This window comes from Candidatus Tisiphia endosymbiont of Hybos culiciformis (genome assembly GCF_964030975.1).
Lineage (GTDB): Bacteria > Pseudomonadota > Alphaproteobacteria > Rickettsiales > Rickettsiaceae > Tisiphia.
The window spans coordinates 1,037,212-1,094,882 of the sequence record NZ_CAXIQH010000001.1 but is presented as its reverse complement, the minus strand read 5'-3'; the positions used below and the strand labels follow the sequence as shown (position 1 = coordinate 1,094,882).

Annotated in this window: 54 protein-coding genes, 1 tRNA gene and 1 pseudogene (2 of these 56 only partly in view); 20 read left to right on the top strand and 36 right to left on the bottom strand. The window is 34.8% G+C overall.

What is annotated here, in order from left to right:
* Nucleotides 1-624, bottom strand: a protein-coding gene (locus ACQH2P_RS05925) for an IS630 family transposase (RefSeq protein WP_425363003.1) whose coding sequence is annotated in 2 segments (ribosomal slippage) — nucleotides 1-301 and nucleotides 304-624 — 882 coding nt in all (it extends 260 nt beyond the left edge of the window). Because the reading frame shifts where the segments join, the coding sequence is not laid out codon by codon here.
* A 324-nt stretch (nucleotides 625-948) separates the two neighbouring features.
* Between ACQH2P_RS05925 and ACQH2P_RS05920 the strand changes: the two genes are divergently transcribed.
* Nucleotides 949-1,608 (top strand): HD domain-containing protein, encoded by a 660-nt coding sequence (locus ACQH2P_RS05920; RefSeq protein ID WP_425363428.1) that lies wholly within the window; start codon nucleotides 949-951, stop codon nucleotides 1,606-1,608.
* Here ACQH2P_RS05920 and ACQH2P_RS05915 read toward each other — a convergent pair.
* Both ACQH2P_RS05915 and ACQH2P_RS05910 read right to left on the bottom strand, forming a co-directional pair.
* On the bottom strand, nucleotides 1,589-2,923 hold the full coding sequence (locus ACQH2P_RS05915) for an MFS transporter (protein WP_425363427.1): 1,335 nt from the start codon (nucleotides 2,921-2,923) through the stop codon (nucleotides 1,589-1,591). The two genes, ACQH2P_RS05920 and ACQH2P_RS05915, sit on opposite strands and share 20 nt — an antisense overlap.
* 103 nt (nucleotides 2,924-3,026) lie before the next feature.
* Complete coding sequence (locus ACQH2P_RS05910; protein ID WP_425363426.1) at nucleotides 3,027-3,533, bottom strand: hypothetical protein; 507 nt, start codon at nucleotides 3,531-3,533, stop codon at nucleotides 3,027-3,029.
* An 80-nt stretch (nucleotides 3,534-3,613) separates the two neighbouring features.
* On the opposite strand from ACQH2P_RS05910, the gene ACQH2P_RS05905 reads away from it, so the two are divergent.
* Nucleotides 3,614-3,736 carry a hypothetical protein gene (locus tag ACQH2P_RS05905; RefSeq protein WP_425363425.1) on the top strand — a complete coding sequence of 41 codons (123 nt, stop codon included), beginning with the start codon at nucleotides 3,614-3,616 and terminating at the stop codon, nucleotides 3,734-3,736.
* A gap of 21 nt (nucleotides 3,737-3,757) precedes the next feature.
* Here the strand turns inward: ACQH2P_RS05905 and ACQH2P_RS05900 are convergent, their stop codons facing one another.
* From ACQH2P_RS05900 to ACQH2P_RS05890, 3 genes are read right to left on the bottom strand one after another with little or no spacing between them, the layout of a single operon-like run.
* Nucleotides 3,758-4,210, bottom strand: a complete 453-nt coding sequence (locus ACQH2P_RS05900) for a lysozyme (RefSeq protein WP_425363424.1) — start codon at nucleotides 4,208-4,210, stop codon at nucleotides 3,758-3,760.
* Entirely contained in the window at nucleotides 4,200-4,736 is a 537-nt protein-coding gene (locus ACQH2P_RS05895) for a hypothetical protein (RefSeq protein WP_425363423.1), read from the bottom strand. Before ACQH2P_RS05895 ends, ACQH2P_RS05900 begins: the two co-directional genes overlap by 11 nt.
* A gap of 18 nt (nucleotides 4,737-4,754) precedes the next feature.
* On the bottom strand, nucleotides 4,755-5,732 hold the full coding sequence (locus ACQH2P_RS05890) for a hypothetical protein (protein ID WP_425363422.1): 978 nt from the start codon (nucleotides 5,730-5,732) through the stop codon (nucleotides 4,755-4,757).
* A 263-nt stretch (nucleotides 5,733-5,995) separates the two neighbouring features.
* Between ACQH2P_RS05890 and ACQH2P_RS05885 the strand changes: the two genes are divergently transcribed.
* The gene (locus ACQH2P_RS05885) at nucleotides 5,996-6,151 is read left to right on the top strand and encodes a hypothetical protein (protein ID WP_425363421.1); all 156 of its coding nucleotides are present in this window, start codon (nucleotides 5,996-5,998) and stop codon (nucleotides 6,149-6,151) included.
* A gap of 249 nt (nucleotides 6,152-6,400) precedes the next feature.
* Complete coding sequence (locus tag ACQH2P_RS05880; protein ID WP_425363420.1) at nucleotides 6,401-9,502, top strand: hypothetical protein; 3,102 nt, start codon at nucleotides 6,401-6,403, stop codon at nucleotides 9,500-9,502.
* Between the two features lie 4 nt (nucleotides 9,503-9,506).
* Here ACQH2P_RS05880 and ACQH2P_RS05875 read toward each other — a convergent pair.
* Together ACQH2P_RS05875 and ACQH2P_RS05870 are read right to left on the bottom strand one after the other, a co-directional pair.
* Nucleotides 9,507-9,641, bottom strand: a pseudogene (locus ACQH2P_RS05875) (IS256 family transposase); the annotation flags it as partial.
* A 35-nt stretch (nucleotides 9,642-9,676) separates the two neighbouring features.
* Entirely contained in the window at nucleotides 9,677-10,900 is a 1,224-nt protein-coding gene (locus ACQH2P_RS05870) for an IS256 family transposase (protein WP_425363419.1), read from the bottom strand.
* Here ACQH2P_RS05870 and ACQH2P_RS05865 point away from each other — a divergent pair.
* The gene (locus ACQH2P_RS05865; RefSeq protein ID WP_425363418.1) at nucleotides 10,885-11,196 is read left to right on the top strand and encodes a hypothetical protein; all 312 of its coding nucleotides are present in this window, start codon (nucleotides 10,885-10,887) and stop codon (nucleotides 11,194-11,196) included. The two genes, ACQH2P_RS05870 and ACQH2P_RS05865, sit on opposite strands and share 16 nt — an antisense overlap.
* A gap of 68 nt (nucleotides 11,197-11,264) precedes the next feature.
* Here ACQH2P_RS05865 and ACQH2P_RS05860 read toward each other — a convergent pair whose 3' ends face one another.
* The 18 genes from ACQH2P_RS05860 to ACQH2P_RS05775 all read right to left on the bottom strand — a co-directional run bounded on the left by ACQH2P_RS05860 (nucleotide 11,265) and on the right by ACQH2P_RS05775 (nucleotide 33,843).
* A complete protein-coding gene (locus tag ACQH2P_RS05860) occupies nucleotides 11,265-11,459 on the bottom strand; it encodes a hypothetical protein (RefSeq protein WP_425363417.1) in 195 nt (64 codons plus the stop codon).
* 287 nt (nucleotides 11,460-11,746) lie between these two features.
* Nucleotides 11,747-15,763 carry a hypothetical protein gene (locus ACQH2P_RS05855; protein WP_425363416.1) on the bottom strand — a complete coding sequence of 1,339 codons (4,017 nt, stop codon included), beginning with the start codon at nucleotides 15,761-15,763 and terminating at the stop codon, nucleotides 11,747-11,749.
* Nucleotides 15,764-15,767: 4 nt separating this feature from the next.
* On the bottom strand, nucleotides 15,768-17,906 hold the full coding sequence (locus ACQH2P_RS05850; RefSeq protein WP_425363415.1) for a hypothetical protein: 2,139 nt from the start codon (nucleotides 17,904-17,906) through the stop codon (nucleotides 15,768-15,770).
* Nucleotides 17,903-18,493 (bottom strand): hypothetical protein, encoded by a 591-nt coding sequence (locus ACQH2P_RS05845; protein WP_425362781.1) that lies wholly within the window; start codon nucleotides 18,491-18,493, stop codon nucleotides 17,903-17,905. The genes ACQH2P_RS05850 and ACQH2P_RS05845 overlap by 4 nt, the downstream gene beginning before the upstream one ends.
* A gap of 262 nt (nucleotides 18,494-18,755) precedes the next feature.
* Entirely contained in the window at nucleotides 18,756-19,004 is a 249-nt protein-coding gene (locus tag ACQH2P_RS05840) for a Txe/YoeB family addiction module toxin (RefSeq protein WP_425363414.1), read from the bottom strand.
* Nucleotides 18,997-19,644 carry a Panacea domain-containing protein gene (locus ACQH2P_RS05835; RefSeq protein ID WP_425363413.1) on the bottom strand — a complete coding sequence of 216 codons (648 nt, stop codon included), beginning with the start codon at nucleotides 19,642-19,644 and terminating at the stop codon, nucleotides 18,997-18,999. The genes ACQH2P_RS05840 and ACQH2P_RS05835 overlap by 8 nt, the downstream gene beginning before the upstream one ends.
* A gap of 45 nt (nucleotides 19,645-19,689) precedes the next feature.
* Entirely contained in the window at nucleotides 19,690-22,401 is a 2,712-nt protein-coding gene (locus ACQH2P_RS05830) for a phage tail protein (RefSeq protein WP_425363412.1), read from the bottom strand.
* A protein-coding gene (locus ACQH2P_RS05825) for an IS630 family transposase (protein ID WP_425363003.1) occupies nucleotides 22,395-23,278 on the bottom strand; the annotation gives its coding sequence in 2 pieces (ribosomal slippage) (nucleotides 22,395-22,955 and nucleotides 22,958-23,278; 882 coding nt in all). The genes ACQH2P_RS05830 and ACQH2P_RS05825 overlap by 7 nt, the downstream gene beginning before the upstream one ends.
* 64 nt (nucleotides 23,279-23,342) lie before the next feature.
* Complete coding sequence (locus ACQH2P_RS05820; RefSeq protein WP_425363411.1) at nucleotides 23,343-24,263, bottom strand: hypothetical protein; 921 nt, start codon at nucleotides 24,261-24,263, stop codon at nucleotides 23,343-23,345.
* A gap of 7 nt (nucleotides 24,264-24,270) precedes the next feature.
* Complete coding sequence (locus ACQH2P_RS05815; protein ID WP_425363410.1) at nucleotides 24,271-24,831, bottom strand: hypothetical protein; 561 nt, start codon at nucleotides 24,829-24,831, stop codon at nucleotides 24,271-24,273.
* Nucleotides 24,832-24,861: 30 nt separating this feature from the next.
* On the bottom strand, nucleotides 24,862-26,259 hold the full coding sequence (locus ACQH2P_RS05810; protein ID WP_425363409.1) for a phage capsid protein: 1,398 nt from the start codon (nucleotides 26,257-26,259) through the stop codon (nucleotides 24,862-24,864).
* 205 nt (nucleotides 26,260-26,464) lie between these two features.
* Entirely contained in the window at nucleotides 26,465-27,256 is a 792-nt protein-coding gene (locus ACQH2P_RS05805) for a hypothetical protein (protein ID WP_425363408.1), read from the bottom strand.
* A 3-nt stretch (nucleotides 27,257-27,259) separates the two neighbouring features.
* A complete protein-coding gene (locus ACQH2P_RS05800; RefSeq protein ID WP_425363407.1) occupies nucleotides 27,260-28,231 on the bottom strand; it encodes an Rpn family recombination-promoting nuclease/putative transposase in 972 nt (323 codons plus the stop codon).
* A gap of 36 nt (nucleotides 28,232-28,267) precedes the next feature.
* Nucleotides 28,268-28,555: a Bbp19 family protein gene (locus ACQH2P_RS05795; protein WP_425363406.1), complete on the bottom strand. Its 288-nt coding sequence runs from the start codon at nucleotides 28,553-28,555 to the stop codon at nucleotides 28,268-28,270.
* A gap of 8 nt (nucleotides 28,556-28,563) precedes the next feature.
* Nucleotides 28,564-30,141 carry a portal protein gene (locus ACQH2P_RS05790; RefSeq protein ID WP_425363405.1) on the bottom strand — a complete coding sequence of 526 codons (1,578 nt, stop codon included), beginning with the start codon at nucleotides 30,139-30,141 and terminating at the stop codon, nucleotides 28,564-28,566.
* Complete coding sequence (locus ACQH2P_RS05785) at nucleotides 30,134-31,699, bottom strand: coiled-coil domain-containing protein (RefSeq protein WP_425363404.1); 1,566 nt, start codon at nucleotides 31,697-31,699, stop codon at nucleotides 30,134-30,136. Before ACQH2P_RS05785 ends, ACQH2P_RS05790 begins: the two co-directional genes overlap by 8 nt.
* A gap of 58 nt (nucleotides 31,700-31,757) precedes the next feature.
* Nucleotides 31,758-33,341, bottom strand: a complete 1,584-nt coding sequence (locus ACQH2P_RS05780; protein ID WP_425363403.1) for a palindromic element RPE1 domain-containing protein — start codon at nucleotides 33,339-33,341, stop codon at nucleotides 31,758-31,760.
* Nucleotides 33,307-33,843, bottom strand: a complete 537-nt coding sequence (locus tag ACQH2P_RS05775; protein ID WP_425363402.1) for a hypothetical protein — start codon at nucleotides 33,841-33,843, stop codon at nucleotides 33,307-33,309. Before ACQH2P_RS05775 ends, ACQH2P_RS05780 begins: the two co-directional genes overlap by 35 nt.
* A gap of 185 nt (nucleotides 33,844-34,028) precedes the next feature.
* On the opposite strand from ACQH2P_RS05775, the gene ACQH2P_RS05770 reads away from it, so the two are divergent.
* From ACQH2P_RS05770 to ACQH2P_RS05760, 3 genes are all read left to right on the top strand, one after another.
* A protein-coding gene (locus ACQH2P_RS05770; protein WP_425362619.1) for an IS630 family transposase occupies nucleotides 34,029-34,912 on the top strand; the annotation gives its coding sequence in 2 pieces (ribosomal slippage) (nucleotides 34,029-34,349 and nucleotides 34,352-34,912; 882 coding nt in all).
* Nucleotides 34,906-35,181: a hypothetical protein gene (locus ACQH2P_RS05765; RefSeq protein WP_425363401.1), complete on the top strand. Its 276-nt coding sequence runs from the start codon at nucleotides 34,906-34,908 to the stop codon at nucleotides 35,179-35,181. Before ACQH2P_RS05770 ends, ACQH2P_RS05765 begins: the two co-directional genes overlap by 7 nt.
* 79 nt (nucleotides 35,182-35,260) lie before the next feature.
* Nucleotides 35,261-36,154: a transposase gene (locus ACQH2P_RS05760; protein WP_425363013.1), complete on the top strand. Its 894-nt coding sequence runs from the start codon at nucleotides 35,261-35,263 to the stop codon at nucleotides 36,152-36,154.
* Nucleotides 36,155-36,278: 124 nt separating this feature from the next.
* Here ACQH2P_RS05760 and ACQH2P_RS05755 read toward each other — a convergent pair whose 3' ends face one another.
* Nucleotides 36,279-38,093 (bottom strand): DnaA N-terminal domain-containing protein, encoded by a 1,815-nt coding sequence (locus tag ACQH2P_RS05755; protein WP_425363400.1) that lies wholly within the window; start codon nucleotides 38,091-38,093, stop codon nucleotides 36,279-36,281.
* Between the two features lie 440 nt (nucleotides 38,094-38,533).
* Complete coding sequence (locus ACQH2P_RS05750) at nucleotides 38,534-38,695, bottom strand: hypothetical protein (protein WP_425363399.1); 162 nt, start codon at nucleotides 38,693-38,695, stop codon at nucleotides 38,534-38,536.
* An 8-nt stretch (nucleotides 38,696-38,703) separates the two neighbouring features.
* On the opposite strand from ACQH2P_RS05750, the gene ACQH2P_RS05745 reads away from it, so the two are divergent.
* Complete coding sequence (locus ACQH2P_RS05745) at nucleotides 38,704-38,832, top strand: hypothetical protein (RefSeq protein ID WP_425363398.1); 129 nt, start codon at nucleotides 38,704-38,706, stop codon at nucleotides 38,830-38,832.
* 189 nt (nucleotides 38,833-39,021) lie between these two features.
* Nucleotides 39,022-40,068 (top strand): IS110 family RNA-guided transposase, encoded by a 1,047-nt coding sequence (locus ACQH2P_RS05740; protein ID WP_425362708.1) that lies wholly within the window; start codon nucleotides 39,022-39,024, stop codon nucleotides 40,066-40,068.
* 366 nt (nucleotides 40,069-40,434) lie between these two features.
* Here the strand turns inward: ACQH2P_RS05740 and argS are convergent, their stop codons facing one another.
* Nucleotides 40,435-42,168, bottom strand: a complete 1,734-nt coding sequence (argS, locus tag ACQH2P_RS05735; RefSeq protein WP_425363397.1) for an arginine--tRNA ligase — start codon at nucleotides 42,166-42,168, stop codon at nucleotides 40,435-40,437.
* Nucleotides 42,169-42,171: 3 nt separating this feature from the next.
* Nucleotides 42,172-43,323 carry a deoxyguanosinetriphosphate triphosphohydrolase gene (locus ACQH2P_RS05730; protein WP_425363396.1) on the bottom strand — a complete coding sequence of 384 codons (1,152 nt, stop codon included), beginning with the start codon at nucleotides 43,321-43,323 and terminating at the stop codon, nucleotides 42,172-42,174.
* Nucleotides 43,324-43,720: 397 nt separating this feature from the next.
* On the opposite strand from ACQH2P_RS05730, the gene erpA reads away from it, so the two are divergent.
* The 5 genes from erpA (at nucleotide 43,721) to ACQH2P_RS05705 (ending at nucleotide 48,472) form a co-directional block, all read left to right on the top strand.
* Nucleotides 43,721-44,053 carry an iron-sulfur cluster insertion protein ErpA gene (gene erpA / locus ACQH2P_RS05725; RefSeq protein WP_425363395.1) on the top strand — a complete coding sequence of 111 codons (333 nt, stop codon included), beginning with the start codon at nucleotides 43,721-43,723 and terminating at the stop codon, nucleotides 44,051-44,053.
* Nucleotides 44,054-44,291: 238 nt separating this feature from the next.
* Nucleotides 44,292-44,367: transfer RNA gene (locus ACQH2P_RS05720), tRNA-Val, on the top strand.
* 489 nt (nucleotides 44,368-44,856) lie between these two features.
* Nucleotides 44,857-46,116 carry a tyrosine-type recombinase/integrase gene (locus ACQH2P_RS05715; RefSeq protein WP_425363394.1) on the top strand — a complete coding sequence of 420 codons (1,260 nt, stop codon included), beginning with the start codon at nucleotides 44,857-44,859 and terminating at the stop codon, nucleotides 46,114-46,116.
* A 120-nt stretch (nucleotides 46,117-46,236) separates the two neighbouring features.
* Complete coding sequence (locus ACQH2P_RS05710) at nucleotides 46,237-47,052, top strand: tyrosine-type recombinase/integrase (protein ID WP_425363393.1); 816 nt, start codon at nucleotides 46,237-46,239, stop codon at nucleotides 47,050-47,052.
* A gap of 97 nt (nucleotides 47,053-47,149) precedes the next feature.
* Entirely contained in the window at nucleotides 47,150-48,472 is a 1,323-nt protein-coding gene (locus ACQH2P_RS05705) for an IS5 family transposase (protein WP_425362593.1), read from the top strand.
* A gap of 202 nt (nucleotides 48,473-48,674) precedes the next feature.
* Here the strand turns inward: ACQH2P_RS05705 and ACQH2P_RS05700 are convergent, their stop codons facing one another.
* The 4 genes from ACQH2P_RS05700 to ACQH2P_RS05685 all read right to left on the bottom strand — a co-directional run bounded on the left by ACQH2P_RS05700 (nucleotide 48,675) and on the right by ACQH2P_RS05685 (nucleotide 51,927).
* Complete coding sequence (locus ACQH2P_RS05700) at nucleotides 48,675-49,223, bottom strand: GNAT family N-acetyltransferase (RefSeq protein ID WP_425363392.1); 549 nt, start codon at nucleotides 49,221-49,223, stop codon at nucleotides 48,675-48,677.
* 2 nt (nucleotides 49,224-49,225) lie between these two features.
* On the bottom strand, nucleotides 49,226-49,921 hold the full coding sequence (gene queC / locus ACQH2P_RS05695) for a 7-cyano-7-deazaguanine synthase QueC (RefSeq protein ID WP_425363391.1): 696 nt from the start codon (nucleotides 49,919-49,921) through the stop codon (nucleotides 49,226-49,228).
* A 153-nt stretch (nucleotides 49,922-50,074) separates the two neighbouring features.
* Complete coding sequence (locus ACQH2P_RS05690) at nucleotides 50,075-50,641, bottom strand: helix-turn-helix domain-containing protein (RefSeq protein WP_425364115.1); 567 nt, start codon at nucleotides 50,639-50,641, stop codon at nucleotides 50,075-50,077.
* 1,136 nt (nucleotides 50,642-51,777) lie between these two features.
* Nucleotides 51,778-51,927 carry a hypothetical protein gene (locus ACQH2P_RS05685; protein WP_425363390.1) on the bottom strand — a complete coding sequence of 50 codons (150 nt, stop codon included), beginning with the start codon at nucleotides 51,925-51,927 and terminating at the stop codon, nucleotides 51,778-51,780.
* Nucleotides 51,928-52,402: 475 nt separating this feature from the next.
* On the opposite strand from ACQH2P_RS05685, the gene mutM reads away from it, so the two are divergent.
* The 5 genes from mutM (at nucleotide 52,403) to ACQH2P_RS05660 (ending at nucleotide 56,090) form a co-directional block, all read left to right on the top strand.
* Nucleotides 52,403-53,221, top strand: a complete 819-nt coding sequence (gene mutM, locus ACQH2P_RS05680; RefSeq protein WP_425363389.1) for a bifunctional DNA-formamidopyrimidine glycosylase/DNA-(apurinic or apyrimidinic site) lyase — start codon at nucleotides 52,403-52,405, stop codon at nucleotides 53,219-53,221.
* A 90-nt stretch (nucleotides 53,222-53,311) separates the two neighbouring features.
* Nucleotides 53,312-53,704 carry a DNA-directed RNA polymerase subunit omega gene (gene rpoZ / locus ACQH2P_RS05675; RefSeq protein ID WP_425363388.1) on the top strand — a complete coding sequence of 131 codons (393 nt, stop codon included), beginning with the start codon at nucleotides 53,312-53,314 and terminating at the stop codon, nucleotides 53,702-53,704.
* Nucleotides 53,701-54,078 (top strand): holo-ACP synthase, encoded by a 378-nt coding sequence (acpS, locus tag ACQH2P_RS05670; protein ID WP_425363387.1) that lies wholly within the window; start codon nucleotides 53,701-53,703, stop codon nucleotides 54,076-54,078. The genes rpoZ and acpS overlap by 4 nt, the downstream gene beginning before the upstream one ends.
* Before the next feature lie 156 nt (nucleotides 54,079-54,234).
* Nucleotides 54,235-54,984, top strand: a complete 750-nt coding sequence (locus tag ACQH2P_RS05665; RefSeq protein ID WP_425363386.1) for a YaaA family protein — start codon at nucleotides 54,235-54,237, stop codon at nucleotides 54,982-54,984.
* A gap of 131 nt (nucleotides 54,985-55,115) precedes the next feature.
* Entirely contained in the window at nucleotides 55,116-56,090 is a 975-nt protein-coding gene (locus tag ACQH2P_RS05660) for a hypothetical protein (RefSeq protein WP_425363385.1), read from the top strand.
* Nucleotides 56,091-56,135: 45 nt separating this feature from the next.
* Here ACQH2P_RS05660 and ACQH2P_RS05655 read toward each other — a convergent pair whose 3' ends face one another.
* Nucleotides 56,136-57,200 carry a hypothetical protein gene (locus tag ACQH2P_RS05655; protein WP_425363384.1) on the bottom strand — a complete coding sequence of 355 codons (1,065 nt, stop codon included), beginning with the start codon at nucleotides 57,198-57,200 and terminating at the stop codon, nucleotides 56,136-56,138.
* Between the two features lie 397 nt (nucleotides 57,201-57,597).
* Nucleotides 57,598-57,671: the 3' end of a succinate--CoA ligase subunit alpha gene (gene sucD, locus ACQH2P_RS05650; RefSeq protein ID WP_425363383.1), read on the bottom strand. 805 nt of this gene lie beyond the right edge of the window; only the last 74 of its 879 coding nucleotides appear in the window; its start codon lies beyond the right edge, outside the window; its stop codon occupies nucleotides 57,598-57,600.

Here is a 57,671-nt window from a genome sequence, read left to right as displayed (position 1 = left end):
AATTTTCTATATAAGCTTCAAATACCTTACTATCACAGCTCCCAGTAAAGACTAGTGATGCGATTAAACTATTCTGATTTAACGCACCAATAAAACTTGTTCTTTCACTACGTTTTCCCGATTTACTCCCATTACAACGACTTCCTTTCATTGACCATCCATATTCATATGATTCATTATCATTTATGCCCGCTTCATCAAGATAAACACGTTTCTCTTTCGGCACTTTTTCTAATTCACTGAGAAAATCTTGTCGCTTTCCTTCATCTCTTTCTTTATACGCATATGTCTTTTTTTTCGAGTAATGTTGAGTTTCTTTAAAGCTCGGCTGATAGTCATTATACTTGCAACATTATCTAATTCTTTTGCTATTTCTGTAAGCGTTAACGAGTTACCTTTTTCTACTAAATGACGCAACTCCGATAAATCAGGGATTTTATGACCATATCCTTTCTGGTATCCCTCCTTTGACTTTATATCTCCAGTTTGTTTCTTTAATCTAATCCAATCATAGATTATTGACCGACTAATTTTAAAGGTTTCGCATGTAAGTGCTACTTTCTTATATTTCTCATAATGTTCTATAACTCTAGAACGTAAATCGTAACTGTAGGGGGATGCCATATTGCTATTATAAAATTTTTTTATTATTTATCATTATAACTTATTTGAATCCATATGTTAAGTGCTATAATAGAGTTCACAGATTTTGACAATGAAAATATTAGTTATCAAGTAGAAGAGCTGTTAACTGAAACTCTAGAAAGTCACAACAAAAAACTGGAGATGTAAATGCAACTCTGTAGCCTAGGTGCATGACAACTAATTTTTAGCTGGTTGATCGACCAGCTAAATTAAAATATTATAATTATTGCCAAGATATCCAAAATTATTGGCAGTATTTTTGTTTAACCCAATGTACAAATTAAAATAATGGAGAGATATTTTATGGAAGATATTGAAAATTGGCAGGCAAAGTTTGAGTGTTGTGAATATTCTGCTAAGTTACTTAATAAATTGATTCTACTAAATAAGAAAGCTGTTCATCCAGTAGATATCAACGAAATTACCAAGGCTATCTATTACGCTAAGAAATATCATGGTAGTCAAATGCGGCAGTCGGGTGAACCTTATTACTCCCATCCGATAGAAGTAGCTTACATGGTTTCTCAATACACAGCCCAAGAAGTTCAGCAATTGTTTAAAACTGACATGATTGTTACCAGTTTACTGCATGACACGATCGAAGATACAACCCTTACTGAAGAGATGATTGCTCGAATTTTTGGGAGTAACGTTGCTAGCCAAGTGGAAAGTCTAACAAGGGTCAAACCTTATGGCAAGATTAGCTCCAAAGAGACTTTGGATTTATTATCTCAACAAAAGAGATTTGACGTGGTATTGATTAAATTATTTGACCGCATTCATAATCTACAAACACTAGGAGCTAAATCACCGGAAAAAGCACTGAAGATAGTTAAGGAAACTATAGGCTATTTTATAACCCTTTGTGTTCGCTTGGAAATACCAATAGCCGAACAACAATTAATAAGTCTATGTTACAAAAATTTATCTATTGACTATAAGCCTATACTATACATTTTCTAATTTTTGAGTAGGTGATTTCATCCGGTTTTGCCAAATTTTCAAAATGAGATAACCCGTAGGCAAAACCGATAATTGTCGGAATCATAATAATCCATATTCCCCAATTGCCAAAATGCTCAACAAGGTAGACAAAACCAGAAAAACTAATAATATACATCACAGCATGAGATACAGCAAATATTACGCTAGCATAGGTGAAACGTTTAAATATAGGAAAGCTTTTTAAAAAAATAGGAGTAGCAGGACTTAAACATTTCTTCCATAAGATTATAATGAATTGAATCAAAAATAACTGATAAGGAGAATTAATATTATTCAATAAATACGGACAAAATATCATAAAAATAGAAAATATTATAAGTATAATTTTTATAGTTAATAATGGTGGCACTTTTAAACTTAAATAACATAATATTAATGTGGTTAACAGTTCCATTATACAGACAAGAAAATTATGCTGAATAACTTCAGTCAGTGTATAATCAAAGCTAGTTTTTAAAATATTAGCACAATATATATAAATAAAATAAAAACATACCGGTGCAACACATTGTAATAAAAAGAAAGCTATTACGGTTTTTTTATTAACTTTCTCTTGCCAAAAGCGATTATTTTCTAAAATATTTATATCTGTATTAGTTTTTGTAAAAACTGTTTTTATTCGACGTTTGGCATCAGCAAAGTCTGGTGTTTCTCTAAGTTTTTGTCTTGCAACAGAACCAACAAAGGCAACTATTGCACCTAGCCAGAATGCCCCCCGCCAACTAACGCCATAAGAAGTAACAAGTAATGCAACCCCTAAAGCAGCTAACGTTCCAAGGGTAGCACAAGCCCCTATAAATCCAACACTTGCATATTGTATTGGTGGGTGAAGCATTTCAGTTAAATAAAGTTCTGCCCCTACTATCTCGCCCATAGAAGATATACCTTGTACAGCCCGGCAGATGGTCACTATCCAGGCTACTGCACCTCCTATTTGGTCATAAGTAGGCAGATTAGCCATAACAACACATGATGCAGCCATAGTAACAGTTGTAAAAATAACTGTTGACTTACGCCCGATATTATCACCCAACCAACCAAATATTAATGCTCCAACAGGTCGAAAAATAAACGTAGAACAAAGGGCAATCGTCCTCATAAAAGAACTTGAGTGAGAATCATTAAGTTTAAAAAATAACTCATTAAGAAATACTGCCATCTGAACATAAAGCATCAAATCAAAATATTCAAGGAAGGTTCCTATTGATAGTAACCCCACAGCTTCTTTTTGTTGTTTTTTAAAACTTGCTTGTTGTTGTGGATATCCTATCATTTTTTTATCATTAATAGACTAGCTATTAATGATAGCAAGAAAAAATAATATTAAAAGTGAAACTAAAAATCTTTATTTGTAATATTATCACTACAACTAACGTTCAATAAAGCTTAAACAGTCTGGGAGAAATTTCTTTGACATATTCGCTATATATTTCAGGGTAATCAACTTTGAACTTTGGTAGGTCAAATGTTCTGCGGGTACAGTTTTTCCACGAGACAAGAACATTATCGCCCATTTTTAGGTAAATATGGAATTGCATATAGTTCATCACTTCTAGCTTTAGGCTATCTTCCTTGCAGATTAGCTTTTGATGTATCTCCTCCAACTCATGCAGTTCTTTTACTTTTTCAGCTATTGACTCATTTGCCTCAATGATATTCTGTCTGGCAACGCTATCATCATTGCTAGAAATAGCGTAGTGTTTCCTTGCCTGTTCAACAGTTTGTGGCATCACCTCAGGGGTAGCAGAAATTTGTTTTACAGTATCATTTACCACAACTTCTTGAGGTCTATTTTTCTTTTTGCATAAATTAACAATATTTTGGCTAACAATGTTTTGATACTGCTCTTGATTCTTTTCTATTTTTATCCTTGCGGCTTTCATTTTTTTATCCTTGTTATACGTGATGTTGTTTGTTTATATAACTAATCTAATTAGCATTTAGCTATAGTAAATTGACGTCATTGCGAGGAGCTACTTTAGTAGCGACGAAGCAATCCATAAAAGTGATTAAAAATGGATTGCTTCGTAGGCTTACGCCTCCTCGCAATGACGGAGTAATGCTAATCGGATTAGCTATAACATGACGACAAAATTACCTGTCATATCTAGTTTTGTAAAAATACTGCTCTCTCTATTAATCGTCTTCTAATCAAACCCTTAAGCTTGACACCACGGGCATAAACCCATTTAGGGAATTCATCGGCAGCTAGTAAATATTCACCTCGCAGCAGCTTTTGTCTTAAACTGGAAGCTTGAAAGGCACCAGCTCCACAGTTAAAGACAAATGATATCAAAGCCCCTTCTTGGCAGTAGTTTAATGGTACGCCGCAATGTCGATAAATGGCATATTTAGCTTGTTCTACATCCTGCTCTAGTAAGTAGTCAGCATGTTCTCGTGATATACCATCAGACATTTGTTGTTGCTCGTACTCTTTTATCACATGCCCCCAGCCAATAGTTTTTAAACCAGCCGGGCAATAATATGGTTGCAATCTTAGTCCTTCAAAGCTCTTAATGATATATTCTGCTTTACTATTACTAGTAATATTAGTAGCCATTAATCTTACCATTGCCACTACCATTGACATAGGTGTGACCGTTACCACTGCCATTACCATAGAGATAACCTTTATTGTTACCATTAACTCGGTATCTGCCAAAAGCCCGATGACCGAACCAAAAACCAATAACGGCACAGAATATCCCCTGATCTTCACTGCTCCATATGGTGTCAATTGATGCACCAAATCTTATAAAGATAGCTATTTTTAATGCTACATAGAGCAGAAAAAATATATAAGTAATCATTGGTCTAACACTGGTAGCCAAAAAATCTACCCAATTATTACTGCTGTTACTGGTTGTTTGTATACCAGCATATTGATATAGATATTTATTCTCATCGTTATCAGCCTTAATTTGGATTTCCTCAAGCCTAGCACTATGACCAGTCTTTAAAGCTTTTAACTGCAAATCAATTAATTTAAGCTCATGTTCCTTGTCTTTTTTGTCCCTGAGGAAATGCAAAACCTCCGGTATAAAACTACTGCAAAATCCTATAAAGGCACTTAATATTGCTATCATATAAATAATCTAATTTTATTACCAAATAGGAGTAAATTCTAATGCTACAACACTATGAGTCTCACTATCACGGTACTGTATACTGGCATTTGCTATTAACTTACCGGTATAATTAGTCAATTTATATACCTTATTATATAGATAATTACTTGATTCAAGATGATAGCTATTCTTGTTACTATTAAATTGGTTAATTTGGTTAGAATAAGAGTTATTGCTAGCTTGTAGATTATTAACTTGCGTAGTTAAATTAGCGATTTTCGTAGTCATACTATTAATTTGCGAGTCCTTGCTATTAATTTGCGTAGTTAAACTCCTAACTTGCGAGCTATTACTATAAACTTGTGTATTTAAGCTATTAACTTGTGAACTCATATTATTAACTTGCGTAGTTAAACTACTAATCTGAGCTTGCTTCTGATTAACAACATTATCTCTTTCTCTTAGGCTTTGTTCTAAATTACCTATTTTATTAAGCAAGCTTTCGGTTTCATCTTCTGCCATAATATCTGATAGGTGCAAACTAGCTAGTGAGGTTAGGCTTTGGCTTAAATCTTTGCTATTCTCAAGACTAAGACTACTTAGGCTGTCATAACTATTAACATAGATGATGTATTTTAGCTCTTTTACATTGCTAGGAATCCGGTTTATTAGGTTCTTCAGATTATCTCTACCAACTCGGCTATCTAAATTCCAAGGCAGGACAATATAATTACCTTCATCCTCAGAGGTCATGGTTACTTTAGTAAAAGGATGTTGCGTACCTAAATAAAAGCTTAGTGTAGCTTTAGAAAATGTTATAATTTCAGTGCCGTTGGCAGTTATTATGTGCAACTCTGCTTTATCTACCTGATTCGGTATAAAAATCTTCTCGCCCAAATGAAATTTAGCAATATCCGGTAAATGATCACTATTACTCGCGTAAACATTTCTCATGATTTTCTTAAGATTTTCGATATCTTGTAACTTGTTAAATCTGACTGCAATTTTTCTCATATAATCCCCCGTAGTATCCGTATTGCAAGGGAGTTATTATATCATAAAAAATCACAATTTGCATCATATTTTGTGGTATTTTTACCTCATATTTTCACTAATATAATTTAAGCTGTTTTACAATAGTGATGCTAAAAAAATCACAACTATTACTAGAAAAATAGTGACAAGTAGTTATTTAGTTGTTTAACAAATTATTATTATTTAATCTTAGATAGGTTGATATAGCTATTGTTAAAAACAATTAATTATTTACCTTACGCATGGCATTTAAAAGTCATAGAGAAAACAGCCTGGCGTTATTGCGAGAAGCCACTTTGGTGGCGATGAAGCAATGTAAGTTGTCATTTCCGTGGACTCCTATGTCATTCCCGCGTAGGCGGGAATCTAAGATACCTGCCTTCGCAGGTATGACATAAAAATGGATTACTTCGTCGCTACTAAAGCAGCTCCTCGCAATGACGGTTTTTAGTCCCCAACGTCATTGCGAGACCACGTAGTGGTCGAAGCAATCCACATTCATTAGATTACTATGAATAAATGATAATCGGGTTAGCCATATGACCTAAAAGACTAGGTTAATGCCAACGATACATATGAAATAACAGTACTTCATTGATAACTAATAAGTACTGATCACTTTTGACCGAAATAAAAGAGAGGAAAAAATGCCATTAGAACAAACTATTATACAACAAATAAAAAGTAACTCTATTACCGACCTTAACCTTTATGGTAAACAAATAGGATATGCTGAAGCAAAGGAGCTAGCAGAAGCCTTAAAGATTAATCAATCTATTACTACTCTTAACCTTGATTCTAGCCATATAGGAGCTGCTGGAGCGAAATATTTAGCAGAAGCCTTAAAGGATAATAAATCTATTACTACTCTTCATCTTTATGATAACCAGATAGGAGATGCTGGAGCGAAAGATTTAGCAGAAGCCTTAAAGGATAATAAATCTATTACTACTCTTCACCTTAGTAATAACCAGATAAGAGCTGCTGGAGCGAAATATTTAGCAGAAACCTTAAAGGATAATAAATCTATTACTACTCTTTACCTTCATGATAACCAGATAGGAGCTGCTGGAGCGAAGGATATAGCAGAAGCCTTAAAGATTAATCAATCTATTACTTTTCTTTACCTTTGTTGTAACCAGATAGAAGATGCTGGGGCGAAGGATCTAGCAGAAGCCTTAAAGATTAATCACTCTATTACTTTTCTTAGCCTTAGTGACAGGAACCAGATAGGAGCTGCTGGAGCGAAAGATTTAGCAGAAGCCTTAAAGATTAATCAATCTATTACTACTCTTGATCTTGGTCATAACCAGATAGGAGATGCTGGAGTGAAAGATTTAGCAGAAGCCTTAAAGGATAATAAATCTATTACTACTCTTTACCTTGGGCGTAACCAGATAGGAGATGCTGGAGCAAAAGATTTAGCAGAAGCCTTAAAGGTTAATCACTCTATTACTAATCTTGACCTTAATTCTGACAATATAGGAGCTGCTGGAGCGAAAGATTTAGCAGAAGCCTTAAAGATTAATCAATCTATTACTACTCTTGATCTTGGTCATAACCAGATAGGAGATGCTGGAGTGAAGGATATAGCAGAAGCCTTAAAGATTAATCACTCTATTACTTCTCTTAGCCTTTACTATAATCAGATAGGAAATGCTGGAGGGAGATATCTAGCAGAAATCTTAAAGATTAATTACTCTATTACTACTCTTAACCTTATTTATTATGATAAGCGAATAGGAGAGGCTGAAGCAAAGGATATAGAAGAAGCCTTAAAGATTAATCGAGGACTTGCTTATAAACCCAAACAGGAGGCTGAAAAACTAAAACAGCAACAACAAGCAGAGGCAGCTGAAAAAGCCAGACAAGAGGCTGATCTTAGAGAACAAGAGGAAGCTAAGGCAATCGAAGAAGCAGCTAAATTAAAAGCTATAGAGGAGGCAAAAGTGAAAGAATATATACCAAATATACCGGTTGTAAAATTATTTGAGGTAGCAGATGGGGATAATCAGTTTAATAATGATGACCAAGCTACTATCAAGCAAGTATCAGATCTAATTCGAGATGGCAACGACCGCCTGCAGGATCATGGCAAGAAGGGAATATTGCTGCTTGGTAATACTGGGGCTGGCAAGAGTACACTCACTCACTTGTTTAGTGGCAGAAAGCTACAGGCGATTATGGATGATGAAACTGACGAACTTGTTATTGACGCAATGCAGCCGCTTGATGACATTGTCATTGGTCATAAAATGGCTTCAGAGACTAAGATTCCTAATAAATGTTTTGCTAAAGACATAATCATTTGGGATTGTCCTGGATTTAATGATACTGATCCTGTCCAGGAGATTGCTAACAGCTTCTATATTAAAAGGCTCTTTGAAACTACAGAACAGCTAAAATTTGTGTTGGTAATAGCTGAATCAGATTTAAGGAGTAAAAGAGGCAATGATTTCCTTGAAACACTATCTAATTTTATAAAAAGTTTTAAGGATATTGGCTCTATAGAGGGTAGTATATCTTTAGTAGTTACCCATGTACCACCAAACAAAAATATTCAACATATCAAAAAATCTATAGACAAAATATTACAAGATAATCAAAGGGCAACAGATGAACACAAGGCACTGATTAATAAGCTCAAAGTTGATGGTTCAATACATCTATTCCATAGACCAAATGACGAGGGTGAATTAACTGTACCTGACTTACTTGCGGTAATAGATGCATCATCCAAATATTCTGACGCTAAAGGTGAGATGGTCAATATCGCTATTTCGAAGAAAGCTAAGGAGTGCTCGTCTCATCTGTTAAATACAGCTAGTAGTAATTTTAATCAATTATTAGAGGTGATAGCTAAAGCTATTGCTGATGCAACTCAGTGCTTAAATATCAACCCACTCAATGCATTTTCCGAGAATTATCATCTTGTCAAAGATTGGGTACCCTCATCAATTAATTACAACGAACTGAAACAACATAGTGAAGGTGAATATTTTCTAGGACTGGAATTATTATCAAGATTGCAGAAAGTACTTAATAAGCAAATAGATAGCATATCAGATGCCATAACAATCTTGCAGATAGCAGTGGATATTTTTGCTGAATATGCTGAGTCTGATAATTCTCAGCTTAAGCATCAGATACAAGACTATGGTTATTGCTTACAGCAGCAATATGACTATGTGAAATTTTTCTCTACTGTCTGTAAAGCTGAATTACCTGAACATGCAAAGATTGCCGAGTTAATAACAGCTTGCCACACTAAAGTAACAGAGAATCTTGAGTATCAAGTTAGTAGTTTTCCTATTGATGAGAACCAATCTGACCCAGATTATTATAGTAAAGCTATAGAATATCTGGAAAATTACCAAGATTCTCCTGCCTGCAAGAATCTTAAGGCTATAGCCTATATCTGCATGGCTAGTATTGCTGAGAAGAATGGTGCCAAGGAATCACCATTGGTTTTCTATGCAAAAGCTATAGATGCCAATAGCCATCTACCAAAGATATATGAGAAACTGGGTCAGCTACTTTTTAACAATGGTGAATATGCTAAGGCGATTAACTGCTATAAAGTAGTTAATAATGAATTGAGTATAGAAGAATGTTTTAAAGCATGGTTAAAACAAGATAAAAGAAATCCCGATATAAAGCTAAAGCAGGCTGAGTATTTTGAGTCTATAGGTTTATTTGAGAAAGCCAAAACGGCTCTGTCCAGAAAAGTGTGTAAATTTCCAAAATAGGTCATTAAATTTTGTTAAGCCTATCTTCAAATTTGATCATCAAATGAGCCATAGCTTCATTCCAGTTGGGAATAGGCATAGTCCATTTTTTGGTCATATAGTCAATTGTCAAATATAAGCTTTTAAAAACAGCGGCTCTGTCCAGAAAAGTGTGTAAATTTCCAAAATAGGTCATTAAATTTTGTTAAGCCTATCTTCAAATTTGATCATCAAATGAGCCATAGCTTCATTCCAGTTGGGAATAGGCATAGTCCATTTTTTGGTCATATAGTCAATTGTCAAATATAAGCTTTTAAAAACAGCACTATCACTAGGGAAAACACGCTTATTATTTGTTACTTTACGCAATTGACTATTAACAGATTCAACTGAATTAGTGGTATAAATTACCTTTCTAATTGCCTCTGGATATCCTAGAAAAATCATTAAATTATCCCAATGATTATACCCTGATTTGGCAATTTGTGGATATTGTTTATTCCATTTTTCTTCAAAATATACTAAAGCTAAATGTGCTTGTTCTTCCGTTGCTGCAGTATATATCGGCTTTAAATCGCTAGCCACCTGCTTCCTATCTTTATATGATACGTATTTTAAACTATTTCTAATCTGATGTACAATACATAATTGATGTTCTGTTTTTGGATAAACTGCTTCTATCGCCTCAGACATACCAGTAAGATTATCACTACAGGCAATCAGTATATCCTTTAATCCTCTATTTTTCATTTCAGTAAAATTACCAAGCCAAAATTTTGCCCCTTCATTTTCACTGATCCATAATCCCAATATATCTTTTCTACCAGATAAATCAATCCCTAATGCAACATATATTGCCTTGTTAATTATCCTTTTGTCTTGCCTAACTTTTACTACTAAACAATCAAAAAATACTATCGGATATATCTCTTCTAACGGTCTACTCTGCCAAGCTTTTACATCATCCATTACATCATCGGTGATCTGACTGATTAAACTCTCACTTATTTCAACACTATACAACTCTTGTAATTGAACCTTAATATCAGATACACTCATACCTTTAGCATATAATGATAAGACTTTATCATCAAAACCATCAAAACGTTTTTGTCTTTTCGGTAGTATTGCTGGTTCAAAGGTACTACGCCTATCTCTTGGTACTTCTATCTCAACCGCTCCATGTTCGGAGATCAGTTTTTTGCTAGTTATACCATTACGAGCATTATCATTATCTACACGACTGTATTTATCATAGCCTAGATGATTATTCAATTCTGACTGCAATGCCTTCTCTATCAAGCGTTTGGTCAATTCTTTTAATAATCCTCCTTCTTTCAGTATTGTGCTTACATCTGTATCATTATCTATTAATAAATCTACTGCTTGCTTTATTGATTCATTTGTTTTTTTATTCATGTAATTTCCTTTTTTGTTATATTTTTATATATAACCTATCTCGAAATTTACACACTTTTCTGGACAGAGCCGCCAAAACATATTATCACCATGCATTCAGCCTAAGTCAGGATGAAAATTTTAAGGCTGCGGCTTTAAAGAAAATTGGTAATATTATGGTTAATGCTACTGCTCAGGGACAAGATTTTATCACCAGAGGAGAGGAACATGATTTTTATAATTATGAGCTGGTAACTGAAGAATTTACCAAAAATTTACTTGGCGACGTAGTTTTAAAATGTGATTTGTACTGCTAAAAGATTGCGAAGCAGTTTTGCTGCTTGTCATCCTAGTTATAGCTGTACGGTTAAGTCGGTGTATCAAACTACGTCATTGCGAGGAGACCATAAAAGTCGACGAAGCAATCCAATATATTGGCTTTCCCATGCCTAATCTTTTGGGTTGCTTCGTCGCTACTAATAGTAACTCCTTGCAATGACGGTGCGTCCTGAACTTTAGGATTTATGCCACCTTTGAACCTTATATCAAAATTTCCCCCAAACACTATAGTAAAACGCATTGAATTAGATGATATTATGCAATATATAGCTAATCCGAATAAATTATTGATATCTCAAGCGTCATTGCGAGACCACATAGTGGTCGTGGCAATCCATTTCTAACCACTTTTTGGATTGCTTCGTCACCACTGAAGTGGCTTCCTCGCAATGACGGAGAGGCTATCTAGAACCTAACCAATTATTTGAATTATTGCTATGTTTTTGTCACCTAATTCAATGTGTTTCACTATAGTGCCATTACTAAGAATAACACTTTTTCGTTGTTGTGATATTTTTGCATCACACATCACCAATTCAAGCCTTTACATTCATGGAATCCACACAGAGCCGGCTGTAGATAGAATAAATTCCTGCCTGGGATGTTTCTTTGAAGGGATTTCTTAAACAACTCTTCTGCCTTATCCACCTCACCATTTTTAATTAAAGTAACTATTGTGCCAAAATCGATGACGTCACTACCCATAGTTCCTGCTAAAGCTTTAAGCAGATTATTGTAACTATCATACTCATTAAAGAAAAAATCCCCAAATAATCCAAGACCACCACCCTGTAATAAGGATGCCATAAATACTCCTTCTTCATTTGGATCAAGCCATTCTTTTCCGTCAAACAACCTTTTAGCATTGATTGATAAGTAACCAAGCCCTATAGAACCAGGTAATAACTGAAACAACATTTTAATACTAGTTGGGTTTCTCATTGATTTAGCAATATCCTTCCATGTTCCTAAATCCAATAAATTGCCACTACCTATTTGTTGATGAGTTGGTATTTGATCGATGGTTATTGATTTTAAGGGTCTAGTAATGTAAGTATAAGCAAAAGTTTTAAACTGCATTATACACTTAATCACCGCGGCAGCTGGCGAACCTGCCTTAATGCCTAAATTACCAAATAATACAGCATTCCTTTCAGCAGTATGCGGAGTGGCAATAGCTGTATCAACTCGGTCAAGTAAATATCTTCGTAAATTATTGGTTAAGTCCTGCTTGAATCTAGTTATATCGAGACTAGAAATTGCATTTTTAGCACTTTGTAGTTGTAAATGTTCCTTTAGTACATGATCAGGTAGTAGTGCCATATCGGGTATTAAATATGGTTTATTCTCTATTTGCTGCACTAAATGCTGAAAAAGATGCCAGTTACTTTCATTAATGCCGTATCTATTAAGCAAAGTCTGTAAATTATGATATAGCGAATTAAATGGCTTATTGACTTGTGATGCTAAATTATGCGATAACAAATTACCCATTGTAGATTTCCAAGCATTATCCCACCATTCCATAAAATTTAGTTTAAAAAATGCATTGGTAAGTTTAAATACGCCCCCAGATACTGGGTATTCTCCTGCAAAACGAGAATGACTATGACCAAGCAGTGAATCTACAGCCACACCAAGCAAACTAGCAAGTTCTTTTTTCTTTTCACCATTAAAGCCAGTTATTGCCACTTGCAATATATTCGCATAAGATTTCATTAGTGGTATGCCATTATTTTGTAACTCACTGACAAAACTTATCATATCAGGTATTGAAGAAAGTACCACTTTGCCAAGATTTGCCATACATTTCCAAGAGCGATAAGCTCCAAGGATACGATCAACTGACGGTATTTGTGGCTTAACTCCTAGCATTAGGTCTAACTGATTGGTAAAACTATTCGGATTGTTAAGTACTGCTAATTGCTTTAAAATAGCTGGGTCTTTAGTTGCTAATTCTTGTAGTTCCCTGGTAAAAGTACCTTTGATTGATTGTAGCATTAACTCAGGATTACAACCCATACTCTCCATCATACCGATGCTCTGACCTAGTATATTAAGGTTACTAACTATCGAATCAGCAATAAAAGATCGGCTTTTTATTAGAGGGGTAATGATTTTGTCAACAAGGTCATTCTCTACGTAATTACCAAACTTTTTTTGATATGCTAACCAAGCTTCTGGCGATTTGAAATGCAGTTTCCTACTAGCTGACGCCACATCAGCTAAGTTGCTACCTTTAATGTGAGTAAATGCTATATTTAAATAATGGTCAGTGTCTTTTAAATGAATGCTACTGGCAAGATTATTAAATATTGCCTTATAATCCATTTTATCATTTAGTTTAGCAATTTTCTGGTGATCAAGTAGTGGATAGATAAATTTCAACCATACCTCATAACCAGCTTCTCGGAGTTTAAGACTATTATGCTCTTGTTTAGTAATATAACCTTCTAGCGGTATTGTATAACCACCTGCTAGATTAGCTCTATTGATGGCAATTATTTGCCATTTATTAATTATTTGAGCGAGTAACATTGCCCTCTCACTACCAGTCGGCTTTTTATTAGAATGGCTGATATTCCATAATTCCTGTATTATTGCATCCTGGTAATTGATATCGCCAAACTCGTGTATCACACCAGCTTTCTCTAAATCTCTTGTAAGACCAAATAACAGCTCTTTGGCAGTAGTTTCTTGTCGTAAATCAACTTGCCGTAAATATTCTTTTATCGCAGCAACCTTATTAGTATGATTTCTAACAAATCTCTCTATGGCAGCCATCTTGATTAAGTTTAGGGCATTATTTCTTTTTTTTACAAAGTACTCCTTCTTAAAATCATCAATGAACATATCTATTTTTTTGTCTCTCTCTAGCAAATCTAATCTTTCCTGTCCAACAAACTCTTTATGGATAGTTTTTAGCTCATCCACTAATTGTGGCTCGATGAGACTTAGAGTCTTAAATAACTCCTCTAGTTCTGAAGGGTCTGCCCCTTGCTTAACCTTGCGTAAGATTTCTTCGGTTCGTTGGTAAATAACATCTTGCTTGATGGCTTCTGCTTGATAAGTAACCTTTTGTTGTTCAGGTAGATGGGCTATGTCAACTTCTAAGGAAGCTAGATGCTCTTGTAGATTGGGAGCAGCATTGCTAGCATCAAACTTCTCATCATCACCATGGTAAAAAGATTCAGCTTCTTGTGGATTCTCAAGATTTATATGCTTGCCTTCCTCTAGCTGCTTTCTTGCTATATATAAATCCTCAGGCGATAAATCATAGCCTTTAGTCTCCCATTGCTGAATTCGTAAATTATTGATAATTTGCTGATCTAATTGTTTTACTGCTATCAAATATTCCTGAAACTCCGGATTATTAATATGCTCCTGATATAATTGTTGTAATTTGCCTTCTTCCTCTAACAAAATATCCAAGAACCATTTTGGTACTTGCTCAATCTTGCCATTAGTACCAAACTGATCATGCATATGTTGTTGTAATTCTGCTATTTTCCTCTGCTGGACAGAATATAAAGGATATTGTTGCTCAGCTGCCGTAATTAATTGTAATTTCTTTGCTTGTAATTCAGTTAACCTTGATAAAGAACTGTTTTCAGCGTTGGCATTGGCACTTGTTGGTATTTGACTATCGACTTGTTCATTTCCTATTATCCTCTCTTGAGGAGATGTCTCTTTTAGTACAATATCAATATTCTCTTTTAACTGACTATCAACTATCGGATGTAAGGTCTCAATCTCAGTACGCAGCTTATTGGAATGTAAGTACAATTTGTCCCGCAAATATTTAGCCGAATAACCAAGACCGTGTAAAGTTGCACCAAATAAACCACTTTCTATAATATTAATCAAACTATCTGATAAGTCATAAGGTCTTTGTTCAGTAAGTCGCTCATTATAAAGAAATGGTTCGATAGCTATCTGACCTACAGCACCACAGACAAAACCCTTAGCTAATGTTGTTGGAAGTCTGCCATATTTTAAAGCAGCTGCCGCCCATCTTGCTTGCCCACCAATAGGAACGAAGCTAGCAGCAATGTTAATTACCGACAAATTGCCAAATACTATCTCAGCTCCAAATTTGCCAATAGCTTCAACTAATCCGTTTCTACCAGCAGCAATGATATATTCATTAATCTCTCGCTGCTTTTTCCTCTCTAAAATATCTTCTACTAATTGATTAGTAAAATTAGGGTCATATTTTAAACCTGAGTCACTATATTTTTGCTCAAAATCTTCTTTGGTTAATTTGTTATTATAATTCTCAGAATATTCAGCAATATCCTGGAACTCAGGATCAATCATATGTTCTGGGTTAAAAGATCGCCATAAGGTTGATAGGCTTGGACTATCTGCATAAGCTTGCCGGCTAACTGCTCGCCAAACATCCCATTTACTACTACCTAACAAATCAAAGACACTATTATAAGATATACGATCCGGTAATAAGGTAGAATAGTAACGCGGGTGAATTGGTTTGCTATTTGCCCGATAACCTGAGTAACTATTTAAGCTGTCATCATTTTCCATCGTACTAATCATATTGTGGATATTCAGAGATAGTTTGTAATAATCTTTGCTTTTGTTGCTCTAAAGCTTTAGGGTTATTTAGCTCTAGCAAATCAAATTTTAATATATTACCATCTTTTGTCATAACAGGCAGATACTGACCATCTTTGGTAGGGAAAGTATAATAGACATTCTTCTTGTCAGCTGTTAGCTTCCATCTACCTTGTTGCAAACATTCTCGTACTCTTGCAGCGGCATATTGTCCTGTTGGGTCATTAATATTATCTATAGTATTTCTACCATTACCCTCAGCTACGATAGTCCCATAATCACAAGCTATACTACCGTTAATAATAGCAAGTTGTATCTCTACTAAACTAGCCTCTATGTTATCAGCATTCAAATCATGAATCATACGTTGTGCTATCACCTGACGGGGTATTTGCAGATTCTTACTATCTATTCGCATATAGACCTCACTAATTAATTTGGTGGTTGCTTTTTTTACTGCTTTGGCAATTGATAAATCTTCAGTACGTTGGTAGTATTTAGCTAAATATTTTATGGCTTGCCGTGTTTGGTTAATCTCTGTCTCGTTTTGAATATCAGTTTTAGCTAAATCCTTACCCCATTGCTTGAATATACCATTATTTTCAATTTCTTTGTTAAATTCTGTAGTCTCATGACTGATAAATAATGGCTGACTTTTTACTGATAGCTCGTTAACTAATGCGATCATCTGTATAAAGGCTGATGCAGTCTTACGGTTATATAGCCTACTCTCAGCATAGAATTGAGTCAGACACTCTAAATCTCCTTTACCCCTTAAGATTTCATCCATTATCTCCAAGCCATATTGGTTAATACCTTCATCATCTCGCAGACTAATTATACTGTCAGTGGTTTGTTGAATTTGGTTAACATCTTTACTTTGAAGCTTTTTTAAAAACTCAGCACGTTCAGATTCCATTAAATATCTCTGATCGTAGCTAGGAATGCCTTTTTGCTCTTGCCATTTTTTCCGCAGTAGATAACGTTGAGACAATGGCATGTCTTTGGGTATTATGTCGGCATGCAATTCCTCAAACAACCTAGCTGGGTCTGTTTTAGCCAATTTAAGCTGTTTATTAAACTGCTCGGTTAAAATATGATATATTCTCTCTTTATTGTTATAATCACTATCTCCGCCCTTTGGGGCAATTTGTTGTAATATTTCCTGACCTTGATTAAATGGTAGGCGTTTTATTTGTTCTGAGATAATAAAAGCCTGCTTATATAAAGCTTCTTGGGTTCTGAATTGCAGTAATCGCGGATCACCAGCATTAAAGCTGGCTTGTAGTAAATTTTCAATGCCATCAATACCTTTGCCAGTAGCTAGGAGACTAGCCAAATGGGCATCGATAAGCGAACTAAGTTGATGTTGTCTCAATAATTGCTGATGATGTATTAGATTATTTGCTTGCCCCTCTAGCTTTATCCTCTGTTCAAGCGATAAATCTTCTTTCCATTCAGCCTTTATATTGGGATTTAATATAGCATCCGGCGAATGTTTTAAAGTGCCTAGTGCTGCAGCAAATGCCAAAGCTTGTCTGGCATTAATCAGCATTTGATCTCGCTCCTCCGGCACTAATGATAGATAGTTAATAGCTGTCACGATATCTTGTAAATTACTACTATAAAGCTCAGGGTTATCATAAGTAGCAATCTTAAACTTTTCGATAGCTTCAATTGCTAAATGGTGACGTTTACCATCAATCAGTTTAGCTTCTGTATGACTTATTTGCCCAACTAAAGATATTCGGTAGTCATTAATCTTGGCTTGCAACATACGCCTGGTTAGTGGGTTCTTGGCTTGTTGCAGATAGTCAATAGCTCGCTTATCATACTTGCCTAAAAAATACTCGATGAACGGTTTGTTATTTTCTAGATAATCCGGATGCAATTCATCAAATTGCGTTAAGCAACCAAAACCACCGCTTTTGTTATCGCTAGCTACCTCAATATTACTCTGTGATTGGTGTAAGTGCGTAGTGGTATCTTTAATAAAGTCTGCCCATAAATTTGGCATTTCTACACTGGCATCTTTCTCAAGTTTACGTATCAAATAGCCTTTAGCTTCTTCATTAATTTGCTGACTTATTCCTGCTATAACTTGCCATTTCATCTTTGTTTATCACTTCCTTTTTGTTTGTCTATTATCCCTTCATTAATTCTTGATATTTCAGCAAGATCAAATACACCTTTTGAAATTGTACCAAGATTCTGCCAAGGCGAAGCTGACTTGATCGAACCAATATTGCGGTTAATTGCTTCCTTATTTAAATCAATCATTGCTGTGTTTAAGTTTGATCTTGGTCTTTGGTGAAAATGTTCAGCTTCTACGCTTCTTGCCTTCATCTCGTCCATATAAGCCATATGTCGTAGTAATAAGCCAGCTGAATCAGTGCCAGTTATACCAATGCCAGTTTTCAGGATATTATAGCCCAATTGCTGGCGATTATATAACTGCTCTTGCCTTAGCATATCAACGTGATAACTCGATATTGCCCCATATTCCGCAGTTCTTTCAATTAGTTGCTGACGGTCAAACCTAACATTTTCCTGTTGTTGTCTCAATAAATGCTGCTGCTCATATAAAGACTGCTTGGTTTTCTCTTTATTACTTCTTAGCTGGGCGTAAGTATTAAATAAAGAGCTACCTGTAGCAAATATACTAGCTCCACTCGAGAAAAAATTTAGAAGATCAAACATTGCTATTTTTTACCTTTAAAAAATTTTTAGCTATTTAATTTGTTGCAAAAATATGTTACACTATAACTAGTATTAGTTGTGTAATGTGCTGAAAAATCTGCTTTTGGCAGTCGATTCTTTCGGGGAATTAGGGCATTATCCGATTGGTACTTATCTAGTGAGGATAAAGTGGACTGGAGAACTTAGGTATGTAATGGCATTCTGTTAATCTTCTAACCTATTATTTCTAGGTTCTTATATCTTTAAATTATGATATAAGAACCTAATAATGCCCTTTACAGCTCTCTATCTGGATAATTTGCGTTTCATCATTAAAAGAATATATCAATCTATGCTCATGATCTATTCTTCTAGACCAAAAACCGCTTAATTTATGTTTTAAAGGCTCAGGCTTTCCTATCCCGTCATATGGTGTTAGGAGAATATTATCTAGCAATTTCTGAATTCGTTTGTCTATTTTAGGATTTGTACACTGCCAGAATCGTCTTTGCTCAAGTGCTTCATTAGACAAGCAGATAACTCTCAATTTCCCCCCTTTTTTCTTGTAATTCTTTTTTTGCTTTTAAAAGCTGTTCTGTAATATCTTCTGCAGGAACTCCACTGTCATAATTCATCCACCATTGATCTTCAGCATTTTCTATTTGAACAATATCTTCTTTTGAAATTGATAAAAGATAATCTTTAATATCCTTTATTACATCAGTTTTAAAGAACTTACACATTTCTTCTTTCGTAATAATTTTATTTTGGCGTATAATAGCTTCACACCAAATAGAATGTGTATGTGTTAAATTACGTAAATACGCAGCTGTATGCTCACCATAAAAAGAATAGACTTTATAAATTAATTCTTTCTGATTTTTACTATAAATATCAAAATCTATTTCTCCAGGCGAAGGAATGCCATCAGCTTCAAAATTACCAAATGTTAAACGTAAAGCTCGTGTCACTGGTCCATGTTTCCATGCTTCAATCTCTTCTGTAAAAAGCGGTCTATCAAATAAAGCAAGACTTATTCCTTGGGCAAAATATATTAGTTTTTGTAGCTTTAGCTGGGTTATGGTATCGCCAGCTTTTCTATCTACTAAAACTAAAAAATAATTAGCTATATCCAAACAACTAAGTATCTTGTCTCTTTGTTTTTTATTCATAACTATTCTTAAATTTTGTTCACAGAATCTAGACCCCTTACCAAATTAACTTACGCTACCCTTGTAATTTGGTAAAATCTTTGCCTTAGCATATATTTTCAGTATACTAACTGGGTAAGGTTTATCAACCTTAAAAGTAACATCAATATCAGTTTTAATTTCTCCGTGCATAATAAAATTCACCCAACCTGATTGGTAAGGAGTGGCAAATAAATCACATACTTCTTTAGTAGCTGTTGATGTTGTTAAATATTTCTTATCATTAACCAATCTAATCAACGCATCACTATCTACATATCTACTATTAATATGTTGCCTATCTATTTGTCCATTATCTAGCCGTTCTTCAATATAACCACCTTTACTATTAAAGACCTTCAATCCAAGTTCCGCATCTTTTTTCGGAGCATGTTCTACTTCATCCGGAAATATTAGGGGAAAGGTCTGTAATATCGAAGAATAAGGAAAGCCTACCGACAAATGTCTTACCGGATGTTTTAGCCTTATCAGCTCATTATCGATAATCCTCAAATCATGTAATTCCTCATCACCAATAATAGATACGGCAACTTTCTGAAAGATTGGCAATATAGTGGCAATATTTATTTGCTGGAATGATGGTAGACAGTTACGAGCTATGCTACTTAATTCATAACCACCAATATCAGGAAATAGTTTTTTAAAAACCGGAAAATATCTTTTTGATAACAGTAAATATTTTTCTAATTTTAGGCTCTTCTCATCCTCAAGAATATCTTTCAATAAAGCCGGATGAAAGCTCGGCATAATTAACTGGCAATACTCAATAATGTTACGTTGCAAATAAGCTAGCCCTTCTTTGAGTTCTTGCATTTGCTCAAATATTTTTTTCGCTAGTGGTTCAGTATAATCTTCCTCGCTATATACCGACGCTCTAGAGGATGATAATGAGAAGTTACGCTCTTTTCCCATTATCGGGGCAATTCTGTTTGTTACTTCATCTACAATATTATCGATAGTCTGACTAAAACTATCAGACAGAATATATTCCCTAATATCTCTGCTTAATGGTTTATCGAGTATTATACTTCTTAGGCAATCAACTATTTCTTCTCGTCTTTTGAAATTGCTCAGCTCATTAATCTTATTGTCACTATGTATTTGTTGTAATTTATCGATTAATTGATTAGTAATGATTGATAATTTATCATTTATTTGTTGCTTGCTGGTATGTTGGTCAAATCCAATAATTTGCTGGCTAATTAATTGTTTGTTTTGCTCAGCAAATATATATTTAGTCAGTTCTGGATGAGCAATATTTAGCAATTCCGGATAAAAATCCACTCCAGTTTTGGCAAAAAACTTCTTTAAATTAACTAGCAACCCGGATTTTTTATCACTATCCTGCTGAGCATAGTATAGTAATATTTTCTTATTGATATGACTAACCGCTGACCGCATCTCTTGTATTTCTCTACTTACTTCAAATTGTAGATCAATATTTTGCTTAGCAGTTGTCATAATATCTTGCACCGTGCCAGCAATGAACCGGATTAGTTCGGTATTTAGCTTTTTTATTTGCAGACAAATAGTTGGACGAAAGGAAAAAGCACTATTAGGCAGATATTCCATCAAACCACCATCTCTTAAAATAGCTGGTACATCACCTTCATTTAATACTTCCACGGCTTCGATAATATCACCACCAAGCCGTTCACCATCATATAATAATTGCTCGATTGTAACAAAGCTTTCAGGATTATTTAAAAATAAATTGTCTAATTCTGCATAAATACGCGAGAATATTCGATGATAGGCAAAAGATACCGCCAAAATATTCATAATCTTAGGTAAATAATTTTGATAATATTTTTGCAGAAAATTCTCTATCTCAGCTCTATATTCATCATAATTAGCAACTAGCCTATTTTTGTATTTAAAACAATCACCAATATTATCGAGCTTAAGTCTCAAGATAGTTTCTGCTTGAGCTTGTACAATATGCTCTAGCTTGGTTATATCACCTCTAAACTCATAAGCACTATCGTCCTTTAATGATTGTATCATTGACCGATAAGCAGCATTCTCTCCAGGCTGTTGGATATTTACGTGACAATCAGCATAAACTGCTTTATCGGTAACAAAATGCTTGGCAGAAAAATAACGAGTTTGCAGCACTTCTAGATATTCCTTACTGCTTACACCAGTATCATCACTTCTCCGAACATGCAAATATAACATGTCGCTACTTTCCGCATAGATTGGCGTGATGCCTAATACTTGACCATTGCCACCCAGCCAATGTTGTGACCAGCCCATAATTTTTAAATCATGCGAATAGATAAAACTAGCAAAAGAGCCATTTTTTAACACTGCCACTATCATCGAAAATGGACTATTACAGCCGACAATTTGTCTAATACCACCAGCAAATATATGTTCAGCATAGGCAGTGATATCTGATATCTGAAAACCGCCTTTTTCTTGTGAATAATACAAACTATTGATTTTACAGCCATTACCTTCGACAAAGAAGATTGTCTTACCGATTATTACTGGTTTCAGTGGTGATATCGGTAACTCAATCTCTTTATGGATTTTAACAAACTCTCCCTTAGCTCGATCTCCTTCTTTGACTAAATAAATACCATCACTAGTGCCTAATAATAACTCATCGGCAAAAGGCACCGACCATAGGACATTATCAAAAGTAGATGAGGAGAAAGTAGCTGAAAAAGCACTTAACGGGTTACGAGCTTCTAGTATAGCACTTAACATATAGGTTCATACATTATTTTAAACGTTCTACAACTTGCCTCAAATACAGAAATACCTTTATCTAATAATTTTCTAATGTTATTTTTTATCGGAAACCAATGATGTTCAATAGGATTTAAATCAGGGGAATAAGGTGGTAAAAATTTTAGTTTGCAGCCAGCTTTTTCAATTAATTCTTTAGCCCTTTTGGATTTATGAAAGCTTGCATTATCAGCAATGACAACCTGTCCAGGCTTTAGCTCCGGCACAAGGCAATTTTCTATATAAGCTTCAAATACCTTACTATCACAGCTCCCAGTAAAGACTAGTGATGCGATTAAACTATTCTGATTTAACGCACCAATAAAACTTGTTCTTTCACTACGTTTTCCCGATTTACTCCCATTACAACGACTTCCTTTCATTGACCATCCATATTCATATGATTCATTATCATTTATGCCCGCTTCATCAAGATAAACACGTTTCTCTTTCGGCACTTTTTCTAATTCACTGAGAAAATCTTGTCGCTTTCCTTCATCTCTTTCTTTATACGCATATGTCTTTTTTTTCGAGTAATGTTGAGTTTCTTTAAAGCTCGGCTGATAGTCATTATACTTGCAACATTATCTAATTCTTTTGCTATTTCTGTAAGCGTTAACGAGTTACCTTTTTCTACTAAATGACGCAACTCCGATAAATCAGGGATTTTATGACCATATCCTTTCTGGTATCCCTCCTTTGACTTTATATCTCCAGTTTGTTTCTTTAATCTAATCCAATCATAGATTATTGACCGACTAATTTTAAAGGTTTCGCATGTAAGTGCTACTTTCTTATATTTCTCATAATGTTCTATAACTCTAGAACGTAAATCGTAACTGTAGGGGGATGCCATATTGCTATTATAAAATTTTTTTATTATTTATCATTATAACTTATTTGAATCCATATGTTAAGTGCTATAAAGTCCTATATGCCATCCTAAAATCACTAAAATCTCCCTTATAGCTTGCCCAGATTGAATGAATATTTTTATTAACCCCAAAGCACCATAGCCTATTTTCAAAAGTAACCACTGAAGTACAATATAATTTCTCCTGCTCGGCTTTGTAGATGGGAGATTGATTACCAACATATCTTGTACTTTCTGCTCGTTGGTAAAGGTCTTTTAATGTATTGTTAATTTGCTCTACTTCCGCTCCATAGATTACCTCATTAAAAGGTTTTTGTATGGTATTATATCCTTCTTGCCTTACAGTAAAATAATTAACTTGGCATTTTAGAGGCTCAATAATAAACATCTTATCTTTACCAGGAAAATTACTGGCTAGCTCATAGCTACTACTTGAAGCTATCTCAGCTCTTTCACCATATTCTACCTGTCTCTTTCTTGCCTGTTCTTCAATATGTTGGTAAAATTGCTCGACAATTTGCGGATCAACGGAGAATTTAAAAATTGGTCTCTTATTACCAAAGGAGATATAAGCAATTCCTTGAAACACTACATAAGAAAAATCCTTAGGACGAAAATGGAAATTTTGCCCCTCATCCTGAATAACTTTACTAGTTAGCAATAACTCACCACCAACAAAAAATAAGCAGCGAGTCTCTAGCTGGTGCGATTCAAAAACCAGCAAATAGGATAATTTCCTTGAAAACATTACGGCTGCCATTTTCTTTGGCACATTATCAGTGAACAAATGAACAAATTGTGTACCATGTCTACGCATAATGCCACCTGACGGCAATAGCATGAAATTAATCAGCTTCTTAACGCCATTCTGATATAATGCTAGCTCAGTTCTTCCTTCAATGGTTGGTGTTAACTCACCACCTGAAAAGTTGTTTTTCTGTGAGTAAACAAATTGTTCTTGTTGCATAGCATATTTACACTTCGCCGGAATTAATTAGGTTATAATCAACCGCATAAATCCTTCTTGTTTCTTCTAATTTGATCAAATATTGTTTTTTTAGTCCATCAGCAAATATACTATCGGAATACATAGCAAATGATATTTGTGAGGCTAACGATAAAGCCGCTAATAACTTAAAGCTGGCAGGTACTTGTTGCCAAATAGTCGTATCGTTATTTAACAAATTATCAACAATGTTTCTGCTATAGTAAAACAGCGAGGTAAGTTTACCGCCCTTGAAGTAAATCTTACCTGCTTCTGTATAAAATTGTAGATTAGATGGCACTATTACCGCACATTTAATACAATCATTAATGTCCGGTACTTCAGTAAAGTTTTGTCTATTACCTTCGATATTATCGACTCTCCGTAAGGCAAATGACCATTTAACCATTAATATAGTATCTTCAATAGCAGGATTAACAAACTCCTCACATAATTCCTCGGCTTTTGATATCCTGCCACCACCAATGCTACTAATACCAACATTTGACCCAAGTAGTACTACTGCCTTCTTGATAATCTCATATTTCACGGTAATTACACTAATGAATAAATTTTTAAGTTACTCATCATCATGCTCACTCTCAACAATACCACCGCCAAAGTCATCATCCTCAACAATATCATCACCAATACCAACATCAACACCAGCAATGCCAACACCACCAATACCAATATCAACACCAGCAGCTCCACCACCAATAGCACCGGCAGCTGCTCTCCTCATGCTAAGCCCTCGTACTTTAGTAGCTAAATTGTCGTTGGCAATTACTGCTAAATCATTTTCATTAATATCCTCTGTATTATCACTATTCCGACATTGATTGCCAAACATCTGCCATGGCATTATTATGCTATGCACACCTCTTCGGTGATTCTCGTTGGCTATTGCTTGCCACAATACACCATTATGGCTATTGCGATCGTAATTCTCTAAACATTTAATTACTACTACTGCTTGTTCATTATCACGGCTAGCTCCAAAAGCTTCACTGTAATATAATACCTTGGCATAGTGATATTGTAACAGTTCTTCAACACCCTTCTTGTTAGAACCACTGACCGTGTTAAATCTTATGGCTCCTTCATTAAAGGCATAGCAGTCTCTAATAGCATATCTAGATTGAACCGCATCCCCAGTATTATCAAATATACCACCCAGCATCTCACTAGTAATAAAAGTGAATCCTAAGAAACTATTAACTTCACCACTTACTAAAGCTCTAACGTTATTATAGTCATAATTGGTAATTTGTGGATCGCGTAATAAATCTGAGATTTGATTACTTGAACATAGTAAGTATAATTTATCATACATACCAAAAGAGCGTTTTTTTAAGATATGATGAGCTTTTATTAGTTTATCAACTGTTAGTCCGGCTCTTTTCGAGTTAATGATACCTCTGTTGGCAGCAACTGCAGCTTGAGCATTTAAGCTTAAATTAACATCAGTAACCCTAATTCCTACCGGTACCACATTATTAGCTACATCAAAGTTAATGACATTGCTGCCTGTCCGTCCCGCTCTGACTGGACTGGCAAAAGCACTGATAATAACCCGGTCTTGTTGTCTACCCATTGCCCAGCCTGCCATTTTAGGAAAATGTGAGGTAGGATCGGTTAATAGGTTTAGCTTATCGTTCCTATCCATGGTAGCGTTCCAATGGTAAGCAGAAGCAGTCAAAAAGCGTCTTGAAATAGTTGGTATTTTAAATTCTATTTGTTCTAGCTTGTCACGGTCTCCATCATCAGCGTAATGCCCATGCAAATGATTATCAGGGTCAATCGGGTGCCTAGTTCTACTCTCCACCTCATGGGTAGTCATTGACTCAAAGCTAATTACCTCAGTATCTTGCGTACCATTAGTAACGCATTTTCGTAGTTTAGAACCTTCTTGTTGAATAACTAGGCTGATATTTTTGGCAAATTGTTCTTTAAGACCATCTGTTATTTGTTCCATTTTTCCTCCTCAAATAATCTATCAATATTTAAAGTGCGATATCATTTATACTAGAATGTGGTCGTTGTCCGCTACGCAGCTAACGATTTTTCGAGTATATATGCTATTAGTGGCTCTTTTATGATAGGTTATTGCGAAGTTGCAGCCTTAAAATGAGTTATCACCTACATCATGACTTTAATGATTGGTTGGTTACGTTATTTTTTTATCGTTCTTTATCATAAGCGGTTTTGTATAATTGTTCCCTACGTTTAACAGCTTGCTCATGTCCCGTATGGTCTTTACTCTTTAATTTTACCACAAACTCGGGGTCAGATTCAAGTTTTTCTATCTCTGCTAATGCCCCGTCCCTACTGTTAATTGCTGGTATCTCTTTACCAGTTACTAACGAGTCGGATTTTAAGGTTTCACCGACTTTAACTAATAAATCAACTAAAGCTGGTGAGTAATGTGAGTCTTCAATTAATCCAGCTAGTTCTTTAGTACCAAACTTAGACAAGGCTGCTTGCATCACTGCCATTTTACTGTCAAAACCTTCACCATAAGTGTCTTTCAGCCAACCAATGTGAGAGTGACGTGTTTGCTCAATATCATTTTGTTGCTGTTTCTGCAAATCCTGCGAAAAACCATACAAAGAATTAAGCAGCTTCTCACCTTGTCTTTTAGATAGCCCGCTTTGGTAAAACATATCCTCATAACGCGTTAAATATTCTTCATCTTCTTTGGAGCGTTTATCAGTATATCTCTTATCTTCAGGCAGTCCTAAGCGACTATAGAATTTATGCCACTCTTCATCAGAGCTGTCATCTTTTGGCACGGCAACTCGCTGATTCAAGCTCTTCTCTGCTTCCAAATAGCTCTGAGCTAAAGATGATACATCCTTAAATTTGCCCAGTGATTCAGCTTTGCGTATTTCCTCAGGCATATTAGTTAACCAATCATTACCAGAGGAAGTAGGGCTAGTTTCATAGTTATTAGCAGTTACTTCTTTGCTCATAGGTTATTCTTCTTTTGACTTTTCAATTTCTTCTTTTAACACTTTTATTTCTTCAAGGGTTAGCTTTGTATATTTAGCTATTTTTTCTATTGGCTCATTATCAATTAACATTTCTTTTGCTGTAGCTATAGCTTTTTTTGCTTCGCCTATAGCTTCGCCTTCAGCTTTGCCTTCAGCTTTGCCTTCAGCTTTGCCTTCAGCTTTGCCTCTAGCTTCAGCATCTTCAATTTTCTGCTGCTCTACCGCCAAATTATCAAAACGGGCTTTAGTTATTTGATCATAAGTATTAAGTTCTGCCTCTGACCAACTAGCTTGGTCTACTGCCTCAAATGCTTTCCTTATAATTTCATCCTTACCTATTAACTTCTCTATTTCTTCTAATGTTAATGTACTATCTCCTGCATGCTTAAAAAAATACATCCACTTTTCTTCAATAGTTTTTAGCTCTTTAATATTTTTTGTAAATTTCTCGAGTTCTAAAAAGACAAAGTAAAAATCTTGTAAATCATTGGCATAGCTCTCTGTATCTAAAATACGATGTTTTGATTTCCAATGTTCTTTATCTTCAAACATCACAAAATCCGCTATTGCTAAAAATATTACTCCTTTTAATTTAGCGTATACTGCCAACTTTTTATGTTTTTCATCTTCTTTAAGTATTTGCTTAGAATATGCTTTAGCAGCATAATATTGGGCTCTTTTCTCAAATCCTGGATGCTTACTTACCTGCATCTCTACTATAAATTGATTACCGTGTTGATCTTTACATAAAACATCAACAATAGACTTTCTGTAAACAACAATATCAGGGTCTTGGATAGTTGGTAAAAACGTTACACTAATTATTTGCTCATTTCTTTCAAACTTGAGAACATCATTTAAAAAATGAACAAGTATATCTTTGTTCTTTTCAGTACCAAAGATTTTACGAAAACAAAAATCATTTTTAGGATCAAGAAACTTTGATAAAAACATATAATATAACCTTTTAATTGTTGCTAAATATCGTCATTATTTATCTGATTCATTAGTATTTTTAGCACCATCGATATTATTAACTCCATCATCTTCTGAAATTTGTGAGCATATATATAAGAACAAAGCCCGGTGTCCTTCAAGGAAGGCAGTATAATCACTTTCCTGCCGAACAAAATTGCTGCGATATATACCACTCATTTGAGCTAAATCCTCTAATACCATCTTACCATCTTCTCCACTAAAAAGCTTGCAATAAATTGATTTTAATTGCTCTTTTGTTAGTAAATTTGCTGGGGATGAGGAGTTAATTGATAGTTTCATTTGTTTCCTTACCCTTGTATCTGTTGTTGCTGCTGTAACTGTTGCATTTGCATCATCTTACGTTGTTGTCTGATTTGTAATACTTCTTGCTCGTTCTTAAGGATTGAACTTGGGGCCCCTCTCAGCTCAAAAAATAGTTTAAAACATTCATCCCAGTTAATATTATCATAGATTTCAGGAAAAAAGTTACTGATACCACTTCGTTGGAAGAAACCTAATACTTGCTCAACGCTAGATATTGCTGATGTTTTCTGTGCCTTGGATAGTGGTGAAACATATTCAATCTCTATCTCGGGCGGGCTATTTGCTCCCTCTAAGATCGGTACTCTGTTATATTTGATTAGCGTCTGATATATTGCCATGATTAACGGATTTAACAACTCACTCTCAATTCTACCAACCATTGGGGACATTAAACGGTATTGCTCCTCTGTCCTAATTTGCACCTCGGTAGCAGTCATTTCTTTGTTTTCCTTTTGCATCCTGAATATATCGATATAGAATGCCTTATATATGGCATCGCGACATTGATTTTGTTCGATCTCAGTAGGCAAAATATTTTCCATACCAGTTAGTGGTATTATTTTATCTGCCATACCATTGCGATAGAAGTTAACACTGCCTGGCGTAGTATAGAGCGGTAAGTAATATCCGTCTTTTGGTACTAATAATGGTGGGTCTAGCTGTTTCTGGGCTACTTTCAGGGTGATTTGTCTTAAACTATTGAGCAGTTTAATATCAGGTAGCACATGATGAGCTGGAGCATAGCCATATACTTCACCTTCTTCTTTTACCCACCTTGTCACAAAAAATGGGAAATAAGAATAGCCTGATTGACTAATAATTTTTCGCTCAGCTAGGTAGATATATTCTGAGCTATACTCTAATGTTGATGAACTAGATGTTGAGGGGCTAGCTGCCGTTGATTTTCTGCCTTTATTTTTCTGATTTTGAGCTTGCGGGCTAACTATGTGCAATATTTCTACTATTTCATCAGGATTTTTGGCTAGCCTTTCCTTGAAAGGGGCAAAGTCTGCCCATTTAGCTGATGCCGATTTTATCGGCATGCTAAAGAGTCGGTACATTGTCTTAACAAAACCAAACTTGTCCTCTTCAAAATAACATTCTTGTAAATTAATATTACGGAAGAACAGAGTTTGTGCTAATTCTAAATCTTCTTCAACATAAAATATCGCAGTACCAAAGGCTGATAAATTCAAGAAAAACTGATGAATCTGATTATAAAAATTAGAAGCCGGATTATTGAATATATCCATTAGAGTTTTTTCTAGCATTTGGGCTAGCATGTTGCGTTCAGTGGTGGTTAAATATTCCTGCTGCTCGTCATTTTCAGCAACTATAGTAAGGTTAAACCAGTTCATTGCTGGGTTTACCAACAAGCTTTGTAAACCTGATGCTAATTGCTCTCTTGACCAAATAGAAGTTGAATCAAATATTACTTTATTACTCTCAGTTTGTGGGCATACATATTTCTTCAGCTCATCCCATATATGATGCCATTTCTCCCTCTTGCTCTTGAGACTGTCAAAATATTCAATTTTTTTGTTTAAATCATTATCAGCCATATGCTGTTACCATATTACGTGTGTTTGTGTTTGGATTTATGGTTGAGTTTGGGTTTAAATATGGTTCGCCAAGCTTCTTTGACACTTTCTTGAGCTTCTTGATAAATTCGTTATCATATAACACCTCGTAGTTATATTTCTTGCCACTAGCTGCAGTCATGCTAGGCAAACCAAGGGTTAATCCTTCAATATCTTTAAGTGAGACTATCTTGCCCAGAGATTCAGATAATTTCGGTAAATCTTGTAGTCTAGGTACTGACCTCATGTTAAAATGTTCTACTGCTTGTTTTAAACCACCAAGCTCAGCTATCGGCATTTTTTCTAGTCCTGATCTACCATATCTTGCCATTTGGTCTAAATTGCCTGACATACCATCATATTGATGGTTATTAGCAAGATCAATTTTTTCAAGGTTTCCCAGTTTATTAGCAATATTTGATGTGTTCATATAATGACCAATACCAACTAACCCTGAACCTGTCCCAGCAGCTATTCCTGCTCCGAGTCCTCCGAATCCTGCGAGTCCTGCGAGTCCCATAGTAGCTCCAAAAGTTAAGGCACCAAGAACTCCCCCCTGTACCAAACCAGTGATTCCAGCTGATTTCTCATATTTTCCAGCCCGCCACTTTACATCGTGAGCATAGCTATCCAACTGGCTTTGTGCAGATCCACTATAACTCCTTAACTTATCTTGTAGACCTTCAATACGTGATTGCCGACTAGCATAATCAGTCTCTATTTGTTCTGCTCTGTTTTGCTGTTGTTTATATTGGTCAATCATGCTGGTTAATTGATATCTTGCCTGATCAAATTTACTAGTATCTTGCAATAGACGATCTTGACTTGCTTGATAGTTACCTAACTGATGCTCAAGCTCCGCTTTCTCCATACTTATATTTTTATGTTCCCTGGTAATATCATTCATAGAATAACGGATTTTCTCTTCTATTGCCTGACGTTGCTTTTTTAATGACTCAACATCTTGCTGATGTTTAGCAATTGCACTGCCGGCTTCTTCTTCAGTTAAACCTCGCAAACTGTCTTTCTGCTGGGCTACTCGATCGTAGAGATTTTGGAAGACACCCGGTAGTTGTTCCACTTCTCTCATTCTTGCTTCAAGAGCTGGAGCCTTCTGTTTTAAGCTTTCAAAAGATTGTTTAAGTTGCTGAGCTGAGGAAGATAACCTAGCTCTTTGGGCTTCTATATTCTTTAAGTTATTATCATATTGGCTAGCATACTGATTTAATTGGTTTTCCATCTCATAGCTTCTATTGCTATAGTGGTATTGTTGCCCTTCTAGAGAACGTAAACCCTGCATCGATTGCTGTATTTCGCCAGATAGATTATTGATAGTAGTTTGTGCTTCATGAGCATAATTATTATAGCGAATGCGTGATTCTTCATAGTTACGCTTGTGCCTTGCTAAATCAGCACCAGTAAGATACCTGACACCAGGAATCTTAGTAATACCCCTAATAATACCCTTAGAAACAGTATCGCTACAATAGGCTCCAACACACCCTGCACTTACAGCTAGGGCTGCTAACAATGGAAGCATTATACTACCTCATCCATATTATAGTTGTTTATATTTATACTACTTCCGCCCATCCTACTTACCTCTCCAAAGCATTATAATCATTCACCACTTTACGATATTGTGATATATTATATTGTGATTGCTGTTGCTCATTACCAGTTTTAACGTCCATCGCTAAATAACAAAAGCTCTCGGTTATATCAGTAGCTCTCGAGGAGCTAGAATGCACGCCCCTTTTAGTAGCATCAAACTCATAGAGACCGTTAATACCACGCTGACATTTCTCGGCATCTATTCGACACCTACCTAGCAAACTTCTTACTTTAGTTATCATCTCTTCCCGTAAATATTTCCTACCAATAGCAAATGGTGAAAAGCCTACTTTTTCTGCTATTTCATTAGCTTGTTGTAACCGAGTATCCAAAGTCGGCATTTGCCTTCTACTCATATCATGGGGCAATACATTACGTCCATATTGATACGGTCTAGTTCTTAAATGATTAAGATAAAATTCCAAATCTTTGCCCCTATTCATATAAAAATCGATTATATCGATATAGTCTTGTTTCTCTTGAACAAACCAAATCACCGTATAATCAACAATACCTATATCCCAATAAGTATTAACCTGATAGCTTGCATCAAATGGCACATAGCCAATACGCCCCTGACTTTCAGCCAGCCGTAATTGTTCAACAAAAGTACCACCCTGATCAGCTCTTTTGTAACGATAGGCAGCAAAGTCACAATAAAACTCTCTTTGAATCTCTTCATTAGTCATATCAACAGAAACTAACTTGTTTTTATCGACTAGTGGTTGTCCCTCATTATCGGTAGTATCTTCAATAGTTTTTATCTGGCAAAATACTTCCGGGTTATCTTGGTATTTTCGGTATAATTCTTCACCATGTGTCAGTTTTGGATTATCGGAAGGAGTATATAAATAAAGCAACCAGCCATTATTACGAATTACCATCGGCTCTATAACACAGCTCATAGCTCGTGGATCATGGTAAGAATACTCTGAGATAACCGCTCCCTTAATACCACTACCCCTGATAGTAGCATAACGATCACTGCCAACAAACTGAATCACTGAGCCATTTTTAAATAATATCCGTTGCTTATATTGCTGACTACGAGCAATAATCCCTTTAGGGATAAATGACATATAAGGACGCCCTGATAGTGTCATACCATCCCATATACTCATTTTAGCTTGATTATAGGTAGGATAAACATACCAATAAATGCCAACTTCCCGAATGGCACTAGCAGTGATCCAATTAATACCCATAATATCCTTACCAGCTCTTCTATGCCAAATTGCTATAGCTTTCTTCCCACCAGAGTATAAATATCTCCACAAAGGTAGTTGAAATGGGTAGGGCGACCAGTCCACCGGAAACTTATTAGGCTTTCTGCAAAACTCCACTTCTGCTGGTAATTTGGACGTCAATGCGGTACTCGAATCCTCACGTACACTGGAGTACGCTGCGGTTCGAGGTGAAGCGTTTCCTTCAAATTTCTCAGCATAAGCGATTTTTGCAGAAAGCCTAATACCCGTAGAGCTAGGAACCTCTTTGCTGGCTTTAGCTTTACTAGTAGTTTTCATCACTCTGGGCTTACTGCCCTTTGGCAATTGCGTATTCTGCTTCATATGATTCTATTTCAAAATTAGCTACATCTATCATTTTTGACATTTCTTGGGCTTTGGTTACCTGTTCACCTTCATCACTATTTTTCCTATGGTAACTAACATCATGCTTCCTCGTTTGATATTTTTGCGAATTGGCTTTAAGATATTCCAACAATGACTTAGAACAATATTTTTTCTTAGTAGCAATTGCCTGATTGTCCTTGTTATAAGTCACTTCTTCATAACCATTAATTGCCCTATCATATAACACCCCTTCTGCTCTATCTACCGCAATGGCTAAAGCTAAATTGACGCATTTGGCTAGATATTTATCGCTATTAATAACTCGATGCAACCTAAGTGGTGAGATACAACCGGCCTTCTTAGCTGCAATAACAATGTTACCATGTTCACAAAGATATAATAGGAAATTAGAGATATCCTCTATTGAACCAAACTTACTGATGGTACTGGATGATATCTTTGCTAAATATTTTTCGAACAAACCATAATTTTTAATCATATAGAACTCTTTAAAAATCCCTTGTAATAACCTCTATTATAACTGATTTTCAGGTTTTTTACTACTTGAAAAATAAAAACTAAAAAAGTGAAAATTTTTAATAACAAGTGATTAATTATAGCACTTAACATATGGATTCAAATAAGTTATAATGATAAATAATAAAAAAATTATATAATAGAAATATGGCATCCCCCTACAGTTACGATTTACGTTCTAGAGTTATAGAACATTATGAGAAATATAAGAAAGTAGCACTTACATGCGAAACCTTTAAAATTAGTCGGTCAATAATCTATGATTGGATTAGATTAAAGAAACAAACTGGAGATATAAAGTCAAAGGAGGGATACCAGAAAGGATATGGTCATAAAATCCCTGATTTATCGGAGTTGCGTCATTTAGTAGAAAAGGGTAACTCGTTAACGCTTACAGAAATAGCAAAAGAATTAGATAATGTTGCAAGTATAATGACTATCAGCCGAGCTTTAAAGAAACTCAACATTACTCGAAAAAAAAGACATATGCGTATAAAGAAAGAGATGAAGGAAAGCGACAAGATTTTCTCAGTGAATTAGAAAAAGTGCCGATAGAGAGACGTGTTTATCTTGATGAAGCGGGCATAAATGATAATGAATCATATGAATATGGATGGTCAATGAAAGGAAGTCGTTGTAATGGGAGTAAATCGGGAAAACGTAGTGAAAGAACAAGTTTTATTGGTGCGTTAAATCAGAATAGTTTAATCGCATCACTAGTCTTTACTGGGAGCTGTGATAGTAAGGTATTTGAAGCTTATATAGAAAATTGCCTTGTGCCGGAGCTAAAGCCTGGACAGGTTGTCATTGCTGATAATGCAAGCTTTCATAAATCCAAAAGGGCTAAAGAATTAATTGAAAAAGCTGGCTGCAAACTAAAATTTTTACCACCTTATTCCCCTGATTTAAATCCTATTGAACATCATTGGTTTCCGATAAAAAATAACATTAGAAAATTATTAGATAAAGGTATTTCTGTATTTGAGGCAAGTTGTAGAACGTTTAAAATAATGTATGAACCTATATGTTAAGTGCTATACCTCAAAAAAAATTTTACAAAACGCCCCCCTATACCCCATTTTGTGCCACGGACACCCCCCGGGTGATTTTGTGGGCAATTTTTGCAAAAAAATGTAAAAAAGTGACAAAAACTGCTAAAAATCTCACCAAAATAGCTACAAATGCCGAATTTAGTATAACCCCATCTTCTTCAGAGGAATGTGGTGCTGTGGCTACAAGGTGTATTACTCTCATCTTCCCTAAGTTCAAAAAACCTTCTGTAATGCGAATTAAGAGCTGAAGAAGACTAAGTGAATGCTTGAAAAGTACCAATCCAATAGATAAAATGTCTTTGTTTTCAACGTAAAATGGCATTTTATATGGATTGGCAATCACAATTAATATCACTCTACCTATTTATTTGCAAAGAATATCAACATAAGTTAAGAAAAAACATGGCACGTATTTCTAATTATTCAAATTTAACTTTCTCGGATGAAGAGGTTATGACAATCTATATATTCGGTATTATGAGTAAACGCCATACAGTTAAGGAAATTTATGAATATACCGATAGGCACTTGCGTGACTGGTTTAAAGCGTTACCAAGCTATGTAGCTTTTGTACAGAGATTAAATAAAGTTTCTCATCTGTTTAGCGGTTTAATGACAGCTCTCTATCACCAACTTCCAAAAGATTATAATCAGTCTTATCCATTACTTTTGGATTCTATGCCAATAATATTAGCTCATAGAGGTAGAAGATTTAACGCAAAAATAGCTCCAGAGATTGCGACTAATAATGGTTACTGTGCAACTAAAAAACTCCATTATTACGGGATTAAATTACATGCAGCGGGAAGTTACAAAAAGGGATACTTGCCTATACCGCAATATTTTGGAATAACGGATGCTGGTACTGCAGATATAAGGTTTTATGAGGAATTATCTAAGCAATTACCAGAAAATAGTAGGGTTTTCGCAGACAAAGCCTATCAAACAGGGAATCAGCCAGTTGCAGATCAAGGTGGTATTACTCTATACACCCCGGTTAAGAAAGCTAAAGGGCAGGAATTGTTAGATGCGGCAGATAGACTACTATCCAGTGCAATATCAAGCGTGAGGCAACCCATAGAGTCGCTATTTAATTGGATTGAAGAAAAGACCAATATACAAATAGCTAGTAAGGTCAGATCTTACAATGGGCTTATGGTACATGTTTTTGGTAAAATTTCGGTAGCTCTATTCATGATGCAAACTCGGTTTTGCTCTTAATTGGCATTGTAGTGGTTTTATAGTGTTTTCAATCCTCATTAAATAACTCTTGATTATTATTAACTTCTTTGTAATCATTTTTTCTTGCTGAATACAATTAGTCTTTTCTTCTATTTGCCATAGCTTACAGTCCTGCCATTCTATCGACTTCCATCAACTCAAAAGTAAAATTCTGGCTACTGCAAGCATCTTCCAAAGCTTTCTTGTAATTAGTCTTAATCCAGTGTCCAATAAAGGCAGTGGTTGGTTTGAGAGTGATCTTATTGCAAGTCGTATCTTCTTCAACTGCTTCTAACTTGCTAAACCAGGATTTGTCCAAGTTCTCACCGTATAACTTTAACAAATATTGCCTTATTTTATACCACACTGACTCTGGGTTTAGTCCACTTAGCTCTAAATAATAATCCGATGGAATTCTTTTGTTAGTAATACGCAATTGCAGAACCTCTTTGCCATATACCTCTTGCACTTTATTGAGCAATGTGCATTTATCAGGTTCTGACAAAGAGATATCTGCTAAATCAATCTTGTATTCATCGTCATATACTCCAAAGAAACTGCAGCTAGTCAGCAATTTATAAGCAGTATCAGGGTTAAAAGCTCCAACGATCTTGCGTTGCAACTGATTCAGTGGGTTAACACCCTTACTAGCTTCTACCTTCCGTAAATAAGCCTCTCTTGCCTTGGTAGTATTGTCCAGCTTGAAGTTAAAGCTTGGGTTATTTACCACAGAAGGTGGACGCATTTCATGAATCAAACTTTTTCTCATGTAATTCAATACTGCTGCCTTACAAGGAAAGAGATTATTAGGAGAATCCACGCTATGTTTAATTAACAGCTTGTTCATGAAACTCAAATTGAAATCACGACCTGTTCTCCTTCTTAGCCAAGCGGCATCTTCTTCGGTCAATGGGTAAAACTCCTCTAGCTTCTTAGGTGAATACCAGCCTTTAGCCTTTTTGGCAATATTGCTAATCCAACTTGATGAGTCCTTACTTGCCTCTTGCTCAACCCCGCTACTCCCTGAGGAAATACCTGTTGAATCGGAATCTGAATCGTGGTCTGACTTGTCATCGGTTGGAGCTACATCGCCGGAATTGCCGTCTGTGGAATTGCAGGGTAACGCTTCACTTACTGAGCTTACCGTTACCTCCATAGGTAAATTAAAACTTTTCTCCTCAGTTGACTCAGGCTCTGACACATTTTGTTCATCTGAACTTATCGTTACCTCAGGAGACAAATTACAGCTTTGCTCCGTAGTTGACTCAATTTCTGTCACACTTTGTTCACCTCTTTTTGTCGCTACCTCAAGCGGTAAATTAAGGTTTTGCCCCTCAGTTGATTCAGGCTCTGACACATTTTGTCCACAATTTTGTCCACAAGAACAATTTTTTTTGCCGCATCTAGATATTATAGATATATATATAGATGCGTTTTTTTGAAATTTTTTTCCAGTTGAGTGGAAAATTTTTTCCGGTTGAGTGGAAATTTTTTTATGGCTAAATTGACTATTTGTATAATTAAAGTGATAAGAGCTATTATTAGCTTTACGAAAATTTATAAATTTCTTAAGGAGTTTGATACATAAAGTATTGCGACATTTTATGTTATATTTAATCGTAGTAGTAATTAAAGTAAAATCAATGAACCCACTTGTTTGTAATTCTGTTAGACATTGTTTAACCCGTTTTTGACAAACTTCTAGTTCTTTCTCGAAGAAATGATAGCTTTCTTGTAGTTCTAGTGTATTGTTGTGGTTATCAGTTTTTATACAAGAAACTATCAAAGATAGAAGTTGACGAGAAGTTTTAGTTAATTGCTTACCACAATTATTAGTAAGGTTTCGCCATTCAGGCGGGACGAAATTACCGACTATGTTATAGAAAATAGTATCAGCATTTTCAACTAAACCGTCGGAAAAAGTTAATGATTCTGTCATATTTCCTCCCCGTGAGAAACGGTTAAAAATAGACTGTTTTGTAGGTCAAATTTGAGGGATTTTGTCAAAAAAACACTAAAAAAACAATATAGAAGTTTTTGGATGGAATTAGACAATAGTTGGAACGGTAATATACATGCTGGTTGGGCGGAAAATTTTAAACCACACCCTTTGTTCTTGCGAGGAAGACCGTAGCAGGGAAGTTTAAAAGTCGCAACTAATGATATAAAATACTAGATTATAGAAACGAATAACCGTCATCGCGAGCCACGAAGTGGCGTGGCGATCCAAATAAACAGCCTGCTGTTTTATTTTTGCCGTTGCAATTTTTTGGATTGCCGTGTCGTAGCGAAGCGGCTCCTTGCAATGACGTTTATGCATTTCTTAAAACAGATTCTTATATCATTAGTTGCGACTTTTAAACTGCCCTGAACCGTAGGTCAACGAAGCAATTGTAAGTTGTCATTCCCACGTAAGCGGGAATCTATAGTGAAACCTATTGAATTAGGTGGTACAAACTTTGTGTCATACCTGCGAAAGCAGGTATCTAGATTCCTGCCTACGCGGGAATGACAACTTACAATCGTTATGTTCTTTATCACCTAATCCTATGGGCATAACTATAGATACCTGCTTTCATAAGGTTAACACAAAAATGGATTGCTTCGTCGGCTCACGCCTCCTCGCAATGACGCCAGTTATTTTCCCGCAACTTTTAAACTGCCATGATGACCTCTAAACCCTCTCTACCTTCTAACTTTCGACAGTTGCGGGATCTTAGATTCCTGCATTCGCACACTAGTGTGCCTACGCGGGAATGATGGTATGGACGAGTGAAGCGAAATATGCTTTACTTGTACGGAGTCTGGTGAAAAATGTTTTTCAGTTGCTCCAAATTAAATAACAATTTAATTAATAGGTCCATACCATGATAAATAATAGCATAGAAAATAGTATAATTGGAATAGATTTAGCAAAAAATATTATGCACTTGGTGCAAGTTGATCAAAATGGCAAAAAAGTCGGTCATCAAAAAGTTAAAAGAGATGAGTTAATAGGATGTTTAAACAATCTCAATAAAAGTTCACTGGTGGTCATGGAAGCATGTGGAGGAGGTAATTATTGGTCGCAAGAAATTAACAAGCTTGATTTGCAAGTTAAGTTGATGAAAACAAAAGATGTAAAAATTTATGCAACATCGAGGCAGAAAAATGATTATAACGATGCCTTAGCAATATGTAAAGCTGCTCGCGATCCAGAGCTAAAAGATGTGTTACCCAAAAGCAAAGAGGAACAAGATATAAAATTTTTGCATAAAATCCGAAGTAATACGATCAGAGATCGAGTACAAAAAACTAATTCTACAATATCAAGTTTATATGAATATGGTTATAATACAAAATTAAGCAAAAATAAATTTTGCAAAGCATGTAAGTCGGAGGTAGAATTAGCGTATATAGAAGGTTATATAACTTCTGGGGTACAGTCAATTTTACTTTTAGAATGTGAAGAAATTGAGAATTTGTGTAACAAAGAAAAAACTTTAGAAAAGCTGATAATCAGTAATAATAAACAGAATGAGAAAGCTATTAGGTTGCAGACAATTTTTGGGATTGGAGCAATCAATGCTAGTTGTTTGAGCGTAGCACCAATGGAAAATTACGCAACCCCGAGGGATTTTTCTGCGTCGCTTGGTTTGGTGCCAAAACAATACACCTCAGGAGATAAGATAGTTTTAGGAGGAATTAGCAAACAAGGTGATAGATATGCTAGAACTATGTTGATTCAAGCTGCAAGAACAATAGCAATAAGAGCCAAAAGCGATAAAGAATCAAAAGATAAGCTAGTTCAGTGGGCAGTGAAGAAATTTGCTGAAAACAAATCATATAATATTATATGTGTTGGTTTAGCGAATAAATTAGCTAGAATAGCTTATGCAGTAGTTACCAATGGCAGCGAGTATGTCGCAAATTAGCGCTGTTGGCAAGAAGGATAATTTATGTCAATTAAGCAAAAGAATGGCAATTGGTAAATATTGCGAGTAAGTTAGTAACAATAAAGAGAACGAAAGTAAAAGAGTTAATGAAATAAGTATTCTGAACAAAATCCGCAATTATGTCGAGGCTCTAGAAGCCGTGGGAATGAGAGGTTACTCAAGGATATTTAGAAGAATGCAGAAACCATTATGGCACTCGATGCCGAATATATGACCGCTTCCTTTGTGGCTCTATTTTTTATTTTCTTTATTGACAAATTCACTCGTCCATATATGACATAATATCAAGAACTTATTCGGGTTAGCTATATATCCTGAAGCAAGTTCAGGATGACTGCGAATAAACTACATCTTATTCATAGGAGTTACCCCTATAACATCAAAACCAACTTTTATAATCTTTTGAATAGACTTTGCTAAAGCAAGGCGGGCAACAGTTAGCTCTATATTATCTTCAATTAAAAACCGATAATCATTATTTTCTTTGCCAAAATTCCATAGAGTATGGAATTTTGAAGCTAAATTAATCAAATAAAAAGCTATTCTGTGGGGTTCAAAATATTTCGCTGATACTTCCAAAATTTTTGACCATGAAGCAAGCAGTTTAATTATCTCAATTTCCTCTTCAGTAGAAAGTAAAGACAAATCATACTCTTTTTCTAAGAATTTATTATATGCTTTTGGCATAGATTCTTTAGCTTTTTCCAGTATAGACATAGTTCTAACATAAGCATATTGCACATAAAATACTGGATTCTCTTTTGATTGTTCTTTTACTTTTGCTAGGTCAAAATCAAGAGTAATATCATTCTTACGGGTTAACATTATAAATCTTATTATGTCCTTACCTACCTCATTTGTTACATCTCGCACGCTAGTAAAATTACCGCTACGTTTCGACATTTTTACCGCAATACCATTCTCAACGAAATTTACTAATTGGCAAATTTTAACATCAACTTTAACTTTCTCTCCACCAAGAGCCTTAACTATTGCCTCTATTCTTTTGACATAACCACAATGATCTGCCCCTAGAACATAAACTAGATGATCAAATCCACGATTTATTTTATCCTTAGCATAAGCTAAATCAGAGGCAAAATATGACCAACTACCATCAGATTTTTCTATTGGTCTATCTTGATTATCGCCAAAAGCAGTAGATTTAAACAATCTCTGAGTTCTTGAATCCCAAGGCTCATCTACATTGCCTTTAGGTGGAGGTAACTGTCCCTCATATATTAGCCCCATTTTAGTAAGAGATTGAACAACTTCCTCAATTTTGCCACTATCATGCAGTGATTTTTCCGAGAAAAACACCTCGTGTTCAATATCTAGATCCTTTAAATCCTGCCTAATCATCGCTAACATTTCTGCTATTGCAAACTCCTTAACAAGTTCATGACGCTCACTATCCGCCATTGTTAATAATTTATCTCCAAATTTCTCTACCAACTTTTGCCCAACATCTGCCAAATATTCTCCAGGATAAAGCCCTTCTGGTATTACGATTTCTTCTTTTGTTAATGCTTGCTTATAGCGTAAAATAACTGAATTAGCTAAGTCATCCACTTGAGAACCGGCATCATTAAGGTAATATTCTTTGGTAACAATATAGCCGGTACTATCTAGAATTTTGGCTAAAGCATCACCATAAACAGCCCCTCTAGCATGACCAATATGCAAAGGACCTGTTGGATTTGCAGAGACATATTCAATATTGACCTTTTGATTATTGCCAAAATTAATCTTAAAAAAATCTTCTCTATCTAGCAATATGTCATTAATAGAGTTATGCCACATATCGGCTTTAATAGTAAAATTAATAAATCCTGGACCAGCAACTTCTATAGAGGCAATATATGGTAAAGGTGTTAATATTTCTTTAAATCTAATGGCTAAATCTTTAGGTTTAACATTTTGTTTTGCCGCAATAATCATAGCTATATTGCTTGAAAGATCCCCATTAAATTTATCTTTAGGGATTTCGATAACTGCCAATTGTAACACATCATCATTATCGCATATTTGTCTGCCTGCACTAATGATATCGTTACGTAATTTATTAAATATATTCATAAATCAAATATTATTAGAATTGAAGGAATAAAGTTCTTGATGCTCTTGAATAGCAAATCGGTCAGTCATGCCAGCTATATAATCTGCTACTATACTAGCTTTAGATTTTATATTCCCTGGTATAATTAATTCTTTCCAACTAAATGGTAATAAATCAATATTATCCATATATATTTTAAATAACTCTTCTACTATCCTTTGACATTTTAAAACCATCGAAGTCAATTTATTATGCCTATATACTTTATCATACAGGAATTGTTTAATTTCCATTATACGATCTTTTGCTTCATCAGTAAAATCAACAAGCTGATAATCAAGATGACGTATATCATCTGTTGTAATTATTTTCTGTTTCTGTAAATTATTATTTGTTTGCAGTAGTAAATCAGCAATTAAATCGCTGATCAATTTACGTACTACTTCATAAATAAGTCGAGATGTTGTTATATTTTCAAACTGAGACTTAATGTCAAAAGCATATTGGTCAATAAATTTAATTTCCGTTAGATGATTAAAGTCAATAATCTTGGCACCAACACTATCTTCTAAATCATGGGAAATATAACTAATATCATCCGCTAACGAAGCAATTTGGGCTTCAGCTGAGGAATAACGAGTTAAGTCAAGATTATGCTGTAAATCATACTCTACTATATATTCAGGTATATTATTTATTAAAGGACCATTATGTTTGACAATTCCTTCTAGCACTTCCCATGTTAAATTTAATCCATCATAAGCCGCATATCTTTTCTCTACTTTAGTAAGAATCTTTAATGAGTGAGCATTATGGGAAAATCCACCATAATCTTGCATACACTTATTTAAAGCTCTCTCTCCTGCATGCCCGAAAGGGGTATGCCCAAGATCATGAGCAAGACCTATGGCTTCTGCTAAATCACTTGATAAATTAAGATTTCTAGCAATAGAACGTGCTACCATAGAAACTTCAATCGAATGAGTAAGACGATTCCGATAATGATCCCCTTCATGATTAATGAAAACCTGGGTTTTATATTGCAAACGTCTGAAAGCCTTTGAATGAATTATACGATCATGATCTCGTTCAAATTCATTTCTATAAGCTGTAGAATATTCGTTAAACAATCTTCCCCTACTATTGGTGGGATCTACTGCATATGAAGCAAGCATAAATTAACTCCTCTATATTAACCATATTTATAACTAATCCAAATAGGTTATTGATATTGTTATAAGTTGTCATTACGAGGATACCATAGGTCGGACGAAGCAATCCAGAAAAGTGATTAAAAATGGATTGCCTCTACACTCACGTGGTCTCGCAATGACAGAAGTGCTTTTAAGACGTCATTGCGAGGAGCCGCTTTGCGGCAACGAAGCAATCCAAATCTAATCATTCTCATTTTTCTGGATTGCTTCGCTACTTCTTCGCTAATAGACGAAGTAATGTTAGCCTTGGTTAGCTATAGTATAGAATCACCTACCGAGCTTTTCAAGGTTTTTAAATGAAGCTCTTGCAAAATTAGGTTTTTAGGATTATTTTAAGGATATTTAATAATATAAAATCATGTCAATAGAAATTACTGGTAATGCTTTTAAAAGAGTGAGTGAGTTAATCAAATTGGAAAATAATCCCAATTTAGTTCTTAGAGTAGTTGTTGATGGAGGGGGATGTTCTGGGTTTGTTTATAATTACGCCCTGGTTCCAAGTGATGACATAACAAAAGATGATTACGTTATAGAAAAAGATAATACTAAAGTGGTTATCGATGCGATATCACAACCTTTTATGGCTGATTGTATAATAGATTTTATCGAAGAGTTAGGCAGCTCCTATTTTGAAATTAGAAATCCCAATGCAAAAACTAAGTGTGGGTGTGGCAATTCCTTTTCTGTGTAACCCCAATTACCTGTCACTTGTTTGTATAGTTAACTCAATTAGTATTTATCCATAACAAACTAATATCTATTAGAAGTATCTACAATATTTTTGTCCTATTTGGCATAACCTCTATCTTTTAATTTGAGAGATTCTTATACTCTATTTTCGGACAATTACCTTGTTACCAACAATAATTTTAGAAATAACTTGATTTTTTTGAGAAAATGATGCAATATCTGCCTTAAGCTAAGGGGAAGGGCGATTAGCTCAGTTGGTAGAGCATCTCGTTTACACCGAGAGGGTCGGCAGTTCGAGTCTGTCATCGCCCACCAAGTATTTAGTGGTATCTTCGTTAAAAAGCTGATACTCATACTGTTTCCTCCGGTTAATTAGATTAAGTTTTAATAGTATAGGAAATTTTATTACTTGTCAATTCACAATAAATTCGTAGGTTTTTCTGGCGGAAGAATTACATACTGGCTACATATCAAAACGCTACTTTTAAGCACTTCCTTATTGAGATATACAACTAAATAATAGTTAATATTTCTATCATCGATAATGCACTGAATCAACTTAAAATTGAGTGTTTTACTATTTTAAAAATAATTGCCTAGCCTAGTATAATTACTAAAAATATAATTCAATTTATAAAGATACTACTTTTAAACACTTCATTATTTTAATTCTCATTTTTATAAATTAATTCTTGCAAACTATTTCTATCAGCGGTAATTTTTAAATATGAATTAACTTTAAGACAATTAGATTGAGCTAGGTTAGTTTTTTTACCTAATAAATATGATTCAAGGTAGGTATCTATGGCAAACAATTCATTTAACTTCACTAAAGAGATTTTAGAAAAAATTATTTCTCCTAAAGCAGAAAAAGATAGTAAGGGTAAAGTTATCCGCCCTAAAATTGTCCAACATGTTTATAGAGATACCAAAGAAAAAGGGCTAGTTCTGAATGTATCATATTTAGGAACTAAAAGTTTTTTTCTAAGCAAAACAATTAATAATACACCTTACAAAATTAGACTAGGTTCTTTTCATAATAAATTACTAGGCTCCTCTCCTGATGATATTTCTGTTGCAGAAGCAAGAACAAAGGCGGCAAAGTTAAAAAATCAGCTTGACCAAGGAATAAATCCTACTTTACCCCAAGCTCAAGAGTTACAACAAGAAAAACAGGGGACAACATTTAAAGAGGCTTTTGATAAATATATTAATGATTATGCCATGCATAACACAAAAGGTTGGAAAGGTGACATTGCGGAAATGAATAACAAAGCCAACCATCTCTATCTTAAAAATATCTCTTCCATAACTAGAGATGATATACAAAAGATTTTTAATAACATTACTCTTAAAGGCACAGATTGTGCTAATAGATTTTTAGATAGGTTAAACGCTGTGTTCAACAAAGCCAGGAAGTGGGGGTTATTAGACAAAAATCCAACATTTGGTGTTATAAGGCATAAGAAAAGAGAAAGGGACAGGTATTTACTTGTCGAAGAGGCACCACGCTTCTTTGATGCTGTAAACGAAGAACCTAACCACACAATAAGAGACTACATCCTTGTGTCTTTGCATACCGCAGGTAGGAAAAGCAATGTTTTGGCAATGCGTTGGGATACTATTAGTTTTATTAATAAAACATGGTACACACCTGGTACTGAGACTAAAAATGGCGTTTCTCATGTACTGCCTTTATCAAAACAAGCAATGGAAATCTTAAAAGTAAGATATGAGCAACGTGATCCTCAATGTCCTTGGGTGTTTCCAAGTGATCATAACAGTAAAAGCGGACACCTAGAAGAACCCAGAAAAGCGTGGAAAAGAATTTTAAAAAGAGCTGGTCTTAAAGATTTTAGGTTACATGATCTTCGTAGAACAAGGGGAAGTTGGATGGCTATTGCTGGAGCAAGTCAGTACGTAATCGGTAAAGCTCTTAACCATAAAAGCCCTAATTCAACAAAAATTTATGCACGATTAAATTTGGATCCTGTTAGAGAATTTATGGAAAAATCCGATCATATTTTCGATAACAAAAATAATAAAGATAACTTAACCATATAGTAATTAACAAACAATAGAAACTCATTACTAGTATGACACCAACAACCAACTTATATAAATAAAAAACTAACACTACTAGTGAAAACACCAGTGAAACTAACAATTTAATGAGGCTAGCATATGACACCCCCTTCATTTTATTTTACTAACGAATCTATAGAAAAAATTATTTGTCCTAAAAGCAAAACTAAACAAGATGTCTATATTGATAGCCCAGACAACGACTTGATTCTAATAGCAACGTCCGAAGATATTGATGAATATAATGAAGATAGTGGTGAGCTTGAAGATAGCAAGGCTTTTTATTTACGCACAATGATTCCTCTAGGTGCTTTCCCTGATCTGTCTATAGAAGAAGTAAGAATCATAGTTGCTGAACTGAGAGCTTGTATTTGTAAAGTCCTTATTTCTTTTGAAAAATCAGATGGAACAACCGAGCTAAACTTTAAAGAACTCTTTGATAAATATATTAAAGAACATTGTATGCATCATAATAAGGGATGGAAAGAGATTATTGCTAAAATGGATTTATATGGTGAACATTTTTATAAAATGCAAATCTCTACTATCACCAGTGAAGATATTCAGAAAACGTTTAATGATGTTAGCAATAAAGGTATATATAGTGCTAACAGATTTCTTGTATTATTAAGGGCGATATTCAATAAGGCTATTGAATGGAAACTATTAGTACAAAATCCAACACAGTCTATTAAACTACATGACGAAGAAGTTAGAGGAAGATGTATCAATACCCAAGAGGAAATGTCAAGGTTTCTTGAAGCAATTAATGCCGAGCCTAATAAGAAAATGGCGGATTTTTTCTTAATGCTTTTATTCACAGGAGCGATGAAAGGTAATGTTTTATCTATGAGATGGCAGGATATTAATTTTGAAAATAGGACATGGTATCTAGTCTCCCCGTCAAAAGTCTAGAAGGATAATATATAATATGGTTAGCGGGTAAAAATATCTAGATAATCCATAAGAAAATGCTATAATATTGGCAGAAACCTTATGGATTGTATGAATTATGCCGATAGAAGATATAATAAAATCCCAAAAACAAGGACAGCTTTTTGGTTATAAATTGACCGAAGAATTAAACCCTAATAACAAGTTATATAAATTAAGATCGTTAATAAATTGGACTGTTTTAGAGGAATGGTTATTGACAAATGTTAATATCAAGAAATTTGGTAGGAATCGCAGATGTCACAGGTTATTACTTGGAGTAACTATGCTGCAAGCGATGTATAACCTGTCAGATGCTGCAGCTGAAGAAGAGCTGAGAGAGAACGTATATTGGCAATATTTTTGTGGTTGGGAATATTTGCAGAAAGATGCTGAGATATCAGAAGCTAGTATACGAAGGTTTCGTGCTATATTAGGGGAAGAAGGATATAATGAGATATTAAAAGAATTAACAAGAATTGGTTGCAAAGTCGGAGTGCTTAAAAAAAAAGACTTAGCATCGATAATCGTTGATACTACAGTACAAATTAAGAATATTAAGTATCCTCATGATGTGTATTTGATGGATAAGGCAAGAATAGAGCTAGTAAAGTTATGTCATACTTTAGGCATTAAGTTACATGAGACATATGCCAAGCAATATAAAAAAGACATAGTAAAATTATGGAAATATAAGGATAATAGTAAAGCCAAAAAACGTAAGAAGGTAATGCAACATTTAAAGATATTGCTGGGTCGTTTAATAAGAATATGTCAGCGAGAAATAGCAAAAACAAAGTTAAGTTTGTCATTAAAGCAGCAAGAAATACTAAATAAGATTAAAAAGATTCAGGCACAATCTATACTGAGTAAAGCAGAGAAAGAGCGATATAAGGAGGATAATAAAGTATTATATAGTTTTCACGCACCGGAGGTAGAGTGCATAGGTAAAGGGAAATTAAACAAACCCTATGAGTTTGGTAACAAGGTTTCGATAGCAGTAAGTGGTCGAGGTAATTTTGTATTAGCGGCCAAATCATTTCATGGCAATCCATATGATGGTCATACATTATCGCAGACTGTAGAGGTTGTAAAGAAATTAACAGGAGTGGGAATAGCCAGGACATTTGTTGATTTAGGCTATAAGGGGAATAATTTTAAAGAAAAAGACAAGGTGTATAGCCCATATTGCAAGAAGAAGCTATCCTCAGATGATAAGGCAATGATCAAGAGAAGAAGTGCTATAGAGCCGATAATAGGACACCTTAAGCATTATGGTAGAGTTGGCAGAAATTACTTAAAAGGAGTAATAGGAGATATAATAAATCCGTTAATTTCCGCTGTAGGATTGAACTTACGGTGTATTGCTAATCACCTGCTCAAAACAAATTTTTCTACATAAAAATTAGCAAATAAAGAAAATTAATCAAACGATTACAAAATCGTTAACAAAACGTCATGCAAAAATTTTCTAAAAATCATCTTTTTATATCAAAAAATTACATCAGAACAATTAAACTCTAAAATTTTATACAAAAATTTTTTGCTAAGGTGCTAATTTTTGAATTTTTTGCACTTTTGACGGGGAGACTAGCTATGAGAAACTACAGTACTCTAGCATAAATATAATAATCTCTATGTATTCCTTGCACAATCTCATATTTTTTGAGTAGCCCCTCTTTAACAAAATTACACCGTTCCAAAACATTAATTGAGCGGATATTGTCAGTTATAACAGTTGCTTGGGTTCTAACAATTCCAGCATATTCTATAAATCTTAAGATAGCTTTGATAGATTTTAGCATAATGCCTTTACCCCAAAATGCAGGATCAAGATCGTAGCTTATTTCCGCCTTGAGGTGCATTGCAGAGACGGTATTAAACCCAGCTGTCCCTATAAGTTTATTAGTATCTTTGAGGGAAATAGCCCAGTAAAATCCCCGATGATTACAAAATAAGCTGGACCAATATCTTATCTCGTCAGTAGCTTGTGCAATATCCGATGGACAATTTTGTTCTGTCAGGAATGGTAGCATTTCTGGCTTACTCATATAAGCAAAATAGTCTTCTGAATCATCACTGGTTAATTCCCTAAGCACTATATCACCTAGGTCTAATATAGGAAATTGATGGTATATAGATTGATTAAGCATATTTAGGATAATTTATTTTTATAATTAATGGGGTCAGTTACATTATTCTCTTCAAAGGCTTTAAGCCTAATTAAGCATGAATGACATGTTCCACAAGATAACCCCTCATCTGATGGATCATAACAAGAAATCGTTTTAGAATAATCTACACCTAATTCTAGACCAGCCTTGATAATTTGTCCTTTTGACATAGTTATTAAGGGGGCATGAATGGTAATTTGTTTGCCTGATACTCCTACGGCAGTTGCAAGATTCGCCAGATTGTTAAAAGCTGCTAAATATTCTAGGCGGCAATCTGGATAATTAGCGGAATCAGTTGCGTGTACCCCCATAAAAATATCAAGAGCTCCTATTATTTCACTAAATCCTAAAGCATAACTTAAAAATATGGTATTACGTGCTGGTACGTAAGTAATCGGTATATTATCCTGTAACTCACTATGCTCTTTATATTTGGGAACTTCTATAGCATCGTCAGTGAGAGCTGAACCGCCAAAGTTACGTAAATCAATATTTACAATTTTATGCTGTTTGATGTTATAGTTGTTAACTAGCTCCTTAACTTTTTCAAGCTCAACATTATTGCGTTGTGAATAGTTAAAGCTCATGGCATGAATTTCGTAATTCATCTTTTCCATCATTGCTAGTACTGTAGCTGAATCTGCCCCACCACTCACTAAAGCTACTGCCTTTTTCATAAAAATCCTCTATCCATTATACTTCCTGCTTTGAAGAATTGGCTCCACAAAACTTCCCACTAGCGTCCCGGGTTAAGTCGGGGCATCAAACGACGTCATCGCCAGGAGCTACTTTTTAGTCACAACTGTCGAAAGTTAGAAGAGGAAGCGGTTTTAGATAGTACACTTTAAAAGTTGTATGTGGTCAACGTCATTGCGTCGGCTCACACCTCCTCGCAATGACGAGAGTTTATCATCATCAGCAGGATCAATTCTACCAATCATTTCATCTAGTGATATTTGAAAATAATCTGCTAGGGCTACGGCAACTTCACTTCTAAGCTTCTTTTGAACGCTGTTCTTTTTTACAAAACCTTGAATTGGATTTTCACTGAATCCAATATATCTTCCTAACTTATATGGATTTAAATTTTGTTCTTGTAGCTTATTATTAATAAAGTTTCTTAAATTAGAAGTAATATTACTTAAAGAGATATCAATAAATTCATACTTGTCTTGTGTAACATATTCATTTCTCCCTACAACTTCATCCATAGAACACTTAAAATAATTCGCTATTTTGAGTATCGTACCTATTTCTGGGTTAGGTAGAGACAAATTCATAATTTTACAAATGGTAGGATAAGAAATATTGGTTTTCTGTACCAAATCCTTTCTTTCTAACTTTAATTCGTCGAATTTTTTCTTTAAAAATTCTTGTATTTTATAAACAAGAGCCATGGGTAAAATATAATTGCACTTTGTAACAAAAATATTCATGGAACATGAATATTTTCTTGACACACCCAAAATAATTATATTAGACTGCAAAAATAGGATGAGACCAAAAAAAAAGAGGTCAGTAACTACTGACTATTTTTTAGAACCAAAATACATATTTTGGTTTAGCTATCCGATTAGTATTTAGCCTTGGCGTCATTGCGAGACCACATAGTGGTCGTGGCAATCTAGAAAGTAATTAAAATGGATTGCTTCGTTGTGCTTACGCACTCCTCGCAATGACGTTTGGGCTTACATATACGTCTTACGTACTTCTCGTAATGACGAGTTATGGATATACGTCATTGCGAGACCACGTGAGTGTAGTGGCAATCCACTTTTATGGATTGCTTCGTCGCCACTAAAGTGACTCCTCGCAATGACGAATCGGATTAGCTATAAGTCTCAAACTATGTAATATTTAAACTCAAGCCTAGTTTATCAACAAAGCTAAGACTTAAATATTATACTAAACTAGTAAGTACTCTAAAGTTTGACCGCTCAAAGTACTTACTAGCTAAATTAATTAATCCAATAGCATCGCTATTAAATTACAACCGTTATTGAGGTGTTAACTATGATCATACACAAATCTCTTCCATTAGTCAAACTCTATTATTTTTGCAGTCTCATAACGTAAGTATTAGCATTACTCCGTCATTGCGAGGAGCTACTTTAGTAGCAACGAAGCAATCCATTTCTAATCACTTTTATGGATTGCCACGACCACTATGTGGTCTCGCAATGACGTATATGTGTCCCACTCGTCATTGCGAGAAGTAGCAAAGCACGACGAAGCAATCCATGACATACGTTAAACAATAGACTTCCTGCATAAGTCAAAAATAGTTGAGGGATTTTTAGGAGAAACGAAGCCGAGCACCGCAGCGTACATAGACGTACGTGAGGAGCGGAGGCAAGTTTCGACGACAAAATCACCAACTAGATTGATTTATGCAGGAAGTCTATTGTCTTCATATAAATCACGCCATTCTGGATTCATAATCGTAATTAATTTTAATTTCCTAGCTCTGGAGCCAGATTTAATTTGTTTTTCTCTAGGGCGTGTCATCAAATGAGTTGACATATAGTTATGCTCATAGGATTAGGTGATAAAGAACATAACGATTGTAAGTTGTCATTCTTAGCAACGGCGGGAATCTAGATGCCTGCTTTCGCAAGGTTAACACAAAGTTTGCATCACCTAATTCAATAGGTTTCACTATACCACTTAAACCTTGGGTCAAAATTTTCAGGGCAGTTTAAAAGTTACAACTAATGATAGAAATACTAAATTACAGAAACAAGTGGTTGTCATCGCGAGCCACGAAGTGGCGTGGCGATCCAAATAAACAGTTTGCTGTTTTATTTTTACCGCTGCAATTTTTGGATTGCCGCGTAGCCGCTTTGCGGCTCCTCGCAATGACGACTACTCACCTAAATAAAACTGGTTTTTTACTATTAGTTGCGACTTTTAAATTGCCCTGCAAAATTTTACCCGGACACCAGTGTGCGAATGCAGGGATCTTAGATTCCCGCCTACGCGGGAATGACAAGAGAATGCGGAGAATGACATCCTTCGCGGGAATGACATCACGCCTCCTCCTAAAGGAGTATAAAATCATCCATTAAATAGAAATATTCACAGAACCTATTAGTGCTAAGTTGTTTATGTGGTATATATAGTATATAATAGATTAACAATAGTAGTAAAATGTAAAAATGCCAGAACTTCCTGAGGTTGAAACATTAAAACGCTGTCTAGAACAGCGAATAGTAGGGGCTACCATCAATAAGCTTGATAAAAGGCGAGATAATATACGTTATAAGCTGAGCGAACAGTTGGAGTCAGATGTAAAATCAGCAAGAATTATCGCCCTAAGGCGTAGGGCAAAATATTTGCTAATTGATCTAGATAATTATTATTCGATTATTGTCCATCTTGGTATGACCGGCAGGTTAACACTACAACCTAGCGATTATCAGCTACAAAAGCATGATCATGTTATTCTCTCTTTGGGAACTTGCGAAAAATTAGTTTTTAATGATCCACGACGTTTCGGTATGATTTATACCGGGCAAACAAAGTTCCTTGAAGAGAAATTTTTAGTAAATCTAGGCGTAGAACCTCTGTCAGAGGATATGTCGTATGAATATCTAAAAATAAAATTGCTGAATCGCTCTGTTCCGATAAAAAATTTACTGATGGATAATCGTATTATTGTTGGTGTTGGTAATATATATGCCTCTGAGAGCCTTTTTATCGCTAAAATACATCCAGGCAAACTGGGTAGTAGTTTATCAAACAACGAAATAAGTAATTTGTTGTTAGCCATCAAATATGTCCTAACAAAGGCCATATCAGCAGGCGGAACCACTCTCAAAGATTTTGTTAGCGGTGATAGTAAACCTGGTTATTTCCAACAAGAATTACAGGTCTATGCCCGAGAAAATCAAAAATGTTTGAACTGCCAAGGAATAATAAAGAAAATAAAACAATCCGGTCGGACTAGTTTCTATTGTGCTACTTGTCAAGAATAATAGGAAGTAAAAATTCTATCCTTGAAATCTACTAAGTTACTAAGTATACTTAATTGATTGTTGAATTTTGTAAAATAAAAAGAGAGTGTTATGGCTAGGATCACGATTGAAGATTGTATTGGAAAAATTCACGATAGGTTTGAGCTAGTGGCTCTATCGGCTCAAAGAGCAAATGATATAAATTCTGGTAGCAAGATGACCATTAGTAACGTTAAGGGTGATAAGGCAACTGTGCTGGCATTACGTGAAATAGCGGCTGGTCATGTAACAATTTCTACCCTAAAATCCCACTTACTAAAACGCCTTCGAACAAAAAATAGAATCGATCCTATTGATGAAGAAAATACTGATGCTGCTCTTGATACTGCTACAGAAAATTTTGATTATTTACCAAGCGGCTCAGATATTAGTGTTACTGAGGATTATTCTGATTTAGATGATCAAATATTTGATGATAATATCAGTGATAACGAACAAAAATGATTATTGGCATTGGTACAGATATAGTACAAATTCCAAGAATAGAAAGGGTATTAAACCTATATGGCCAACGTTTTATAGATAGAATTCTTTCTAAAAAGGAAATGCAGAAGCTAACCTCTCTAAGTAAAGACCAATATGGTTGTTTTTTGGCAAAAAGATTTGCTGCAAAAGAAGCAGTTAGTAAAGCCCTTGGCGTTGGAATTGGCAGAAATTTACGATTTAAAGACATCTCTGTATTAAATGATGATTTGGGAAAGCCGTTTGTATCAATTGATCATCCCGAAAGCCTAGAAAAGTTTAGACAAATTAAAATTCACTTATCTATTTCAGACGATTACCCAACTTCTGTAGCGTTTGCAATCACTACCTCTTAGCTCTATAGCTAGCCCGATTTAGCCATGTGTCCAACGGAAAAGTGATATTTCCAAAAAACAATTCTTCAAAGCAGAAGCGTACACAAATATTAGATTATATCTTGGGTTTTTAATTAATATATGCTAAAGTTAGTAATATATACAAATAATATTGCTATGCTCAGTATAATCTCACCAGCTAAAACTCAAGATTTTACTTCTCAAATAGTGGGGCTACCATCGGCACAACCCCATTTCCTTACTAAAACACAAGAGCTTTTACAAATATGTAAAACTTTGTCGCAAAATCAGATCAAGCAGTTAATGGGGGTTAGTGATAAACTGGCTGAGCTTAATTATCATAGATTTCAGGATTTCGATAACCAGCCGGAGAAACAAGCGATATTTGCCTATGATGGGGATGTTTACCATAATATGGATAGGCAGAATCTTACTGAGAAGCAATGGGATTTCTTGCAAGGACACACGTTAATTATATCAGGTTTTTACGGTGCACTAAGAGTTTTTGATAAAATAAAACCTTATCGACTAGAAATGGCAATAAAATTGCCGAATTTTGAAAAATTATCAATTTTCTGGCAAGACGATATCACCAATTATGTTAATCAAATATTAGCAACTCACCAAAATAAATATCTAATCAACCTAGCATCTAATGAATATTCCTGCGTTATCAATCAAAATAATCTTAAATATCCAATAATTAATATATATTTTAAAGAAAAAAGAAATAATAAATTACAAATAATAGCAATAAACTCCAAAAAGGCTAGGGGCAGTATGCTTAATTTTATTGCAGAAAATCTTATAGACCTACCTGAAAAATTAAAATATTTCTCTAAGCAAAATTATCAATATAGTGAAACTGAGTCTTCCAATAAAGATTGGATATTTGTTAAAAATTAATAAATTGCAACATTGTCATTATATTTAAATTTAAAGGTAATAACTTGCAATTATATCTGTTAATTATCTTTAAATTCTTTGCTATTTTGATTATTATTTAATCAATAGTTTGTAAAATAGTAGGATTAACTATGGAATTTAACCGTAACAAAGCAATTATTGATTTTCTTAAAAGCAATGAAGGTCAAAAATTTACTTCTAAGGAAATAGCTGAATGGCTAGTAAAAACTTATCCTGAGGAAGTCAAGAGAAAAGCAGAAAACAGTAAAAACAAAAACCTAATCAATGTAACTGATCCAGCAAAAATAGCTAAAATTATAAGAGGATTCTTTAGTGCAGAAATAAAAAAAGAGTGGTATGAAGCTATACAAAAAAAGGAACCTAATTTTAAAAAAATAGAGCACCCGCGTAGGTATTATTATACTAAAGAAACTGATCAGGTGGAGATAAAAAACACTGAAAAGGAACCAAACATAAAAGAAAAGGATGTTAGGAAAGAACCAAACATAAAAGAAAAAGATATATATCTAAAATTTTCAGAATTTCTTTGGAATAAACTTGGTATTTATAACATGATTATTAATGAGAAATGTTCTTCAAATCGTAAAGGTACTAACGGTAATAAATGGTTACATCCTGATCTAGTGGGAATGGAGGATCTTACTAAAGATTGGGCATTAACGATCAATAATTGTGTAAAACAATTTGCCGATAAAAAAGCTAAGCTTTGGTCTTTTGAGGTAAAAGTAGAAATTGATACTAGCAATGTGCGACAATCTTTTTTCCAAGCACTATCAAATTCCTCATGGGCTCATTATGGATATTTAGTAGCGTCTTCTTTAGTAGAAGGCAAAGGAGGAGATACTTTACGCGAGCTAGAGATTCTTGCTGCTAGACATGGCATAGGATTTATTTTATTAAATATAAAAGAGCCGGTTGAAACAGGTCAAATACTAATTCCTGCTAAAGAAAGATTAGAAATTGATTGGGATATGGCTAATAGATTAGTTAAAGAGAATGAGGATTTTAAATCTTTTATAGGAGACGTTACTGATTTTTGTATGACTGGGAAAACTAAAAGACCTGGTTGGAAACACGTGAATTAGTACTTTTTATGCTTTAACCTTTAAATTGAAGAGTTGTAATCGGCATCATATCTTATATTGGTCAACAGATGGTTGGTTGAATGGATCGATTTTTAGGTGATTAGCAATTAGTATAGTACTCAACATTGTGTGAATAATTTGATCTACAATTACATACTCATCGATATGTACAAAATTCTCTAGCATCACTGGTCGTTTAACTTGCACTAATGCATTATATATATTGTTGGCATGAGCAGCTAGACTCATGTCGATATCTGAATTCTCTTTGTTGTTAGTAATAATTTTATAAAATTTATCATCCGAACCTTCTAAATAAAGTTGCAACTGACTGTGCTGATCAAATGTTCCTTTTGCCATTATAGGAGTTATACCAAAACCATTCTTACCAAGCGATTCAGCTATAATCTGTTGTTGCCATCTACACAAACCATCTAATTGGTAACTATAATTAAACATAACTAACATATGTCTATTTAAAGAATATTGATTAAGGTAATGCTCAGCTATCTGACAAACATTAGAGCCATCAAGAATAATATCTGATATTTTTTGGAAAGCAGCTGCAACGACTTTATCTACGTCAACTCCTGCAATTGCCGCTGGTAGTAAAGAGGCATTAGAAATTATACCAAACCTTCCACTGCTTACATTATCATGTTCTAAACAATTTGCACCAAAAGACTTCGCTAAATTATATAACAAATTATTACTAAACGGTGCTATTACATAAATGTTTTGAGAGGGGACTTGCAAAACTTTTAAAACATACTTAGTTAATAAATAGGTCTCATTGGTATTCCCAGACTTACTTAATGAAAAAAACACTGCTTTATCTAAGTCAACTACTGCCAATTTTTTATCAATTGCCAACTGATCTAAATTATCAAGATATATTAGCTTTTTAGTAGCTACTGCCTTCATACTTAGCAATGCTTTAACATTTAGGCAAGATGCTCCAAAACCTATAATAATCATAGTATCATATTTTGCAGTAAGCTGAGCTGCAAGAGCCTTTATTTCATCTTGCTTGATCAGCTCAAACCTTAAAAAATCATATTTATTGGTTTTAACCTGTAAAATAAGGTCGTTATATAGTGTGCTAAGCATTTAATCTCCGCTTAATTATATGGCAACCCAACTAGGTTGTTGATATTGCTATAAGTTTCTAAACGTCATTGCGAGGAGTAGCGAAGCCCCCAACTGTCGAAAGTTAGAAGGTAGAGCGGGTTTTGTGTCATCCCTGCTTCGGTGCGGGATCTAAAATAGCGTCAAAAAACTCTGGAATATTATAGATTCCCGCCGCAGCTAGGAATGACACCATAACTTTTAAACTGCTACGATTACCTATAAACCCGCTCTACCTTCTAACTTTCGACGTTGAAGGCTTTGGGCCTCGTAGACCTATGCTTTCCTCGCAACAATGCTGCTTGATGTGCTGATTCTACTCGGATACTATTGGGAGTCTGTGGAAATAACACTTTTTCTATTATGTCTTTTCTTAAATTTAGATTCTTCCTAATAATTCAAACATAGTTTTACCGATATCAGCTGGCGATCTAGTGATAGTAACCCCTGCAC

Coding starts and splice junctions, on each gene's coding strand:
- ACQH2P_RS05705 (WP_425362593.1), top strand. CDS start 47,150: ATGCCGATAGAAGATATAATAAAATCCCAAAAACAAGGACAGCTTTTT.
- ACQH2P_RS05830 (WP_425363412.1), bottom strand. CDS start 22,401: ATGTTAAGTGCTATACTAGAAGCTCGTAACCCGTTAAGTGCTTTTTCA.
- ACQH2P_RS05655 (WP_425363384.1), bottom strand. CDS start 57,200: ATGCTTAGCACACTATATAACGACCTTATTTTACAGGTTAAAACCAAT.
- ACQH2P_RS05805 (WP_425363408.1), bottom strand. CDS start 27,256: ATGAGCAAAGAAGTAACTGCTAATAACTATGAAACTAGCCCTACTTCC.
- rpoZ (WP_425363388.1), top strand. CDS start 53,312: ATGGCTAGGATCACGATTGAAGATTGTATTGGAAAAATTCACGATAGG.
- ACQH2P_RS05745 (WP_425363398.1), top strand. CDS start 38,704: ATGGGCATAACTATAGATACCTGCTTTCATAAGGTTAACACAAAAATG.
- ACQH2P_RS05915 (WP_425363427.1), bottom strand. CDS start 2,923: ATGATAGGATATCCACAACAACAAGCAAGTTTTAAAAAACAACAAAAA.
- ACQH2P_RS05900 (WP_425363424.1), bottom strand. CDS start 4,210: ATGGCTACTAATATTACTAGTAATAGTAAAGCAGAATATATCATTAAG.
- ACQH2P_RS05855 (WP_425363416.1), bottom strand. CDS start 15,763: ATGGAAAATGATGACAGCTTAAATAGTTACTCAGGTTATCGGGCAAAT.
- ACQH2P_RS05790 (WP_425363405.1), bottom strand. CDS start 30,141: ATGGCTGATAATGATTTAAACAAAAAAATTGAATATTTTGACAGTCTC.
- ACQH2P_RS05835 (WP_425363413.1), bottom strand. CDS start 19,644: ATGAATAAAAAACAAAGAGACAAGATACTTAGTTGTTTGGATATAGCT.
- ACQH2P_RS05775 (WP_425363402.1), bottom strand. CDS start 33,843: ATGATTAAAAATTATGGTTTGTTCGAAAAATATTTAGCAAAGATATCA.
- ACQH2P_RS05700 (WP_425363392.1), bottom strand. CDS start 49,223: ATGCTTAATCAATCTATATACCATCAATTTCCTATATTAGACCTAGGT.
- ACQH2P_RS05760 (WP_425363013.1), top strand. CDS start 35,261: ATGGATTGGCAATCACAATTAATATCACTCTACCTATTTATTTGCAAA.
- ACQH2P_RS05785 (WP_425363404.1), bottom strand. CDS start 31,699: ATGCTTCCATTGTTAGCAGCCCTAGCTGTAAGTGCAGGGTGTGTTGGA.
- ACQH2P_RS05795 (WP_425363406.1), bottom strand. CDS start 28,555: ATGAAACTATCAATTAACTCCTCATCCCCAGCAAATTTACTAACAAAA.
- ACQH2P_RS05800 (WP_425363407.1), bottom strand. CDS start 28,231: ATGTTTTTATCAAAGTTTCTTGATCCTAAAAATGATTTTTGTTTTCGT.
- ACQH2P_RS05780 (WP_425363403.1), bottom strand. CDS start 33,341: ATGAAGCAGAATACGCAATTGCCAAAGGGCAGTAAGCCCAGAGTGATG.
- ACQH2P_RS05860 (WP_425363417.1), bottom strand. CDS start 11,459: ATGCGTTTTACTATAGTGTTTGGGGGAAATTTTGATATAAGGTTCAAA.
- ACQH2P_RS05810 (WP_425363409.1), bottom strand. CDS start 26,259: ATGGAACAAATAACAGATGGTCTTAAAGAACAATTTGCCAAAAATATC.
- ACQH2P_RS05730 (WP_425363396.1), bottom strand. CDS start 43,323: ATGCTTGCTTCATATGCAGTAGATCCCACCAATAGTAGGGGAAGATTG.
- ACQH2P_RS05910 (WP_425363426.1), bottom strand. CDS start 3,533: ATGAAAGCCGCAAGGATAAAAATAGAAAAGAATCAAGAGCAGTATCAA.
- ACQH2P_RS05710 (WP_425363393.1), top strand. CDS start 46,237: ATGACACCCCCTTCATTTTATTTTACTAACGAATCTATAGAAAAAATT.
- mutM (WP_425363389.1), top strand. CDS start 52,403: ATGCCAGAACTTCCTGAGGTTGAAACATTAAAACGCTGTCTAGAACAG.
- erpA (WP_425363395.1), top strand. CDS start 43,721: ATGTCAATAGAAATTACTGGTAATGCTTTTAAAAGAGTGAGTGAGTTA.
- ACQH2P_RS05845 (WP_425362781.1), bottom strand. CDS start 18,493: ATGTTTGATCTTCTAAATTTTTTCTCGAGTGGAGCTAGTATATTTGCT.
- ACQH2P_RS05850 (WP_425363415.1), bottom strand. CDS start 17,906: ATGAAATGGCAAGTTATAGCAGGAATAAGTCAGCAAATTAATGAAGAA.
- ACQH2P_RS05665 (WP_425363386.1), top strand. CDS start 54,235: ATGCTCAGTATAATCTCACCAGCTAAAACTCAAGATTTTACTTCTCAA.
- ACQH2P_RS05715 (WP_425363394.1), top strand. CDS start 44,857: ATGGCAAACAATTCATTTAACTTCACTAAAGAGATTTTAGAAAAAATT.
- ACQH2P_RS05885 (WP_425363421.1), top strand. CDS start 5,996: ATGGCATTTAAAAGTCATAGAGAAAACAGCCTGGCGTTATTGCGAGAA.
- queC (WP_425363391.1), bottom strand. CDS start 49,921: ATGAAAAAGGCAGTAGCTTTAGTGAGTGGTGGGGCAGATTCAGCTACA.
- argS (WP_425363397.1), bottom strand. CDS start 42,168: ATGAATATATTTAATAAATTACGTAACGATATCATTAGTGCAGGCAGA.
- ACQH2P_RS05920 (WP_425363428.1), top strand. CDS start 949: ATGGAAGATATTGAAAATTGGCAGGCAAAGTTTGAGTGTTGTGAATAT.
- ACQH2P_RS05755 (WP_425363400.1), bottom strand. CDS start 38,093: ATGACAGAATCATTAACTTTTTCCGACGGTTTAGTTGAAAATGCTGAT.
- ACQH2P_RS05880 (WP_425363420.1), top strand. CDS start 6,401: ATGCCATTAGAACAAACTATTATACAACAAATAAAAAGTAACTCTATT.
- ACQH2P_RS05895 (WP_425363423.1), bottom strand. CDS start 4,736: ATGATAGCAATATTAAGTGCCTTTATAGGATTTTGCAGTAGTTTTATA.
- ACQH2P_RS05820 (WP_425363411.1), bottom strand. CDS start 24,263: ATGCAACAAGAACAATTTGTTTACTCACAGAAAAACAACTTTTCAGGT.
- ACQH2P_RS05765 (WP_425363401.1), top strand. CDS start 34,906: ATGTTAAGTGCTATACCTCAAAAAAAATTTTACAAAACGCCCCCCTAT.
- ACQH2P_RS05740 (WP_425362708.1), top strand. CDS start 39,022: ATGATAAATAATAGCATAGAAAATAGTATAATTGGAATAGATTTAGCA.
- ACQH2P_RS05870 (WP_425363419.1), bottom strand. CDS start 10,900: ATGAATAAAAAAACAAATGAATCAATAAAGCAAGCAGTAGATTTATTA.
- acpS (WP_425363387.1), top strand. CDS start 53,701: ATGATTATTGGCATTGGTACAGATATAGTACAAATTCCAAGAATAGAA.
- ACQH2P_RS05890 (WP_425363422.1), bottom strand. CDS start 5,732: ATGAGAAAAATTGCAGTCAGATTTAACAAGTTACAAGATATCGAAAAT.
- ACQH2P_RS05690 (WP_425364115.1), bottom strand. CDS start 50,641: ATGGCTCTTGTTTATAAAATACAAGAATTTTTAAAGAAAAAATTCGAC.
- ACQH2P_RS05660 (WP_425363385.1), top strand. CDS start 55,116: ATGGAATTTAACCGTAACAAAGCAATTATTGATTTTCTTAAAAGCAAT.